Source organism: Pseudoalteromonas umbrosa, from assembly GCF_030125375.1.
GTDB classification, from domain to species: Bacteria; Pseudomonadota; Gammaproteobacteria; order Enterobacterales; family Alteromonadaceae; genus Pseudoalteromonas; species Pseudoalteromonas umbrosa.
Map to the genome: position 1 here is coordinate 57,183 of NZ_JASJUU010000005.1, position 57,671 is coordinate 114,853.

Genomic DNA, 57,671 nt, shown 5'->3' on the forward strand with positions numbered 1-57,671 from the left:
AAAAAACAAGAAATAAAATGGGAAAAAAAATTAACATTAAGCACATGCACTTACGAATAAAAAAATAGAAAAAGAAACAAAACAAATTTCAAAATTGAAAACACAATCAACATGTAAAAACAGAAGCATTAGAAACCAAAAACACTTTACGCTTAATAGAAATAACCAAAGAAGAGCTCAACTTCAAAAAAACATTCATTAAATAGCAAAAAGACAAAACATAAAAATTAAGAGCAGGATTTAATTAAGGGGAATTTATAAAAAAGATAATAACGACATTTAAGATTATACAGCAATAGAAGTAAAAATATTACAGCCCAGAGAGTACCGAGCTATAAAAGATATAACCAGTGAGCAAACAAGTTGCTCACTAATAATTTTTTAATAAAGTGAAGTATCTGTAATATTACATGCCATACTTAGCTCTGGTGCTGTGTGACATAGAGCCATTTCACAAATAGTAGGCTGCGTTGGCTCATAACTACCACCACCAAGGCGACTGCTACCGCCAGCTATATGAGGGGTCATACCTTTACCAATTGAGTTATGGTTTTTAGTTAACGACTTAAGCTTTGTTGCTTTTATTTTAATATTAATTGTTTATTCCTATTTTTTATAATACCCAATTTAAAAGCCCCCATTTAAAAATCCACAATCAAATAGGCCTTATAATAAAAAATCTTTAACAATAATAAATTAGACAAAAAACCATTTAAAAAACAATGCATTTCTTCTAACCATTTTCTGATTGAAATACAGCTAAAAGGTGTGTCGCAATCAATTTCATGGTCTGCTCGTCTTCTTCGTGGCCAGTTGTTACTATCATTAAATCTAATTCATCTATCAAAACAATATATTGCCCTCCACCACCCTGTGCAGAGCGAGTCAGATAGCGCTTATCACCGATCTGCATTTCGGCTTGCCACCAGTAATAGCCATAACTTGGCATCTTCACTTTATCTCCTGTAAAGAAGATGTCGCTTCCATTAAGTGTCACTATTTTGTTGGTTGCTTTAGCCAAATACTTTTTGGGGATCAATTGCTCCCCCTGCCACTGTCCGCCAGACTTAACTAACAAACCTAGCTTAACCATATCCCTCGATGTTAACGCTGAGCCATATGCCCCAATAGGCAGACCGCCAACCTCGTCTCGCCATTGATAATTAAAAACCCCTAATTTATTAAACAGCTCCTGTTCGATAAATGCTTTTGCGCCACTGGGCACCAGCTTATTGAGCACAAGCATTACAAACGCAGGATCTTCGCTTTGGTAATTAAAATTTTGCTTTGAGGGTTCAATTGGTAATGAAGATGACAACAGTGCTTGCAACTGAGCTTGAGTGCTTTTTTGCCCCAACTTTGTGCGTAACGCCGCATATAATTCGTGTTTAATGCGTAACCCTGATTGCATTGTTAAAGCTTGATGCAAGGTAATGCTCTGAGCACCTGGAGAAAACGCCTCAGAATTCAAGTCATTGAAAAACGATACAATGGGCTTATCCAAGTCCGCCATTGTTAAATGACCAAGAGCAATAGCGCGGCCCAGAGCTAAACTCAGTATAGCTTTAGTAACAGAGGCTTGAGGATGGGGGTTATCAATTCGCCCACGTAAATAATACGACTCAAAAATAAGTGTATCTCCTTTTACGAGCAGCAAACTATCATACTTTCCGAGCTTTTGAGTGCTCACCTCCATGGCCAATTTATTCAGCATGGCCTTATCCGCTTTTACATGATCAAAATTGCCAACTCGAATGCCATCGCTTAACGTTTCTGGCGTAAAATCGATATAAGGTACTTCGAGATTAGCTAGCTCCGAATGCGCTAACTTACTCTCTGCGGCTGTCACCTTTGGCGCTACGGGTATGCTCGCAATTGCCGACACACTTACGACGCTCAGAACAGATATATAAATCAATAGGATCTGCTTTTTTTTAATCCATTTAATGCAAAATAATGCCATGTTTTTCCCCATATACTTCAGTGCTCTCTATCCAAAAACAGTTATTTATAGATTCGACAACCATGACACGCCACGCGCAACCGTCATGGGTACCGCTTGTGAGTGGTCCCCCTCCATGACTTCATGGGTTAAAAACAACTTGCTCTGCGAGTGGGTATTTAATTTAGCAAGCAATCGATCAACATGTATTTGTAGGCTTGCTTCTTGGTCGCCATAAGAGATAAACACATTGGCGTTAAGTTGTTTCTGCTTACTCAATAATTCACTTAAATACTCCACGCTGCCACCTAAAGCAGGACTACCTAAGATGTAGTGATTAAATGTATCTGGCTGTGTGACCAAAGCATACAGTCCAAATTGCCCACCTAATGAATAGCCAAAATAAGCACGTTGATCTGGTTTGGTTCTATACAGCGAATCAACCCGCTTGATGACGTCCTCGCGAATGAAAGCTAAATGTTTTTCCGCTTGACCAAAGTGATACTTGGCTTGACGAGCCTTATCCGTTGATGGAGTCACTGTATAGTCTCGAAACCGGCTGGCATAAGGGGCTGTAGTCTGACCGTCAACCTTAGGCATGTCTTTTTGCCAAGAAATCCCCACTAAGATCACATCATCCATTAAAAATGTCGTTGCTGCAGACAACAAATCGAGTTGCCATACTGCATCAGTGAAATACACCACAGGGTAACGATGTTTTGAGTCTTTGCCATAGTCCTCAGGCAACTTGACCAATAGTTCATATTGTCCACCATTCACTGAATTGGTGATTGGTACCACTTGCGTTCTTGGCATGGCATACGCCTCAAACTCCATTGCTTGCAAACTCCACAACGGCAGCATCATACATATCAATGTCTGTACAAATTTTTTCATCATTCTTCCTCGTTATTTAGATGCGACAAACTAGGCTAAACAACTAATTTATTGCTTACTCGCCTACATGTTATTGGTTGACTAGGAAAACAGGTTAGCGCATTCAGAATGAGGGGCTTGATGTTTTGCTGACGTCACATTGACTTTGCAATGAAAAATAAAATAGCAAATAATTCAGGTGGTTATAATTTGATATTTCGCAATCTAATACGTATGTTAACCTTATTTTATACGTACTAAAATAATCACACTCACTGCCAACGAACAGTAGGAAGGGCTATGCAACAACAGTATTGGGTAGGCGACTTTTATATAGATGTATCCAGAAATCAGATCACCTATCAACAACACACCCAAACACTTGCTCCTAAAGCACTTGCTGTGCTGAGCGTCTTAGCCCAGTACCAAGGCAAAGTATTGAGTCAAGACAAGCTTCTTGATGCTGTGTGGCAAGATGTTATCGTCTCACCAAATACACTACAGCGTAGCATCGCACAGCTCAGAAAGGCATTTGGTGATGACGGCAAAGAACAAGTGTTCATCAAAACCCACGCTAAGCAAGGATACAGCTTAGAGGTCAAGGTCAGATGGGATGATAAGAGCACTGCGGTAACTGAGAGTACACTACCTTCGCACAGCCACGAGCAAACAATAGCCTCTGAATTGCCCGTAACGCCCACTAAAAAGAAACGCCCCTTTAGGCCTACAGTTTCATTCACAATATTAGGTGGCATAATCGCGTTTGGTGCAATGACACTGCTAAACCAACCAAAACCCGACACGTTTCATGTTGAAAAGCTCACCGCGCTCACCGCAACCGATAATAGAGAAAACGCTGGGATCTATTCGCCCGATGGTGACTATGTGGTGTTCCATCGTTATGAAGACCGCTTATGTATCAACAATCTATGGGCTAAACACACACAAACTCAAGCTGAATTTCAGCTAACACAACAGCTCAAGTCAAACGGTACACATACCTTCTCTGAAGATGGCAACACCCTATACTTTGTACAAGAGCAAGATTGTCGGCAGCCCATAACACAAAAACGATGTTACCAGCTAATGAGCTTAGACTTTGCCAAATCCCTGATATCCCCCCAACAACCCACAACCCTCATGGAGTGTAAAAACTCTCGGCTGCGTGCACCTAACTGGCTGACCAATGGCGCTCTAGCGTTATTACAACAGCACAATACAAGATGGGAATTGATCCGTTACTCAATCGATAGCAAAGAAAGTCAAATAATATACGGCTCAGAGGAAGATAACGTCATCTCATATGCTTATTCTAGAGCTGAAAACCTTATCGCTTTGACAACGTTAAATACTAATAACGAGTACCACCTAGTACTTGTTTCCCCTGAAGGAGAGCTACGTTCAAAAATTGCCATTCAGTACCCAAAAGAAATCGCACAGTACCGATTTATTTACCCTAGTTTCTCACCACTTGATGAAAAATTAGTATTCAGTACGGGACGGCAGCTATTCACACTCTCCTATGATGGGCAGATTGAAAACGTCAGCTTGCCTTTAGACGAACCAATGGGGTCGCCAAGTTTTCACCCTAACGGCGACCGCATATTAGTGATTAAAGGCTTTTATGATCGAGATATCGCCTCGTTTTCATTCACTCAGTCTGATACTTTCACTGAACAGCCAGACAAAACTATCCATCAGGCAAAATTAGATATTATCGAGCGCTCAATTTCATCAGAAGGCAGTGCGGTGTTCCAGCCAAATGGGAGTAAATTAGCTTTTCGTTCACAGCGCTCTGGCATAGATCAGGTTTGGATAAGTGATGGACAAAGCAGCCAACAGCTATCGAATTTTGCTATGGACAGCTATATTGAGGGGTTAATTTGGGCTAAAGATGGCAAAAGTATTATGGCCAATTCAGCGAAAGAGCTATACCAACTGTCTTTAGATGACAGCAGTCAGCATTTTTCCTTTCCAGTGCCAATTGAACAGCTTTTTGCTTGGGATAGTGAACAACAAACAGCACTGGCCAATATCCGTGTGGCAGGACTAATTAAATTTGCAGAGCTTAATTTACAAGAGTTAACCTTTATTACACTCCAAGAAACCCCGGTCAATTGGGCACAATACGCTAACACAAGACAGATTATTTATACCGATCAGCTCGACAGGTTTTGGCACACCGGCGGTATCGAAGACACTTTAATCGATGCGCTTATCACTCAAGGCAGTGATAAGCGCTTTGTATTTAAAAATAACACCTTATATGGGATCAATGAGCAATTTCAGTTTTGGCGTTATAACCTTGCTAACGAGCAATTTGAAGAACTTACCCAGCTGCCAAAGACCCTCGATTACCTTACCGATGTTCGCGGTGATGCGGCGTTAATATCAATGCGTATAAATGCTAAAAAAGAGCTCGCAGAATTGACACTTTCTCAATAGTTTAGTCGCTTTTCGAAAACAAAAAACCCAAGCAATTGCTTGGGTTTTTCGTATTAGCTTATGAGCTTGGGGCTGATCACATCATGCCGCCCATGCCGCCTCCCCCCTAAAAACCGTACTTGCGAATTTCCCCGCATACGGCTCAAGCCTTTAAAAGTCAGTACCTGAGTACAGACCTGCTAACCTAACTGAATAAACTGACCAACATTTCCCATTTTGTCTTTTCAACAACAAAGAGTAGGATTGAAGATCCTCCGATACTGAGCCAAATTTTCTTCAACGAAAAGATAATCGCCTGAATAGAGAGCAACGACAGCTTTACCCCGAATCGGTTTCCTCATTACAGTGCTCCCCTGAAGTAATCTCGGGACCCCAACATAACGATACAACCTTACCTCTACTGAAAAGCCATTATAATTCAATGTCCGTAATACAATTACCTATGACAATTGGGATGCAACAGCACTAAGTCACTTAGCTCATCGAACCGCCTTTTACCCTTTTCACAATATGATGGATATTCCACCCTGTTTCTTTGGTAATCGTCTATCAAAACCATCGATTGTTATACCAAAAAATGTCCAATTGCGTTTACTACCAATGTGGAGTACTCATCTCAGATAAATTAAATAAAGTGATTTACCCAAGATTTTGATAATTTGAGAAGATATAGATTAATAGTATCTACACCTATATGAACCTAGCAATTATAAATTGCAATAAATTTACAAAAACAATACAGTAATACAACAATGAAAATTAGGTGCACTCTAACTTAAAACAGGAATAAGGAATCGTGACTGTGAGGGACAGGCCACATATGATAACTGGAGACGATTTAAAAAATATGCGTCTTCTTGCAGGTAAAACACAAAAACAAATGGCCGATTTAGTTGGTATTTCTAGAGACACTTACCTCAACTACGAAAAAGAAGTCAGTAAAATACCTTTGGAATACTTTGTCGTCTGGAGTAAGGTATGTAAAATTGATTTTACGTCTATTTTTAAACAACTAACAGATTGTAAATTCAGCGTACAATCAAAGGGTATTTTAATCGCGAAGAGACGTATAAAGGGAACTGAAAATGAATAATAAGCCAACTCTTAAAAAACGCAACCTAAAGAAGTTAACTCAGAAGCAGTCAATGTTTATTTCAGGTGGCACTGGAACAGCTAAGCCTACAAAACCACAAATTGCTAGAATCCCTCTTTCTCACTCGATAACCACTGATTGAGGGTGATGAAATGAACGCGTTTAACTTATTAGTTATTACCGTTGCTGCGATCGCATTCACCGCTATACAATATGCCGATGCAGACGCTTATGTACTATCAATACTCAGCTTAACAGCTGTTGTTATGCTTATCAAAAGAAACAACATCAATGTGGTTCATATTTGTAGCATAGTGCTTATAACAGCATTGCTGGAATACTGCATTATATTACTCACCTCTCATCAAAAAGACATTCCCACTATATATTGGGGCTCTTTTATATTTGGTATACAAATATTAATTTGCTATGTAGCAATAAAAATTTTAATTCTAAGAACATATTTATCAAGGAAGTTATTAACATTCACTAATAGTGAAAAGTTTAATGAAGTCCACATGACTCATGCAGAAGGTATTCTAGCTGGATTATATCGCATTATTACATTAGTACTTTGGCTCGCGCTCATAGAGAATTTACTACGGCACTTAGAACAGCTTGGTATTAGTAAAAATATTACAAATATTTTTCAAGACTTGACCCTGGTTTATGATAACTATGAAATTTTTATATACCCGTTAAGAGCTATAATTTGTGGGGTTGTTTTATCATTGCTTGTCGTATCTAAAATTGACACTGAACGGCTCGAAAGGCAACAAGCTGTTTAATAAAATTTTCAGACCTTAAAAACTTAGGCTGTAGCATCTTCATAGAGGACAGCCTAAGATTGTTAGATAAACACCTTCCAACAAACCCAAGCAACTTTGTCTCATTATGTAAAAAATCAAAAACTAGAATGACACCATATTTACTGCAAACCAGTGCCCCACCTTTCTAATTCAGCCTGCATAACCGAATAATGCTCCAATTGACAGGCATCTCGAATAACTTACCAATGCTTGAAAATCACACATATTGATATTCAAAGCGTATTTGTGGTCAAAAAAACCCAAGCAATTGCTTGGGTTTTTCGTATTAGCTTATGAGCTTGGGGCTGATTACATCATGCCGCCCATGCCGCCCATACCGCCCATGCCGCCCATATCTGGTGCAGCAGCTGCTTCATCCTTTGGAATTTCAGCAACCATAGCTTCAGTTGTGATCATCAGACCCGCTACTGACGCTGCGAACTGTAGTGCAGAACGCGTTACTTTAGTTGGGTCAAGGATACCCATTTCGATCATGTCGTCGTACTGACCGTTTGCCGCGTTGTAACCGTAGTTACCTTCGCCAGCTTTTACAGCGTTAACAACAACTGACGCTTCGTCACCTGCGTTTGAAACGATTTGACGAAGTGGCGCTTCCATCGCACGTAGTGCAACGTTAACACCGTGGTTCTGATCTTCGTTGTCGCCTTCAAGGCCAGCGATCTTGCTAGCAACGCGAACTAGTGCAACACCACCACCTGGTACCACACCTTCTTCAACCGCTGCACGAGTTGCGTGTAGTGCATCTTCAACGCGGTCTTTCTTCTCTTTCATTTCAACTTCAGTTGCTGCGCCAACTTTGATTACTGCAACACCGCCAGCTAGTTTAGCCATGCGCTCTTGTAGTTTTTCTTTGTCGTAGTCAGACGTTGCTTCTTCGATTTGTGCTTTGATTTGTGAAACGCGGCCGTCGATAGCAGCTTGCTCACCAACACCATCGATGATAGTTGTGTCGTCTTTCGTGATAACAACGCGCTTAGCTGTACCTAAATCTTCTAGTGTTGCTTTTTCAAGCTCTAGACCGATTTCTTCAGAAATTACAGTACCACCCGTTAGGATAGCGATGTCTTGTAGCATTGCCTTACGACGGTCACCGAAACCAGGTGCCTTAACCGCAGCTACTTTTACGATGCCACGCATGTTGTTCACAACTAGCGTTGCCAGTGCTTCACCTTCAAGGTCTTCAGCAATAATAAGTAGTGGCTTGCTTGTCTTTGCAACACCTTCTAGTGTAGGAAGTAGTTCACGGATGTTAGATACTTTTTTGTCTACAAGTAGAATGTGCGGGTTGTCTAGCTCAACTTGGCCTTTTTCAGCATTGTTGATGAAGTATGGAGATAGGTAACCGCGGTCAAACTGCATACCTTCTACAACGTCTAGTTCATTCTCTAAAGACTGACCTTCTTCAACCGTGATAACACCAGATTCACGACCTACTTTTTCCATTGCTTCAGCAATGATGTCACCAATTTCTTTGTCAGAGTTTGCAGAGATAGTACCTACCTGTGCAATTGCTTTTGTATCAGCACACGGTGCAGAAAGTGCTTTAAGCTCTTCAACTGCTGCTGCAACTGCTTTGTCGATACCGCGCTTAAGGTCCATTGGGTTCATGCCCGCTGCAACAGACTTAAGGCCTTCGTTTACGATTGCTTGCGCAAGAACCGTTGCAGTAGTTGTACCGTCACCAGCTGCATCATTCGCTTTTGACGCAACTTCTTTAACCATCTGTGCGCCCATGTTCTCAAACTTGTCTTCAAGTTCAATTTCTTTCGCTACAGATACACCATCTTTAGTGATAGTTGGTGCGCCGAATGACTTATCAAGTACTACGTTACGACCTTTAGGACCCAGTGTTACCTTTACTGCGTCAGCTAATACGTTAACGCCCTGAAGCATTTTAGTGCGAGCGTCACCTGCAAAACGAACTTCTTTTGCTGCCATGTTTTTATTCCTCTAAATTCTTTTCGTTAAAAGCTACTTTGTTTTTCTTACAAGCTAGTGCTTAGCCAACAATACCTAGGATATTGTCTTCACGCATGATCAGGTACTCTTGACCTTCGATCTTTTCAGTCTTTTCAACATATGAGCCGAAAAGTACTGTGTCACCTGCTTTAACTTCTAGTGCTCTTACTTCACCACTGTCCAAAACGCGGCCATTACCTACAGCAACAACTTCACCGCGAGTTGATTTTTCAGCTGCTGAGCCAGTCAATACGATACCGCCAGCAGATTTAGTTTCTTCTTCTAGACGCTTAACAATAACGCGATCATGTAAAGGACGAATGTTCATTGATTTAGTTCTCCTAACTTTTCTGAACAAGGGCAGAATAAACTGTTTACTCAGAGTGAGTCGCGGCCCAACTAACGGCGCTAACGCGACTCTCTGGATTAATTTGTAACTTGCAATTCTAGATGGGGGTGGATATTTAAAACCCAAGAGAAAAAACTAAAAAATTTTAATCTTTTCTCTGATATTCACCTTCAATGGTGGTAGACGACTGTGATTCTGACTTTGGCGCTTTGCGCTCAAACGGGTCAAACTTCTGCTCTTCGAAAGGAGACTGTGCATTTTGATGCGCTTGAGACTGGCCAAAATCTTGCCCAAACATACTGCTCTGCGCAGAGCTTTGCATTTTCACACTGGCTTGTTCAATCAGTGTTTTAGCTATTTTTTCGCGAATAACTGGGGTTAATAGCATAAAACCTATGGCATCTGTCATAATCCCCGGCGTCATCAAAAACACACCCGCGATGATCACACATAGGCCTGTAAATAGATCTTGCCCAGGTAACTTACCCGACGCCATTTGTTGTTGCACGTTAGAATACGCACCCAGTCCCTGCTGCTTAACCAATTTTGCACCTAAAATTGCTGTGGCAATCACTAACGCGATAGTAGCAAATCCACCAATCACATCACTGACTTGAATAAGCAACGCAATTTCAACAATAGGCACGACAATAAATAACAAAAAAAGAACTTTAAACATAGATTCTCCAAATAAACTGAAATAGATGTATGGCTTGTCAGGTCTAATTTCAAGCTTACAGTCAGCATCTAATTGCACTCTGATACTTACTGCCAGAGTCGGTTTGGTATCAAAACTGTTCGTTAGAACAAAACCGAGTTTGAAAGTTCAGAGTATATAAATGCAACTCAACGAGCACACCTTGGGATCCGAGTTGTCATTCGTTACTATAAGGGCACCACTAACTTAGTCGGCAAAAACACGATGAGTACCCCGTATAGAATGGTCATGACGACTTGTGATAGTCAAGACAATGCCCGCCACATTGCGGCGCATTTAGTTTTAAATAAATTAGCCGCTTGTGTGAACATCTTGCCCAAAATAGAGTCAATCTACGTGTGGCAGGGAAAAGTCACCCAAGATGAAGAAGTTAAACTACTAGTCAAAACAACATCCGCACTGGTTAGTAACGTCATTGATGCGATCCAAGCTGAGCACAGCTACGACGTGCCTGAAGTACAAGTGATTGAAATCACTGATGGCTCGCAGCAATATTTTAACTGGATGGAAGAGGTACTAAATTAATGCGACTGACGACGCTCCTATTTTCTTTTATAACGCTGCTATTTATAGGCAGCTTTCAAGCTGTGGCCAATAATTCGGTCTTAGACAGCTTATTAGAACCAAAACAGCAAACATTTTTACCCGTTGATCAAGCCTTTGAGTTTGATTTTGACCAGCAAGGTTCTGTGTTATTCACTGGCTGGGATATTGCCCCAGGCTACTATATCTACAAACATAAGCTGGAGTTTGTTGCCAAGGGCGCTGACATCAAAGTACCTGAACTAAGCACAGGTAAAATGATTGAAGATGAGTTTTTTGGCCGCACCGAAGTATACTTTGACGAACTTTCCGTGGTCTCGAAGCTGAGCAACATTGGCCAAGATGCAGTAGTTAAAATTCGCTATCAAGGCTGCGCAGAAGCTGGACTGTGCTACCCACCAGAGATCATTGAGATCCCACTCACAGCACTGGCTGGTGCAACAAATACAGTTACCAAGCAAGCTGAAAGTGACGCTAACTCGCAACAAACAGCGACTAAACCGGCACCAAAAACAATTAACAGTAATGATGACGGTGAGCTGTCTTTTAGTGATAAATTGGCGCAGCAAAGCTTTGTTACCAATTTAGGTGCATTTTTCTTAGTCGGTGTTTTATTGGCATTCACGCCTTGTGTATTCCCAATGTTCCCGATCCTATCTAGCCTCATTGCTGGTCAGCAGAACCTGTCTACCAAAAAAGCATTTTCACTGTCATTTGTGTATGTGCAAGGCATGGCGGTCACGTATGCAGCTTTGGGTCTCGTTGTGGCTTATTTTGGCGGTCATGTCCAAGGCTATATTCAACACCCTGCTGTACTGATTAGCTTCAGTATTTTGTTTGTCATTTTAGCCTTTGCCATGTTTGGTTGGTTTGAGCTAAAACTGCCAAGCGGCATGATGAGCAAATTAACAGAGATCAGTAACCAGCAAAAAGGCGGCAATTATACCGGCGTCTTTATGATGGGTGTATTATCGGGCTTGATTGCCAGCCCATGCACCACAGCGCCGCTGTCTGCTGCACTATTATATGTTGCGCAAAGTGGTGACTACCTTGTTGGCGGCTTGACTTTATATGCGCTGAGCTTAGGTATGGGCCTACCACTACTATTATTGGGCACCTCAGGCGGCAAGTTGCTCCCCAAAGCAGGCGGCTGGATGGAGCAGGTGAAAACGCTGTTCGGTTTCTTAATGTTGTTTGTGCCACTGATTTTACTCGAACGCATCTTAGACTTTGACATTATTGTGATGCTGGCTTCAGTACTAGCCATTGCCACAGCGCTATATCTACATTATTGGCAAAGTGCGCAATCACAAGGCAAAGGCAAAACCTTCTTATGGGCGCTGTCGATGACCTTATTTGTTAGTGCCTTCTTTATGGCAAAATCTGTGCTTTTCCCAGCACCTCAACCACAGGTTAGTGTTGCTGCCGGTGTGATGGAGGAGAAAAAATTCCGTCTGATCGAAGGACTGGAGGGACTGCACAGCGAGGTCGCCAAAGCCAATCAACAAGGCAAGATTGCCGTAGTCGACTTATACGCTGATTGGTGTGTGGCCTGTAAAGAGTTTGAGAAGTACACCTTCCCAGAGGCGCAAGTGCAGGCTGAGTTCCAACACTTTGAGTTATTAAAGCTCGACTTAACTGAAAGTAATGACACCACCTTTGAGATCATGGAGTTCTTCACCGTATTCGGCTTACCAAGCATGCTGTTCTTCGACGAACAAGGAAATGAAATCCCCGAACTGCGCGTAACTGGCTTTATGAATGCAGAAGACTTTGCAGATCACCTACGTAAAGTACGTAATTACCAGTAAATCCCCTCCTCTTCCAACAGCCTATTTAAGCAACAGACTTAAATAGGCTGTGCTTTATCTCTGATTAGACCAGTATTTTGCTGCTATTTACCTCGAACACTCTATAATAGTTCACGAACGTGAGAAATATTTGCTATTTATCGCGCAAGCGCTTAAGTTAGACACAGCAAGAGACAAAAAGTCTCGTTATTTCCCATTTAAAGGAATTTCACGCATTATGTCAGCAAATTTTAAGGTTTTAGTACTTAATGGTCCAAATTTGAACATGTTGGGCCGTCGCGAGCCAGATAAATATGGCACACAGACCTTAGCTGAGATAATGCAGTCACTGACAAAGTGCGCAGAACAACACAATGTGGTGCTGACTCATTTTCAGAGCAACAGTGAAGCAGAGCTTATCAATACCATCCATGACCATTACGACAAAGTGGATTGTATTATTATCAACCCAGCGGCTTTCACACACACCAGTATCGCCATGCGCGATGCGTTGCTCAGTATCAGCGTCCCATTTTATGAAGTGCATATTTCAAATGTGCACGCACGTGAGCCGTTTCGACATACCTCCTACTTCTCGGATGTAGCGAAAGGCGTCATATGTGGATTAGGTGCAATTGGCTATCAAGCTGCATTAATGGCAGCAATTGACCAGTTGCGCAAACAAGATAACTCAAATTAACTAACAGGCGGGCCAAGTTATGGATATTCGCAAGATTAAAAAACTAATCGAACTAGTAGAAGAATCAGGTATTGCAGAGCTAGAGATCACCGAAGGTGAAGAATCAGTACGTATTAACCGTCACAGCAGTGCACCGGTTATGGCTCAGCCTCAGCAATTCGCAGTTCCTGCTCCTGCAGCGGCACCAGTTGCAGCACCTGCGGCGGCGCCAGCAGCTGATGCACCAGCGGAAGCAGCTACACCTGCGGGTCACCAAGTTAAGTCTCCAATGGTTGGTACTTTCTACTCTGCGTCTTCTCCAACAGCTGCGGCATACGTTGAAGTCGGCACAAAAGTAAACGTTGGCGACACGCTTTGCATCGTTGAAGCGATGAAGATGATGAACCAGATCGAATCTGACAAGGCAGGTACTGTTAAAGCTATCCTAGTTGAAAACGGCGAGCCAGTAGAATTTGATCAGCCACTATTCATCATCGAATAATTCCCAAGAAGGCAAACACTATGTTAGATAAAGTAGTCATTGCAAACCGAGGTGAAATTGCACTTCGCGTATTGCGTGCCTGCAAGGAGCTTGGGATTAAAACGGTTGCAGTACACTCAACTGCCGACCGTGACCTTAAACACGTTCTACTTGCAGACGAAACAATTTGTATCGGTAAACCAGCTGCGTCTGAGAGTTACCTTGATATTCCTCGCATTATCGCTGCGGCAGAAGTAACAGACGCTGTTGCTATCCACCCAGGATACGGTTTCTTATCAGAAAATGCTGACTTTGCTGACCAAGTTGAGCAAAGTGGCTTTATCTTTATCGGTCCAAAGGGCGACACAATTCGTCTAATGGGTGATAAAGTTTCTGCAATCGAAGCAATGCGTAAAGCTGGCGTACCGTGTGTACCTGGTTCTGACGGCCCACTAACAGAAGACAACGAGCGCAACGTGCAAATCGCCAAGCGCATCGGTTACCCTGTTATCATCAAAGCTGCAGGCGGCGGCGGTGGTCGTGGTATGCGTGTTGTGCGCTCAGAAGAAGAGTTACTAGACTCAATCGCACTGACGCAAACTGAAGCACAACAGTTCTTCGGTAACGGCATGGTTTACATGGAAAAATTCCTAGAAAACCCTCGTCACATCGAAGTACAGGTACTTGCTGACGGTCAAGGCAATGCAATTCACTTAGGCGAGCGTGACTGTTCAATGCAGCGTCGTCACCAAAAAGTAGTTGAAGAAGCGCCAGCACCAGGTATCACAGCAGAAATGCGTAAGTTCATCGGTGACCGTTGTACACGTGCGTGTATCGAAATCGGTTATCGCGGTGCAGGTACATTCGAATTCCTATACGAGAATGGCGAATTCTACTTCATCGAAATGAATACACGTATTCAGGTAGAGCACCCAGTAACTGAAATGGTTACAGGCGTTGACCTAATCAAAGAGCAGCTAAAAATTGCTGCCGGTCAGCCTCTATCAATCACACAAGATGACGTTGTGATCAAAGGCCACGCTATCGAGTGTCGTATTAACGCTGAAGACCCAGAGTCGTTCATTCCGTCTCCAGGTAAAATCACGCGTTTCCACCCTGCAGGTGGTCTAGGTATTCGTTGGGACAGCCACATTTACGCTGACTACACAGTACCGCCGCACTACGACTCAATGATCGGTAAATTAATCACTTATGGTGAAAACCGTGACGTTGCAATCGCCCGTGCTCGCAATGCATTAAACGAACTTGTGATTGACGGTATCAAAACAAATACTCCGTTACACAAGAAGATCTTAGCAGACGAAAACTTCCAAAATGGTGGTACAAACATCCACTATCTAGAGAAAAAACTCGGTCTGTAATAGATGTTTTCGTAAAAAAGCCGGTTTACACCGGCTTTTTTGTTTTTCAACCCAGCACTTTTTTGCTTTTTTATTAATCAATTGAACAAGATAAGTTATATTTTTCCACTTTAGCTAGTGACAAGCGGCGCAAAACTTCATATACTGCCAGCGCTTCAAAAGATTGTTTTCACACAGTCGCTGAAAATGGCCCTATAGCTCAGTTGGTTAGAGCACCCGACTCATAATCGGTAGGTCCCTGGTTCGAGTCCAGGTGGGGCCACCATTTTCTTAGTAATCCCTTATTACTTTAACTTTCTATTTTCCTTATCAAATTTATGACTTAACGATTTTAAATCGACCTAAGCCTATTTCCACGCCACCTTATCCAAATTAATCTTTGCCTTCTAATTTAGGATCTTTAACTTTGTCGGCACCTGATCCGCCTTGTATTTTGCGTGCCGCTTCTTGGCCAATAACGCAATTGTTTTTAGGACCACCGCCTTTGCTAACGCCAAAGCCTGCAACGACGTATTCCAGTACTAATTTTGGTAGAGTTTTCATAATGATCCTTTTAAATATTTAAACGAAATTACTTTTTAATCTATCAGGAGTGAATTACAAAAGAAAACAATAAGACTAACAACACTTGTACCAATCAAACAAAAAAACGCCCCTGTTTTACCAGAGGCGCTTTAGTCTCTACTTTAAATATTCCATGGGTTCGCCGGTTTGCAGCGATCTATCTGTTAGGGTTTTATCGGGTTGGCGAAGATCCGGTTTTAACTTGTGGCCATACTTATCGACGCTATTTAAATAGTCGTCTTTATCGCGTATTTCTCCTGAGGCCTCCAACTCTGCTTTTAGCTCATCAGGCTTGTGGGTTTCTTTAAAGCTGCTGTTTTGCGGCGTCAGACTACTCTCTGTATTTAATATCAACGGTAGGCCATCTTTGCCACTGCCAATCACCACCACTTTGGCATTGTTCGATTTTGCCAGCTCGATGGTGGCTTCAATACCGCGCCATTTTAAATAAGCCTCCGAAATACCGTCGCTGACCATTTCTTGGAAAAGGGCAATACCTTTGGCTTCCTCCTCTTTACGCAGCGCTTCTTTTTTCGCGACTTCAACACGCATTTTGTACTCTTCCAAAATATAGTTTTGATTCACTTTTGAAATGATCGCACTGTGTACTTTATCAGGTAAATCAACACGCTTGATCAGCACATCATCCAAGTTCACTAAGTGGTGGCCCGCCATTTTTTGCGCTTCTTGGCGTAACATCGACTTTTCTTTTAGCTCCAGCTCATTGAGCACTTGTCCAAGCAGCTCTTCTTGCACTTCTTTGCGCTGATTGCCGTACACCTGCTCAGCATCATATTGCGACACAATCATGCGCACCCCAGAGCTCACCTCTGGGAGAATGATTTCATCGACATAATCTGGCCCAACTAACTTGTGCAAATAGGGAATAAAGTCCACTTCAGGGCGATAACGTACCGTGATATCTAGGGTGATCCGCAAGCCCTCGTTGGTGATGGCATACACATTGGTATGTGCAGTTTGGTAGCGGCTAGAATAAATAGTAAGCGTATCCCATGGAAACACCAATACTGTCCCTTCATGTAGTGGCGCATCCAAATAGGTACCGCCACCAAAGCGCTTCCAAAGTACCCCAACTTCACCCGAATCAACCTTGATAAAAATCACTGGAATAAGCGCTATCACCAAAAAGATCGCAATCAATAAGGTTAACCCTGCGCGAAAGCGCCAAGATAAAATGCGTCGTCTCAATTTAGGTTGATAACGCTTGAGCAAGCGCATCAAAATATTCGATATTATTATCGCCAAGATGGCACTAATAATAATCGTCAGAGTTATATCAGAAGGGAGAATGATGTTCATGATGTTACTCCTTTACCCTCAACTTCATGGTGTTCCATTAACTGTCCTTCGACCATTTTTAAGTGCACATCGGCCAAATGGAAATACGCATCATCATGGGTGATGGCAATGACGGTGTTACCGCGAGCTTTAAGTTTTGGCAGCACCTGCTCATAAAACTTACGCCTAAAAATAGGGTCCTGATCCGCCGCCCACTCATCAAAGATATAAATGGGTCGGTTTTCTAAAATAGTGCTCAAAAGCGCCAATCGCTTGCGCTGACCTGAGGATAGGTCAATGCTGCTGAACTCCCCATCCACTACTTTGACCTTGGTGTTCATCTCTAAAAACGCCAACCAATCATCGATTTCTTCTTGGCTGGTATGGTGAATGCCATAAAGCTGCTTGAATAAATGAAAGTCTGCGAACACCGCTGTAAATAAGCTGCGATAGGCTTCTTTGAGGTTATCTGTAATCGGTTGACCATCTACTAATATTTGCCCGCCTTGTAGTTCATACAACCCGGTTAACATACGGATAAATGTGGTTTTACCGCTGCCATTACCACCGGTAATAAAGGTGACCTGCCCGCGCTTCAAACTTAAATCCACGGGGCCAACAAAAAACGGCCTATCACCACCTTTTTGGCCATGCTGGTAATAGGCCCCTTCCAGTTTCAACTCATCAAAATTATGTACATAGGAAAAGTGCTCTGTATCTAAGTTTGAATTATCCACTTTTGCACGTTTGAGATCTTCTTCCAAAGTCAGTACGTTTTGCGCCGCTTCCGTTGCGGTGGTGTAAATTGGGATCCCACCAACAATGCTGGTAATGGGGCCAATTAAAAACAGTGACGCCGTAGTGACTTTAATCACCACATCCGTGTATACATGAGACAGGCTCGGCACGATAAACACCATCGCCCCCGTGGCGGCAAAAAAGGTGATTTGCGAGAACACAAAATCAGTGGCGAATAAGGTTTGTGTGGTGGTTTTAGCTTTTTTAGCCCGTGCTGAGTCCATAACAAATTCATGTTCCAAGTCATCGGCTCGCGGCACGCTCAGCTTCACTTCCTTAAAACCATCCAACAAGTCAGATAAGCGTTGGATCAACTTGTTTTCGCTCTCAAATGACAGCTGCATATTGCGTTGAATTTCATTGGCGCGTAGCCGGTGAATGCTGGCACCCATTAAAATTAAAATGGTGATAACCAAAAATGCCACAAACGAGTGCCACGCAATATATAAAGAGGTAAAAAACACAAGGCTGATCGACTGACCAATAATCACAAACAGCTGTGCCGACTGTGAAATGGTTTGCAGCTCTTTACTAAGCGTATTAAAAATGCGCTCTTTACCTATGGTTTCAAGTGTAGATAACTCGGTATGACGCACACATTCAAATAACTCGACACGCAGCCTATCAATGGCTTTTTCCACCATTTTTGCGGCTTTGGTCATCAGCCTTTGCTGCGTCAAGCCATAAATTGAAATGGTCAGAATAAACAACACCAAATAATAGAGAATGTGATTCTCTTTATGGATATCTGAAATGTTTTCCGACACGTTATTTATCAAGGCAAGGACTAACGCATTTGCAAGGCCAGAGATACAGCCTAACATCACGAAAGTCCTTTTCTTTATTTTTATATTCCGACTGATTAAATCGTATAATACCATTTTGATTTTCTTATCATTTTTGTTATCGGCTAAATAGCCTTACAGCGATAATTATCGCCAAGCGCACTTAATATAAATTAAAGCTAGTCTTCCTCACTTTCTTGCTGTGGGTTACGATCTTGGGTGAGCAGCAACATCAGCAAGCTCACTATCGGCGTCAAAAATAATGAAATCAGAAAAAAGCCCACCGGCCCTGCAAACGTATTGCGTCCCCAATAGCCGGATAAAATACATAACACCAAATACAATGCCACTATCATAATGACCTCCTCAAAAGCCCAATGCTGCGAAATAAACCAACAGTTAGCCTGTTGGTTTATCAAGGTTCAGCCACTGTGATTACACAGTGGCATCGCTCGGTTGTGTGCTGGCATTACCTTTATTTTTACGATATTTCGCTGCAATATCAGCAATATCGCCCTTAATGCTAGAAAGATTAAGGTCAATCAAAGTGCCACCATTTTCAAAATGACGAATAAACGTGCTGCCTACTGCATGCGTCGATGCGGCAGACACTACAGGCATAAATGCGATTGCACTCAATGTTCCAATTACCGGCACTGCTTTTAAGAAGCTGCTTAAACCAGCCCCCCCAAGCGTTTGCGGAAATGAACCACCGATCACAGCACTGACCGTGCCACGCAGTTTATTGTCGCTGTATGATTGGCCATACACGTTGGCAATTTCACCAATCATCTTCATTTGGATACCCGTCAAAGCCACTAAATCAACCGCTGGAATTGGGATTAACCCAGAACCAAACGACCATTTAGAGTACTTATCGACAATGATCTGCGCCACGGCTGCTCGGTCTTCTGCCTGAACTACAGTGCTTTGCGGCTCCGTAGCAGAAGCCTTCGCTTCATTTGCCTTGTCGTCCTTTGCTGTTTTTGTCGCTGTCATAATTCATCCTCTATGATGTAGATTTAAACAGTTGTGAACCCACCAAGTTCATGCGAAGTGTTTAAACATCATTAAACTTTGCATTTACTTGCCCTTATCACTGCAATTCCATACGAAATTGCAGAAATTCCTTGTTAAGGCCGACAAAAGTACAGAGACACACTTCACCCAACACTCTAATGCAGGCAGCCTTTTAATCAGTTTATTACTGGTACTAATTCACCGTGCCATCGAGCACGCCTTGGCACTGCTCAGTACGGTGCCTATCGTTATAGAAAATAATGTTACGCAACTCTTCTGCGATACAATCAGACTCATAACCGGTTTTGTGGTAGTTACTAAACGCCATCACGGTTTGATCACGCTCTAACAGCCTTGAAAAACTCGTTACCCATGAATAAGGATAGCTGCCTGAGTACTGCAAGAACTTTTCGTATTTGTTCAAATTGGTGCTGTTAGGATCATCTGGACAATCGGCGACTTTGCCATACTGATTTGGATCGATATAGGTTACAAACCAGCCGTAGCCAAAGTACTCACACTCATCATCACTTTGGGTATTTTGATACGGTGCAAACGCCATTTCTTTTTGCTCGGCATTTAAGATTAAGTCACCATATAAGCCCTGATCCCACTTATGCATATCTTTCACTGTTGAATACATGTCGCCAGCGGAATACAGCACTAACGGGTTACTGTACGGATTTTTGAAGATGTTTTCATAAGGCGCTGGACCTCCCGTTTCAGGTGGGCGACCCGTTGTGAGTGGCAAATATTGGTTTTCGTCAAAGACATAACCTGTGGTCATATTTTCATAAATACCAATGGCGTTAAACGCACCGCTGTCTTGCATATTGAGCGGGTCTAATATTTGCTCTTTAACGATGTTTCTGAAATAGAAGCTTGGGTCTATTTGACCTTGCTTACCTGCGGCTAACTGCTCAATGATGTTACCAATGAGGTAGTAATTACAATTGCTGTAGGTAAACTTGGAACCCGGCTCGAAGCTTGGTTTGTTATCTTGCTCTGTGCAAGTACAAAAGCGATTGCCAAAGCCTTCTGGGCCATTTAAATCTAACGTGTCATCGTATAAATATGGTCGCCAGCCCCAATCAAGATATACGTCTGGATTATCACTGTAGTTATCTATGCCTGAGGACATGCTCAACAGGTTATGCAATGAGACATCCGCGCATTGATTTTTCGGATACCAAGGCAGGTAATCACCTACGGTTTTGGTTTTTAAATCCTCACCAGCCAACATACGTAATAAAATTGTCGCGGCAAATTCTTTGGTATTCGATCCAATGCGATATTTTGAATCTGATGTATTAGCAACATCATATTGAATGTTTTGTGGGCCACAATTGGCCTTGTACACCACATCCTCACCGGAAGTAACGTAAATACTGCCAAAAAATACCATCTTATCGCAGTAGTCTTTGACAGTGACTTCGAACATTTCTATCTGTTCGGCAGTAATGGTGTGATCTTTTGCCACTCCATTTTTAAAACAAGAGGTCAGAAGTAAACTCATACAGCATAGGCTTAAAACCCTGAGTTGTTGCTGATAAAGCCCGTTCATTGTGTGTTTCCCTAGCGTTGCTCAGTTACTTTGCTAACTTCTTTACTACTAACAAAACTCATATTTAGCACGACAATTGCGTCCATATTAATAAGCCGCTTTTGCCATACCCACCAGCACCTTTCTGGTGCCCGTATACGCTTCTCGACCATGGGTGTATAACATGTTGTCGAGCAGCATAATGTCATTGCGCTGCCACTGATAAGCAAAGGTCAGCGAGCGATATACCTCATTGATGATGGCAATATCACTGGCTGCTATTTCGCTGCCATCTCCGTAGTAGGCATTACGTGGTAAATTCTCTAACCCAATACTCTCTCGCATTGACTCAGGTAGCTGATTGTCGATGCTTGAGCAATGAAATAAATGCGCCTGATTAAACCAAACCTTTTCACCTGTTTGTGGGTGGGTCGCAACCGCAGGACGAATTTGTTTGGTCTGCAAGTGTTTATCAGACTTCCACTCAAAAATAATGTCGTTTTTCCAGCAGTACGCTTCGACTTCCTGTTTATTTTGAGTCTGAAATACTTCCTGCCATGGCAAATCAATATCGCCATAGTTGCGTACATACATCACACCCAGCTTTTCAAATTTTTCACGAAGCGCCACAGGTAATTGCTGGTACACTAAGCGACTGTCAGCAAGCGGCGTATTACCACCTGTTTTTGCCGGGACCACACAGAAAAACCCCATCCGCATTGGCCAACAATTAGAGTATGCATTTTCGTTGTGCTGCAAAATAACCTGATCAGCGTGATACTCCGTGGTCGTGTAAATGTTGTTTCTCAGTGCTGTACGTGGTGAGGAGCGATAAATATATTGACTGAGTTGCTCGCCAAAAATCGCTTCCAAAATCGTGCTGAATTGATTCGTGCTCACAATATTCAAGCCGCGCAGCAAGGCCACACCATCTCTATCTACCCACTCATTAATTTCTTTAATATGGCTTTTCACCCAAGCCAAACCACTTTGCTTTTGCGCTGACAGGTCATGCACAAAACTATCCAGCTCGGTCCTCGTGTCCTCTTTGTCGAGCGCTAGTAACTGATCCATTCTATTCCCATCCTTAACTAGGTAAGATAAAATTACAACATAATATTTACATTTAACTGTGCAGTATGTAGCGTTTTTCTATCTGCGTAACAAGCGCTTGCATGTCCGCCTTGTTTTGTAAAATTGATAGATGGTCTCCTGCCACTTCCAGTGCAGTAAGGTTCTCCACCACACGCTGCCAGCCCATGTCTAATTTCACTGCTCGCCCCTCAAACTCTTTGGTGTCTGCAGCTTTGATGACTTTGACTTTCACATCCAACAACGGCGTATCAATCACCACATTCGACAGCAACTGGGCTTTATATACTTGATAAAATGTTGCTAATTGCTGTGCTGACATATGCACGTCAACGTGTGAGAGCCAATCTGACAAAAGCGCAAACTTTGCCATTCCAGCCATTTGACTATAGTGCTCAATTTCATTTTGTCGCGGCGAAAGACTGAAAAATTCACATAAGTCATGTAACACAAACTTGTCAATTTGTCGTTCATCAACAGATGCGTTGGGCTGACTGGGCAACGGGGTATCTAAAATGGTCAACGAGGTACACGTCAATTCACTGTGCTGCGAAAGAAGGCACAGCTCATAGCCAATGAATGCACCAAATGAATGTGTCACGACATGGACTTGCTCAAAATCGCGCTCCAGCACTTGCAGATAATGTTTCGCTGTCTGATGAATATCGCCTATCACATCAGGTTTGTCGGCGATTAAATCTGGCTGCAAGCCATAAACAGGGATACGTGCGTCAAGTTTATCCACCAACTGCACAAATGAAATGAGCAAACCGCCTGCGCCCGCTATCAGCACCACAGGCGTAAAGCCCACTTCCCCTTGCTGCAAACACATCACGCTAGTCGGTGCATTTTCCTGCTGATACTCCGTAGCACACTGGGTATCTATAAAATTAGCCAGCGACCGCACTGTACTATGTTGCATCACGGCAGCTAAAGGCACTGTGATTGCTAATTGAGATTGGATCTCAGCCACCAACTGCATGACCAACAATGAATGACCACCGAGCACAAAAAAGTCATCATCTAGCCCGACAAGATCAACTTTAAGCAGCTGAGCAAATCGCGCTGCAATGCCAACCTCAAGGCGACTTTGCGGTTTTGCCTTAGCGTGAGTTTGCAAACTCAACCCTTTTGCATGAGCAACCAACGCTTTGCGATCTAGCTTACCGCTACTAGTATGCGGCAATGCATCGATTGAGGTGATAAGCTGCGGGACCATATAACTTGGTAGCTTAGCACTGAGTATCTCGTGCAGCTCTGATGCATCCCCCTGCAAACTTGCTGACTCGATAAACGCAACCAATTGTTCATTGCCACTACTATCTTGGCGCACCACGACAGCGCAGTTACCAATGCCTGCAATGGCCATCAACTGACTTTCAATATCCGCAAGCTCAATGCGATAGCCCCGGACCTTCACTTGACCATCTCGGCGACCTAAAAAGATAACTTCGTTGCGCGCATTCAGCTTCACCAAGTCACCGCTTTTATACAGTCTCAACCCGGTATGAGAGTCAGTGATGAATGCCTCAGCGGTTTTTTTAGTATCTCCTAAATAGCCTCTTGCAAGGCCGACACCACTAATGTACAGCTCACCAGCAACATACTGGGGCAATGGCCTGAGCTGTGCATCTAACACATGTAATTGCAATCCGTTTACAGGGCGGCCTATGGCAATGTCTTCATCTTGCCAATCCGTTACTTCTTGCAAGGTAGCTGAAATGGTAGTCTCAGTTGGCCCATAAGCATTGACCAAACGTATCTGAGTACCTTGATTTTTTTGCCATGATTTGAGTGCCGCAAGCTGCATTTGCTCACCCCCAATGGTGATCAATCGCAAAGACGAACTAAATTCCTGAGGCACTGCACACAGCTGGTGCCAATATGCTGTGGGCAAACTCATTAAGCTAATATCCGCATCATGCGTTAACTCACTGAGCCTTGCAGTATCAAGCAGCTGGGACGGCTCAGCCATCACTAAAGTCGCGCCTCTAAGCAAGGCGCAAAAAACCTCTTCGGCAAATACATCAAAGCTAAAGCTGGCAAATTGCAGGTAGTTATCTGCGCTATTTATCTCATATTGCGCGGACAAGCTGCGTACATAATTAAGGATACTGCGCTGCTCTACCATCACCCCTTTTGGCACGCCAGTGGTGCCTGAGGTATAAATCACGTAGCCCAGATCCGATCCTAGGCTTGTTGATTTTAAAGCATCACCTGAATAGCAATCTAATTGCGCATTAACGTCATCAACTTGATAAGTGCGGCATGGTGCATCTTGGTCTTGCCAAATCGCGCTATCCGTTAATACTAATGCGGCTTGGCACGATGCCACTATCAGCTGTTTTCTTTGCAGCGGCAGTGCCGATGTCAATGGCACATACGCTGCGCCCGCTTTTAATACCGCCAAAACGGCAATGATAAGATCAGCTCTAGGCTCAATGGCAATTCCGACAATCGGCTGCGAGTCACGGTGCCCTATCTGCTCCACCAGCCAGTGGGCGAGTCGATTACTCTGCGCATCCAGCTCTGCATAGCTCAAGCACGCGCTGGGGCTGATATCCCCGTTATCAAAATAGACCAAAGCTGTTTCACAGCTGTGTTCAGCCGCTGTTTGCATAAACGCATCTGCAAGTGTTTCAGCCCGTGGCGTGTACTCGTCAACCGTATGTGCCTTATCGGCCAATTCAAAGCGGGTAAATTCGCTCTCAACTTGCCCATGTAAGGTATTTGACAGTTCGCACAGCTTTTGTGTCGGTTGCTCACATACTTGTTTGAGCAACTGGGCCAACATTGCGACAAAGTGCTGGCTCTGTGCTTCGTTTAATACACAGGTTTGATAACACAGAGTCAAAGACAACTGCTTATCTCCCCCTACGACGAGGGAGAGCGGATAGTGGGTCTGATCTTGATAGTCACTGCTGATGATTTCAAACGGCAGGCTCGGCCCTTGAGACAAAGGATCGGTCGGATAGTTCTCAAACACATACAGCACATCAAACAAATCCTGCTGATTGTCTATCTGGCTCCACGTTTGCACATCACTTAAGCTGCTATGGGGATATTGACTCAGTGCAGTCACATTGGCTTTAAATCCCTGCAAATAGTCAGCGACACACATCTGCATATCAATCTGGGTATACACAGCTTGAGTGTTAATGTAAGGACCAACACGGCTGGCCATATTGCTAAGTGCAGTCGGACGCCCCGCAACCGTTTGACCAAACATTACCTCACTGCGACCCAAACAAACACTCAACCAATAAGCGAAGACAGCTTGGATAAGTTGATTGGCAGTTAACCCCAGTTCTGAGGCAGTTTGAGCCATCCCTTGGCACTGTGCTTCGCTCAGTACCTGATGACACTCCTGATATTGCACTGGCTCATTTATAGTGGTTTTGAGACAGTCACTGATCAAAGTCGGTGAGTCGATATCGCTAAGATATACTTGCCAAAACGCAGCTTCTTCAGCACGGTCCCGCTGTTGTGTATAAGCAATATACTCTGCAAAGTTATCTGAACGTATCGCCGCGGTTTGGCCGTCGATGCGCGCATTATAAAAGCGCAGCAGCTCACTAAATAAAACAGGTAATGACCAGCCATCCATGATCATATGATGATAAGTCCAAATAAAGCCAACACGCTGCTCGGACATTAACACCAATTGCAATCGCATACAGGGCGCTTGGTTCAGCACTATACCTTGCTGATACGCCTGCTGGGCTAACTGATCAAAATAGACCCCTTGCTCCTCCTGCCCTTGAATATTGATCAATTCAACCGGGGTTTCGGCCTGCTCTAACACCACCTGCACAGGCTGGCCATCAAGCGATGTAAATGCGCTGCGCAAAATGCTGTGCTGCTTGATGACTTGCTGCCATGCATAGATAAACGCCTCACAGTCAAAGTTGCCAGCAAACATAAAGCAACACTGCTCAAGGTAAGGGCGCGCTGATTGACTTTTTGCATCTGCTAACTGAGTTTGAAACCACATCCCTTGCTGCAATGGACTGAGCGGGTAAATGTCTGCGACAGCCTGCTCAGGGGATTGGGCGATTAGCTGAGCGAGTCCTCGATTAGAACAGGTGGGAAGTAAATGAAAATCACTTTGCGTGTAATGACGCCTTGTTTGCTGTGAGCAGTGGGTAAGTACTTCATCTATCGCACTTTGTAATTGAGCGACAAACGCCTCAGCTGTGGCCTGAGAGATCTGCATTGCATCAAAGTCACAGTGCATACACAAACACTCAGCTTGAATCGAAGAAGTAAGCTGCATAGCGTAAAAACAATGATTGTCTGGTGCTATCAAGTCCCCACAAGACTCATTCACATCACTTAGTGGACCCGCACTGTGGATCACGCTATCAAGTTGACCAAGGTAATTAAAAAACACCAATTTGCTGGTGTCTATCGCCAATGCTTCTCTCACCTTTGCATCTGAATGCAAGTAACGCAACGTACCGTAATCACTGGCTTTGTCTTGCACGGCAGCCAATGCTTCTTTAGCCGCGCAGATCATGTCTCCCATCGTCGTAGCATTTACAAAGAGATGCAGTGGATACATGGCGGTCATCCACCCCACAGTGTCACTGCTATCTATCTGGCCCTGCAGTGCTCCTCGACCATGCCCTTCCATCATCAATACATGGGATTGCGCATCAGTTAACTTAAATAATGTCAGATGTACTGCAGCCAATAGTAAGGTTTGAATTTGCGTGCCATAAGCCTTATTGGCAACTGTCAGTAAGGCTTGCGTCTGCGATGTAGTGAGTTTTAATTGCAGACTGTGAACTGTCACCTGAGCGGCTGTTTGTTCATGCATGTCAAAATATGTTTGCTTACTGGCGGCTTGCACTACTGGCAACCAATCATCCACCTTGGCATGATGTTGTGCATGATCTCGCAGCGCCTGCGACACTTGTTGAATACTGACTTTAGGCGGTATTAAAGATATCGCGTCATCTGTAACACTCATTTGCAGGGCATGAAATAAGCCCTCCAAAACAAGACGCCAAGATACGCCATCAATGATCAGGTGATGGGCAATGATACACACGCGGTTTTTAACGTCTTTCTGACCCGTATCTGCCATGATAAAGCGCACTAAAGGCGAGCCATTAAATTTCAAGCTCCGCTGCCATTGCTGACAGGTATTTTGCCACGCATCCTGCCAGTCACCCTTACAGCTCAGGTCGCAAGTATGGACAATGGCAGATGCACAAAGCCCATCAACAAAATGCAGTGTGTTGTTTGCCGCTACCGTCAACCTTAAACTATCATGACGTGCGATAAGTGCTGTAACGGCTGCTTCCAATTGCAAAGCGGAGACACTCTTATCTAGCCCCAACATCACCGCTTGGTTCCAGTGCGTAGGTAATGCAAATTGCTGCTCAAAAAACCAGTACTGTGTGGGTAATAGACTGGCTTTTCCACGACTTGGCACATAAGTCACTTGATTGCTTGGCGTGCTGTCTATGCAAAGAGCAGCCTGCGCGAAATGTGTACTTAACTGCGCGACGCTTGAATAAGTCAACACATCAGAGACGGCTAAATCAAAGCCCAATGCCCGCGCCCGAGTAGCAATTTGAATGCTTAAAATCGAATCCCCACCCATGGCAAAAAAGTCATCAGCAGGCTGTAAATCAGGCCGTTTCAATAACGTGCGATAAACCTGTAATAACGCACGACTCGACTCTGGCAGCCCTTCTTCGGTATCTGTAGAACTGACCGTCGGTACGCTAACCTTGTGCTTTACTTGCATGCGCAGCGATGGCTTATCCACCTTGCCATGGGGCGTCAGCGGCATCTCAGCCAACAATACATACTCACTGGGCAGCATATGCGCTGGCAGAGCATCACAAAGTTGTGCTTCTAACTGCTTAGAAAGTGTTTGCTCATCCAAAGCAGCAGTTTGGCAAATAAAGGCCACTAAACAGGCGCCCGCATCACCTGAATCACACAGCAATACAATCGCTTGCTCTACTTCTGGTAAGACACTCAGTTGGCTCTCAATTTCATCCAGCTCAATGCGATAGCCACGCAGCTTGATTTGGTCATCATTACGACCAATGTAAGCTAAACGCCCATTTGCAATCTGCCTGACCAAATCCCCTGTGCGATATACTCGCATTGACTCACCAGTGGGCGCACGCCAGTTAATAAAGCGCTCAGTGGTAAGCGCGGTGCGCCCCAAGTAGCCACTTGCCAAACTGTCGCCTGCAATGCAAAGCTCGCCGATAGCGCCACTAGGTTGCAATTGTTGCTGGGCGTTTAAAATGAGCAACTGGGTATTATCAATGGGCAGGCCAATATCCGGCGTTGTTGCGCCCAAGTCAACGAGACCAGAAGTGGCAACCACGGCGCTTTCCGTCGGCCCATAATTATTAATGAGGGCAAATGGATGCCCCGAGGTATCCACTGGCGCTAATTTATCACCACCGACCATCAAGTAACGCAATGACAGCGGATTAAACTCGCTGTCAGCTAAAACCGCCTGCGCAACGGGTGTCGCTAAAAAACTATGGGTGACTTGGTGAATTTGCATTGCTTGCGTCAAACGCCGTGCATCACTAAAAGTCGCCTTTGGTAAAAATACCAATTGCGCACCCGCCACCAAATAAGGCCACACTTCCCATGCCGCGGCATCAAATGCGACGCTGGCAGTCTGTGTCGCTACAGAGTGGCTATCTACAGCAAAGGCGCGCTGGTGCCACTGGCACAAGTTCATTAATCCTTGATGGGTATTCATCACCCCTTTTGGTTGACCTGTGGTGCCGGAGGTGTAAATCACATAAGCGAGCTGCGCGGAATTTGCAGGGAGCGACGGCAACATCGCCCCTTGAATAGACGTTAAATCGAGGGCGTCTACATCAATCAGTTGAGCCGAGCTAACATCTCTATGATTTAACAAATCGAAGCCTGAAGAGTTTGTTAGTACAAACTTACAATCACTATCTTTGGCAATAAATTGGATCCGAGACTGAGGGTAACTCGGGTCAACTGGCACATAACATGCGCCTGCTCGCATCACCGCAAGCAGCGCGGTGATCCATCGACTCCCAGCAGATAGGCAGATCATCACCCGGTCGTCATTTTGTAGCCCTTGCTCAGTTAAATACATGGCAAGCTGTTCGGCAGCTGACAGCAGCTCGCCATAATTCATGCATGTGCCATCTCTGTCGACAAGTGCAGTTTGGTTGGCACACTCGGTATTCTGATGAGCCCAAATAGGCTGAAGTACGCTCGGCGAACACAGCGCGTATTGCTCACCACATAACATCCGTTTTTGCCATGTTTCAGTTTTTACTAATGGCAGTTCAGTTACCCGCTGATCTAGGTTTGTCACCGCCGCTGTCACCATGGCCTCAAACGCGTCAGCCAATCCCGCGATTGAATGATGGGAAAATAGGGTTTTATCATAAACCCAATTGAGCCGTATGCCATCAGACTGCTCACTACAAGTTAAGTCGAGCTCAAACTTTGCCTGACTATTGGGCTCATCCAATGCAGTGACTTGTATATCGCCTAATGTCAACTCAGTGTGATCTTTGGGGTCAAACGCAAAGCTGATTTGAAATAAGCTGTGATGGCTCAGGTCTGTGTGCGGTTCACAGAGCGCTGATATTTGCTCAAAAGGCACCGCTTGATGCTCATGTACAGCTAAGATCTGCGCTTTTTGCGCAGCCAATAACGATTCGAGCGTCATCTCTGGTGTAAACTGCACGCGAATGGGGAGTACATTAACAAAAAAGCCAACAATGTCTTTGAGCTGAGCATGGTGACGCCCAGAAAATGGTGAACCTACCACCACATCAGATACTTGACTGCAACGGGCAATACACACAGAAAATAACGTGTGTAGCCACATAAAATGGCTCATCCCTAAACGCTGACATTGCAAAGTAATGTGTTCAGACAAAGCGCTGTCAAAGTTGCTAATGTGTGTTGCACCGAGTTGCTGAGACTGATTGCTACGCACCCCATCCAAAGCCAGCTCATGCACCTGAGGCGCCCCTGCCAAATAGTTTTGCCAAAACGCCTGATGTGCCGCGCCTTGCAACTGTGATTGCTGCCATATTGCGTAATCAAGATAGGTAATTTTTTCAGTAACCTCACAGCCCACATCAGCTTTAGTGCCATCGCACGCATGCTGATATTCCACAGCGAGGTCATCAACGATAAGTCGTAAAGCGTGCGCATCACAGGCAATATGATGCACATTGATGCGTAACTTAAACTCTCTTTGCGATAACTTCAGTAAGTGCACTCTGATCATCAAGTCTCGCTCAAGGTCGAATGCCTGCTGGTCATCATCGCGCTGTAGTTTACGCCAAGTAAGGTTACTCTGCTGAGCAGACTTATCAGAGACATCCACCACCTGCAAAGGCACAGAAAAATCGGGAAGAACGCGCTGTTTCGGTGCACCAGATTGATCTGTATATATCACTGTTCTTAAAATAGCGTGGCGCTCAATTACCTGCTGCCAAGCGGCTTCAAAAGCACTTAAATTCAATTCCCCTTTAAGTAAAAATGACATGGGAACGTGATAAACAGCGACAGCTTGCTCAGCGCCCTGAATGCTATCTAACGCCCACAACCGCTGCTGAGCAAACGAAACAGGGCCCTGTGTTTGCTGTGTACACTGTAATGCTGGAACTACTGATGCCTCACTTACAGAGGCTTTATCAGCCAGCCGCTGTGCCAGCGCTTTAACACTGGAATATTGGAACAACTCAGAAAGCACAGCATCTAAGCCAAAGCGTGCTTTTAAGTAATAACACAGCTCTACTGCAAGCAATGAATGCCCGCCCAGAGTAAAAAAGTCATCCTGCAAGCCAACGTCATGGGGGCATTGCAATACAGACTTGAACGCATCCGCGACTTGTATTTCAACAGGTGTGGCGGGCGCTTCAAAAGGTGCTTTATCGTTATCTATTTCAATTAAAGATAACAACGCTTTTTTATCTACCTTGCCATTCACTGTCAGTGGCATCTTAGACACAGAGCTTGCAAAGCTCGGCAGCATAAAATCAGGTAGAGTGGCTTTTAAAAAGGTGTTTAGCTGGGCACTTAAATCAGTAAAAGCCGCATCATCACCTTCGGTAATAAATGCTGCAACGTAAGCGCCTTTAACTGGATGCTGGTTGAGTATCACTACCGCTTCATCAACCCAAGGGTGCATCCTGAGCTGATTTTCTATTTCACCCAACTCAATACGGTATCCACGCACTTTAACTTGGTCGTCAATACGACCGATGTACGTCATTTCTCCATCCGGCAGCAGTCGCACTAAATCTCCTGAACGATACAGCCTTTCGCTATGTCCCTTTGCTAAACTCAGTTCAACAAATCGTTGCTGGTTTAGCTCAGGGCGTTGCCAATAGCCCCGTGCGACACCTTCACCGCCAACATATAACTCGCCAATGGCACCTTGCGGCAGCAGGCGCTGTTGGTTGTCTAACACATAACTAGATGTCGTTTGGATGGGTTTACCTATGTTACTTTGGCCAACGGCAAGATCCTCATCACTGAGGCGCTTAAAAGTGACATGCACCGTGGTTTCTGTGATCCCATACATATTGATCAACTGACATGCCGGTACCAGCTTGCGCCATGGTTTGATTTTGCTCGGTTGCAGCGCTTCGCCACCAAAAATAACATATCGAATGGTTGGCTGCTGATGGGTTTCTTCCACCAGCCGCTGCATACAACTTTGCAGCACATAAAACGCACTGGGCGTTTGGTTTAATACTGTCACGCCTTCGCGAAGTAGTAGCTTAGCAAACGACTCGGTATCTTTTGCCGTATCACTATCAACCACCACGAGCTTGCCGCCAAACAAGAGCGCGCCGTACATTTCCCAGACCGAAAAATCAAAGCAAAACGAGTGAAATAGACTCCACACATCTTGTTCATTAAAATCAAATAAGCTCGGCTCAGTAAACAGCAAACGTACGACATGGCGATGCTCTATTTGCACCCCTTTGGGCTTGCCTGTGGTACCTGAGGTATAGATCACATAGGCAAGGTGATCCGGCTGTATCTTTGGCGCAACAAATTGACGGCCACTGTGCGCGTCAATCGCTCTATCTGCGACAATGCACCGCACTGTAAGCTGAGAAAACAAGGCTGCACTTTGCTCATCACACACCAACAAATCACTGTTGATATCCGATAGGATGTATTCAATTCGCTCTTGTGGGTAACTTGGGTCTATAGGGACATAAGCACCGCCCGCTTTTAGAATCGCCAGCAATGCAGCCACCATGTCGGTGCTGCGCGTCATGCTCACAGGTACCAACTGCTGAGGTTTTACGCCTTCAGCAATTAACGCGCAAGCAAGGGCATCAATGCGCACTCCAAGCTCGGTGTACGTAAGCGAAGATGTGCCATCGGTCACCGCAGTACGCGAGTCAACATTGATGACCTGCTGTTCTAATAACGAAACGATGCTGTGTTGCTCTGGCCAACTCGCTTGGCACTGCGGCTGAGAGAGCAGTTGATTGGCATGTGACTCATCCAATAAGGGCACATCCCCCACTGCCATAGTCGGGTGATTGACTATGCCTTCGAGCATCACGGCAAAGCTGCTTGCCCAATTTTGAATCGTTTCCCTGTGGTAAAGATCACTGTCATACTTCCAGTGAACCACCAAAGCCTCACCATCAAACTGGGCATGTAATTCGAGGTCACACTTAACCGCAACGCTCTGATTATCTAATGCTTTACACTCTTCCACCTCAAGCCCATTTAACGTCAGAGTTTGCTCATCCGGTTGGGTTAAGGAAAATAAGATTTGTACTACAGGATGATGGCTTAAATCTCGCGTTTGGCCTAAGTGTTCAACCAATTTATCAAAAGGCAATGCTCGATATTCCAGCGCTGCTAAATTACGCGCTTTTTGCTCTGCAAACCATTGCTCACAAGAAAGCTGCTCATCGACTTCTGCATGCATCACTAAAGTGTTCACGAACAAACCAATCAAGTGTTCCAGCTGCGGGTTATCACGCCCAAGTACTGGTGTGCCAACTACCGCCCGAGATTGCTGGTTCAATCGTGCAATAAACAGCATGACACCGCTACTTAGCCACATAAAAAGTGAACTCTGCTGCGCAGAAGATAAAGAAACTATACGCTTCGTGAGATCAAGAGAGAGGGATTGCACATAGCGCGCACCCTGCTCTGTTTGCACGGCCATTCTCGGCTTATCACTTGGCAATGATTGCAGCGGATCCAAGCCTGCTAATTGCGATTTAAAATATGCCAGATGGGCAGAAAAACTCTCATCACACAGCTGTGCTCGCTGCCACGCCGCATAGTCAACGTACTGTAGCGCCAAAGTAGGTAATTGTAACTGTGACTTGCTCAGAGCGGCGTTGTAAATGGTCGCTACTTCGTCCACTAAATTCGCCATAGATGCACCATCTGAGACGATATGGTGCATATTAAAAAATAACCGGTGCTGATGCGTATCAGACAGCACTAAAACACGGATTAAACAGCCGCTTTCAAGGTTAAATTCTTGTGTGCAAAAATGCTTAATATGGCTGTCGATTTGCTCGGCTTTTTCATCATTTGATAACTGGCTGACATCAAGCCACTCAAACGGTGTTTCAAAGTCTCGCATGATGCGTGCATAGGGCTTACCATTTGACTCATCCCCAGCAAGAAACTGGCAGCGCAAACTTTCATGACGCTCAATCACTTGCCCAATGGCGTATTTCAAAGCATCAACATCAAGCTCTCCAGTTAAGCGAAAAGAGGCTGGCATGTAATACTGCTGGCCACCATGCAGCTGCTCAATAAACCATAAACTCTCTTGTGCAAAACTCAGCGGGAGCTGTTCGGTACGCGCTATTGGAGGAATAATCCCATCGTGCGCTGCCACTGTGTGGGTTCGCTGTTGTTGAAAATAGCTTACTAAGTCTGCTTTATTGGCGATGACCTTGCTTTTAAGTGCTTCAGGAAAAGTATCTTTTTGACGAAATGCCAAGCGGCCATCTTTTTCGTATAACGTGACCCCTGCATCTAGCGCCTCAGCGATCAGCGATTCAAGTTCTAGTGTCTGACTCGTTATCACAGGAACATCTCCTCTGATGAATCACTATCACTAAGCTGCGCTTGTTCATAAGTAGTGTGGATCCGGATCCACTTCACCAATGCGGTTATAGTGGGTCGCTCAAACAATACCCGCATCGGCACAGCTATACTCAACTGCTCTTGGATTAATCCAGCACATTGAATTGCCAGTAAAGAGTGCCCGCCCAGAGTAAAGAAATTATCTGTGATCCCAAACTCATCTACTGCCAGCACAGTAGCAAAAATTTGATGCAGCGCTTTTTCGAGCTCAGAGCTTGGCACAACCACCTCAGTCTTGCTTTGACACTGCTGTGCCCAACTTCTCAAGGAATGAGTATCTAGCTTGCCATTATTAGTCAAAGGCAAATGCGTCACTTGAATAAAGCGATGTGGCAACATATAAGTTGGTAACTGTAATGCAAGCTGCTCACAATATTGGATGCCACGTATCTCATCGACTAACTGGGGCAATGACACTGTTTGGCCGTCATTTTCGAGCACAACAAATGCCTCGATATTGTCACCCTTATCGTTCAACAACACCTGAGCTTCTTTAATCTCTGCTTGCTGCACTAAATAGTGTGCAATTTCGTCCAATTCGATACGATACCCGCGCAATTTCACTTGTTGGTCAATGCGCCCAGCAAACCTTAATTGCATGGCATTTGACGCTTCATCGAATTGCCACTTTGCTTTATCACCGGTGCGATAAAAACGTACCGCTTGCGCTGTTGACTGTAATGACAGGGTGATAAATTTCTCATCGGTCAGTTTCGACTTGCCTAAATAGCCAGCACTGATGGCGTCGCCAGACACATACAGCTCCCCCAATACGCCATTTGGCACAAATTGCTGTAGCTCATCTAGTACCACACAATGACTGTATGGCATCGCTTGGCCAATTGGCACATCATTCTGACCGCTTGCAATAAGCTGCTCAATCGTTTGACTGTCACAGCGGTAAATACTGGTGCCGACTGTCGCCTCAGTTGGTCCATATTCATTGACCCACTGAGTATTCGGTAAAAACACATCCAGCGCTTTTAGCAACTGGCATGACAACGCTTCTCCGCCGATAACCACACAATGCCGCCCGCTAAATTGGCGGGTCAAAGACAACTGGTTAGCCACTTCCAATGCGCCTTTAAGGTGTGCCGGGGTTACTTTTAACAAGTAGGATTCATGGCTAAACAGGCGCTTAGCTAGTTCAGCTAACAAGGTGTCATTGTCATCGATGAGTTCGATACCTAACCCTGCCAGCAAGCCGCCCCATAAGGTGGTGACTGTGGCATCGAACGCAACGGGTGTGCTTACTATCGCGCGTGAAAGAGTGCTGTTGGTATACTCTCTAATGGCAAATGACACATAATGGTGTAAGTTCTGGTGGCTGATTTGCACGCCCTTGGGTTGCCCCGTCGTCCCCGAGGTGTAGATAACATAAGCCAACGCATCAACATGTGGCTTAGGCAGTACACCTTGATCACAAGATGCTGGCCAATTGGCTGAGTCGTTGATTGAAAACAAAGTCAGCGGCGACTGCGCAATCGAGTCTGATAAATTTGCCAGTCCACGTATCAAATCATCACTACTTATAACACCCGCAGCCCCACTGTCTTGTAAAATGTACTGAATGCGTGCTGCAGGGAGTTTTGGATCTATTGGCACATAGGCACACCCAGCACGTAATACGGCAAGCAATGCAACCACCATATCCGCGCTTGGTGATAAGCACACCGCCAACTTATCATCAGCATTTACGCCATTTGCCAATAAGTGACTTGCCAGAGATCCCGCTCGTTGCCACAGCGCTTCATAACTCAACGAGCTCCCCTCAGCATCTGTGACAGCCACTTTCTCCTTGTGCATATACACAACGTTTTCAAAACGCTCATGTAAACACACAGGCGTATCGTGCTCACAGATATGGCCTGCAGCTTTAGCAAGTGCACGTTGCTGCTCAGAGGATAGAATTGCCAAGCGACTAATCGGCCAATCAGGACCGTTTAAAGCGGCATCAATCAAAACATTGAACGCTTCTGCCATGGCCGCTATGGTGCTTTGCTTAAACAACGCGCAGCTAAAGCGCCACTCTAATTCAATTTCCGCCCCCTGCTCTATGGCATTGACCTCTAAATCAAACTTGAGGTTAAGTGACTCTAAAGGCGTCTCTTCAATGTGCAGATCAGGTAAAGCGATATCGACAACTTCGTTATTTTGGAGCGCAAATAAAACCTGAAATAATGGCTGGTGGCTTAAGCTGCGTTCAGGATTCAAGGCTTCAACCACTTGCTCAAATGGCAGCGATTGGTGTTTAAACGCATCTACAATCACTGCTTTTTGCTGAGCAAGATACTGATTAAACGTGAGGTGCTTCTCAGCCTGAGCTCGGATCACCACCGTATTTACAAAAAAGCCAATTAACTCATTAAGCTGCTTTTGAGTTCGCCCCGCAACTGGCGAGCCAATCGCGATATCATCTACACCACTCATGCGCATCATTAACAGCGAAAACGCACTGTGTAACCACATAAATAAGGTCACAGACTCAGTCTGACACTGGTTTTTGATGGCAGCGGTGGTCGCCTCATTGAGTTTCACTTTGAATTGCTTCGCTGCCAACGCTTGCACTTTAGGCCGTGCAAAATCCAGTGGTAATTGATGAATTGGCGGGCTGCCAGCAAGTTGCTGGCGCCAGTAATCAATTGCGACTTGCTGCTTGTCTGGTGTGAAATGTGCCCTTTGCCAATGCGCAAAGTCCGCATATTGCACCGCCAATGGCTGACTCAGCGCATCAGGGAGTTGGTAATCTACTTCACCTTTATGATGGCGATAAAATGCGATAATTTCTTTGACTAAAATGGCCATTGACCAGCCATCACTGGCAATGTGATGCATATTGAAATGCACCCAATAGCACTGCGGTTCACGTTTTATCACAGTAACGCGCAGCATCACATCTTGACTCAAGTCGAAGGCTTTTTGACAAAACTGCGCCTTAAGCTGATCTTCTCTATGGCACTTGTCGCTTTCATCTAACATCGAGATGTCTTCATAGATCAGCGGCACTTCTACCTGATCTTTGATAAGCTGTTCAGGTGACTCATTACTTGCCCCAGGCAATATGATGCTTCGCAACACTTCGTGTCGTGCAATAATGCTCTCGAGTGCTGCATTAAATGCAAAAAGGTCAAGCTCTCCCTTAAAGACAAAACTGGCAGGCATATGATATTGGCTGCTGCCATTTTGTAACTGGTCTATGAGCCACAAACGCTGCTGGGAGAACGACAGCGGTAACGAGTGAGTGCGCGCAACCACTGGGATTTCATCGCCTGTCGCTAACCGCTCAAAGCTCGGTAGTGCATCAGCCAAGGCCTGCACACTCGGGGTTCTAAATAATTGTGGTAGAGTAATATCAACTTGCATTTGTTGACGAATTTGGCTGATAAGCTTGATCGCCAATAAAGAGTGGCCACCTAGCTCGAAAAAGCTGTCTTCTAGACCAATACTCGCTGTTGGCAATATCGCTTGATACAACGCCATCAGCGTTTTTTGTTGCGCTGTTAACTCTGCATACTGAGCGACCACATTGCTTTGCGCTGTATCTTCTTTTGTCGCTTCATAGCTTGCGATTAGGGCCGCTTTATCCACTTTGCCGTTGGCAGTTAAAGGCATTACAGCCACAGTATGAAACGCCGCAGGGATCATATAGCTTGGCAACACCTCAGTGAGTTGCTGGCGCAATTGACGTGCAGACAATTTAGTTTCAGTTTGCCATAGCACATGTGCTATCAGAGTTTGTGCATTGTCATCTATCGTCAGCGCGCAATCAACAATGCCCTCTATCGCCAAAATAAATTGCGATACCGCGTCTAAATCAATACGGTAACCGCGCAGTTTGACTTGCTCATCTGTGCGCCCCAAGTAACGAAGGTATTTAGGTGCACCGTGCGCGTCTAGTTGCCATTTCACCACATCACCGGAACGATAAACAGACTGCATATGGTTTGCTGTAATGGCCCGCAGTGTGAATTTTTTCGCGGTTAACTCTGCTTGATTAACATACCCTTGACTCACCATACTTCCCGCTATCAAGAGTTCACCGGCCATATTACGTGCTACCGGTTGGTCAAATTCATCGACAACGAGTAAAGTGACCCCCTCAATCGCAGAGCCAATGGGTACATCTGGCGCACTTGCTAGCTCCGCCTGCGACATAGTTGTCGGAATATCAAACACACTGACACCCACTGTACTTTCAGTCGGGCCATATTCATTCACGATATGACAATTAGGCAGCTTCTCTCTAAATTTAATCACCAGATCAGACTGAAGCGCTTCTCCACCAACAATTAATCGGTGCAGGGTTTCACAAATGGGTTTGTCGTCCGTCAGAGATAAAACCGCACGTAAATGGGCGGGGGTTAATTTAAATAACGAGGCTTGTTTTGCCCACAGCTTATCAATTAATTCAGGGATGAGCGACACACCCTGCGGCAAAATAGTCAGTGAGCCCCCGCTCATTAATGTCGGCACAATCGCCGTTACTGTAGCATCAAATGCCGCAGGCGTGCTCATAACACTGTGCTGCGGCTCTGGCATCATATAACTGCTCATGGCATGGTGAAGATAGCCTTGCAAATTACTGTGATTAATGGGCACCCCTTTAGGTTGCCCCGTTGAACCTGAGGTATAAATGATATAGCAATCTCTTGCGGACAGCGGTATCTCACAAGCAGGCAAGTCATTGATGTCTGGTGCTGTATCTGGATATGAAGACAGTATTGAGTCTTCGCTAAGCGCATCATCGAGCAGCAAAAAGTCACTGCCTGCTTTTATCAGTTTGTCCGCGCTCTCACTGAATGCCAGTGTCAACATCACGTCCGCATCCACGATGACATGCTCGAGTGTTTTTACTGGTGTGTCATGGTGCAAAGGCACATAAACATGCTCTGCTTTTAGCACCCCTAACATGGCAATCACGGTCAGCGGCCCTTCTGGCAACAATAGCGCAATGCGCGTTTGTGGTTCGAAAGCCATCTCCAACAAGCAATGCGCCAGCTGATTCGTAATGCGGTCAACCTCTTCGTAACACCAGCTTTGCGCTGCAAAACTCAACGCCGTTCGCTGGGGGGACTTGTGTGCAACTTGGCTAAATTGCGTCGCCCATGAAGTCACCTCCGAATTAACCACTTCGATTGACTGACTTGCACGAATAAAAGCCTGCGAAACAGCAGGACGCCACAGGGTTAACTGCGACAAAGCAATATCTGGGTTATCAAGGCATTGCTCCAATACCCACAGATATTGCGCATGAAAGTCTGCCATACTCTGCAGATCCCAAAGTGCAGTATCAAAGAGCCATTCAACGCAACATGTCTGGGCATCATCGATGACACATACTTCCAGATCAAGCTTGGCACTGCGTGCAGTTTGCGGTATCAGTTGTACCTCTAAATCTTGAAGCTGAAGGGTTTCGTTGACTTCGGTATTCACTCTAAATACGACCTGTGCCAACGGGTGTATCGCCAAGTTCCGTGGCACTTCAAGTGCTTCAACCAGCACATCAAATGGCACTACTTGGTGAGCTTGTGCTGCCAAAAACTGCGCCTGACTGCCCTGTAGGGCCTCGTTAAACTGTGTACCTGTGGTAAATTTATCTCTCAAGACCAAGGTATTAATAAAGTTGCCGATTACGGGCTCAAAAGCCTGCATTTCGCGCCCTGATACCGGCGTGGCAATCACGATATCTCGTTGCTGCTGTGCGCGACTCATCCACATACTAAACGCCGTTTTTAGAACTTGAAAGCGCGTGCATCCATGGTGCTGGCAAAATGCATGCATCGCACCTTTAAGCGAGTTAGGCAACTCAAAGCAAGCAAGCTCCCCGCCTTGAACCGCTTCATTGGATCTAGCTCTGTCTGTAGGCAACGCATGCACTTGTGGTATCTCTGCCAGCGCTTCACGCCAGTAGTCTAGGCTTGCTTGCCACTTTTCAGTGTCAGATACTCTACGCTGCCAATCGATGAAGTCTAAATAGGTAAACTGCGGCGCTTCGATGGCATAATTTTGCTGCTCACTAGCTTGATACGCACGACTTAATGCATCGGCTAAGACTGCAATTGACCACCCATCTGAAATAATGTGATGCATAGTGATAAGCAGCATATGACTGGTTTGAGTGCATTTTACAAGTGTGGCTCTGAGCATCAGGTCTACACTTAAGTCAAAACCACGTTTGGTATCCGCCGTCACAATATCGTCAATAAGACGCTGTTGATGACTGCCCTCATACGCTGATAAATCATCGTAATTCAGTGCAAAAACCTTGTCCGCATTGTCTTTTTGATAAGCCGTGCCCTGCGTATCTTGATGGAAGGTAAAACGCAGCATGGGGTGAGCTTGGACCACAGAGCAAAATGCTCGCTTTAATTGCTCGCAATTCAACTCGCCCGTTATGTGATACGCACCTTGCAAATGATATTGCTCACTGTGCCCTTGCATCTGGTCTATAAACCAAATTCGCTGCTGAGCAAAAGACAGCGAGTAGCTATCCTGTTTTGCAATTGACCTCACTGGAAGCTGTTCAACCTGCGCATCCTGAGACTCCATACACAATGCCAATTCCGCTATGCTGGGGTTCGCAAAAATATGCTTTAAACTCAGTGATACGCCACACTGCGCCTTAACCTCATTGAGCAGACGCATGGCCAATAATGAGTGTCCACCTATAGCAAAAAAGCTGTGATCAATGCCAATGCCCGAACAGCCTGTTAAAGTCGAAAATATATCCAAGAGCTGATGATGAAGTGCCGTTTGCGGTGCACGCGTTGCATCTGATATTTCTATGCTCAGCGATTCAAGGGCCCTGCGGTCTATTTTTCCATTATTCAGCTTGGGCAGTGAAGCTTGCTGGATCAAATATGCGGGGATCATGTGCGCAGGTAATTGCTGCTTTAACTGCTGTCGAATTGCAGATTCACACTGCGTCAGTTCAGTGCGTTTTCCATCTGGCACAAAGTAGCCCACCAGCATGTTTTGCTGTGCAACTTGGCGGCAGATCACCGCGACTTCTTGCACTTGCTCCAGCGTTTGTAGCTTGCATTCGACTTCAGCAATATCAACTCTAAAGCCATTGATTTTAAGTTGCTTATCCAGCCTACCTAAAAACTCGACTTGGCCGTCAAAATTACATTTAACTTGGTCGCCAGTACGATAATAACGGGCTGAATCGCCATCACCAACTTTAAGTGATACAAAGGCGTCTTCAGTCACTTTTGCAGCATTAATATAGCCATTTGCAAGACTCTCACCGCCGATGTAAAGCTCTCCGGGTACACCCGCACACACGGGTTGTTGCTGCGCATCTAATATCGCGAATCTAATATGATTAAATGGCGCACCGATGGGGATGGACTCCAAATCATGCTCAGTTGGGATCTCAAAGGTACACACTCCGATACACGCCTCAGTTGGCCCATAGTGATTAAACAATCGTGCATCAGGGGTTAAGTTTCGAAGCTGCTGCACTAAGGTCAAACTAAGCGCCTCACCACCGAGTATCCACTGCTCGACATGTAAAGTGGATTGCTGCAACCAAGGCAATAACGCTTGTGCAAAAGAAGGGGTGAGCTTTATCAGGTTTACGTCGTGCTGATGACATGCTTTCACCAGTAATTCAGGTTCCGTGCTATCGCATAGCAGTACAGAGCCTGCACCAATTAGCACTGGAAATATCCCTGTAAGCCCTAAATCAGTCGCAAGCCCTGTGACGACCGCCGAACGTGTCTCTTGAGTGAATCTCACACGCTCAGATACGCCCGCGACATACCTTGCCAGCGCATGGTGTGATATCACCGCACCTTTTGGTTTACCTGTACTGCCAGAGGTAAACATCACATAAGCAATGTCTTCACCTAATGGCATATTGGGCAAGCTTTGCTGTGCACTTTGCGCATATAGACGACTTATATCGAGCACATCTATACCATCCTCTTGCAGCTTTTCTATCTGTGCCAAGTGCTCACTCGCACATAACACACGCTGACTGCCTGCTTGTGACATGATTTCCGAGATACGCTCTGCTGGCGTCGCTGCATCGATAGGCAAATACGCGATGCCCGCGCGCATCGCGCCAAGCATCCAAATTAAGCTTTTAATATCACGCTGAACTAATAACGTGATCGGTGATGATGCAGGCTGATGCAGTGCATATAGGCGCAGAGCCACGCCTTCTAATTGCGTGATTAAGGCATCATAGCTCATCACCGAAGGAGCTTGCCCACTCTCTGCGTTTTCTTGGATCAACGCTGTGCGCTCTGGATGGCGCTGAGCGCTGTGATAAAGTCCTTCAATGACACTCACTGGTGCATCATTCAGCTGTGCAGCTCCCAATATCGGTAGCGACGAAGGCAGTGAAATTTGACCGATAACTTGCTCTGTAGAGCGACAGGCCATATCAATCAAGGCAGTATAATCATCTGTAAATTGCTGCACAAATCGGGCATCAAACAGCTGCTTTGCATAATCTAGGCTCAGCTGTATGCCATCATGATCGTCTGTGATACTCAAGGTCAGATCGTACTTGGCAGTGTGATTATCCAAATCAAAAAGCTCAGCACTGAGCTCATCGTTACGCACCACTCTTTGTGCAATGCCATTGTAGTTAAACAATATTTGGAACAGCGCCGAATGCGCGGTGGATTTGGCCAAATCCAATGCATCTATGATCTCTTCCACCGCAACACTTTGGTGATCAAGACCGGCTTTTACTAATTGGTGAGTGTGGGTCAAAATTTGTGCTAACGACTGCTGACCATGCAATCGTGCTCGCATCGGCAGCGTATTAATAAAGCAGCCGACTACCTGTTCAAATTCAGCTTGAGTGCGATTTAAAACCGGCACACCTAGGGTAATATCTTCAGCTTGCCCATAGCGATGTAAAAGGGCATAAAATACCCCTAAATAGCCTGCAAATGGGGTAACACCTAACTGTTGGCACAATGTAGAAAAGCGCTGCGCCAGAGGCTGTGAAATAGACGCCTCGAGTTTGGCACCTTGATATTGCTTGTGTGCTTCACGTGGCACACTGGTCGGCAACTCAAAAACTGATAGGTCTGCCAGTTGTTGCTGCCAGTAACTCAACTGCTGTTGATACGCACTACTTTGCTGGTATTTGTTTTCCCAGTGCACAAAGTCCAAATATTGAAGCGTTTTTTGCGCTTCAGCTTGTCCAGCTAATTCATCAATCAGTGACTGCGTAAACAATCGAACTGACCAGCCGTCGGCGACAATATGGTGCATACACACATATAGCCATTGACCTTGGTCCTGCGCCACTAACAAGCGCGCTCTTACTAATAGCTCTGACTCTAAATCAAATTGATAAGATAACTCATCCTGTACCTTCTTCGCGGCGGCTTCACAGTCAATATCGCCTGCCAAAGATTGCACTTGTAAAGTCAGTTTTGCATCACGATTAACGCTCTGGACAACCTCACCATCTTGCTGCATGAATTGACTGCGCAGTACATCATAACGCTGTAACACGACATTTAATGCGCTTTCTATTTGTGCCGCGCTATATGCCTTCGATAGGCGTAACAATCCCGCCATGTTGTAAGCATTGAGCTGTGTTTCGTATTGCTCGATAAACCAAATACGCTGCTGCGCGCGCGACAGCTTACCCACCTTTTGATGATGTCGCTGCATATATGCAATAAGTGCTTGCTTATGCTCCCTTATCAGCGCTAACTTTTGCGGCGGTATCTCGCTTTGCCGACTTCTGAGCTTTAAACGCCCATCTTGAACATAGATATAGATCCCTTGGCCATCTAACTCGGCCAATAAAGTTTCAATCGCTGAATTTTCCATTCTTACAAGTCCATCTCTGTCATGGATTTATCATCAAAAGCTGCGCTGATATCGCGCCCGCTAACTATGTCACTGATAACTTCTACTTGGGTCGCGCCGTGCATTGCCTGATCAGGATCTGCCTTCAGCACACCAATACGCTGAGCAAGTAAAACGACACTGCTAAAATCAAACACGTCAGCCACGGTGCAACGCACTGCAAAATGTCGGTTAATCCGAGATATCAACTGCATTGCCATTACCGAATTACCACCACAGTCAAAAAAGCTACTGTCTGTGCTCATCTGTTCTATGGGTAATAAATCGATAAAATATCCAAGTAAAGTCTGCTCTATCTGGTTATCTGGAGCGCGATGGCGCGCTACATGGCCAGTTTCAAGCACTGGCAATGCAAGCGACTTGGTATCAATTTTGCCATTCGGTGTTCGAGGCCATTGTTCAAGCCAACTGACAAATTCTGGTACCATATAGCTGGGTAACTTCATCATTAAATGCTGACGAATGGCACTGTACTCCCACTGCACACCTTGCTGTGGACAAGAAAGGCAAAACGCGCATAGATGGGCTGTGCCTGACTGGGCTGTTTTGACTAAGACACGCACATCATCATGACCGAGTAACTTGCGCAATTGATACTCAACTTCAGCCAATTCAATGCGATGCCCATGCAACTTCACTTGGTTGTCTAAGCGCCCTTGCAACTCAAATCGGCCATCGGGTAAACACCTTGCTTTATCACCTGTTTTGTATAGTCGTAAAGGCTGATGATTAACGGTGTGCGTTACGAAACACTGAGCAGTCAACTCTGCACGATTCAGATAGCCGTTTGCCAAGCCCGCACCACTTATCCAAAGCTCCCCCCAAACACCGATGGGCAACGGCCCGCTTTGCTCGTTGGCCTGCTCAGACATGACAAACAATCCCGTATTCGCAATGCCATGACCTATGGTAATGTCATGTGCATCGGTAATGTGCGCAACGCTTGACCAAATGGTGGTTTCTGTGGGCCCATACATATTCCAAAGCTGGACATTATGGTTCAACAGCTTTTCTGCCAGACTTGCAGACAATGGCTCACCGCCACACAATACTTTTAATCCTGAAATACAATTGGGAGCAGCCTGAATAATAAGTTGCCAAAGCGTCGGAGTTGCTTGCATAAAGGAGATCTGCTGTCGCTCAATCAATTCTGAAATCGCCAGTGGATCGCTACACGCGGCTTCACTGGCAATCACTAAGGTCGCCCCAGTAATAATGGGTAAGAATAACTCCAATGCCGCAATATCAAATGCCATCGTTGTAATGGCTAACACATGGTCTTGCTGCGAAATACCGGGCTTATCTTGCATGGAAAGTAAAAAGTTGGCCAAAGCACCATGGTTAATTTCAACCCCTTTAGGGCGACCACTTGAGCCGGAGGTATAAATCACATAAGCGCGCTGCTCACTGACAACTGCGCTTTTTGGTAATGTACTTTGGTACGCTGTAACTTCACTGGCTTCGAGATCAATATCGACACACACCATGCCCGTATCAACCATGGTTTTAATTTCCGCGCATGGCGTATCGCACAGCAGCAAATCAGCTTGCGCATCTGACAGCACTTCCCGTATTCGCGCTTGCGGGTAAGTAACATCAATGGGCAAATAAGCCGCTCCCGCTTTTAACACGGCGAGCAAAGCGACCAACAGTTTACTGGTGCGTGATAAAGCAACCGCCACTAAACTACCCGCCCCTACACCTTGCGCTGTAAGGTGGTGTGCTAATTGATTCGATTGCGCTTCCAATTCTTGGTAACTGAGCTCAGTAATATCATCTTTCACCGCTATTTTTTGCGGTGTGTTGAGTGCCTGTTGTGACACCATGTCAATCAATGAATCACACTCAACCCCCAGAGAAGAATTGGCCAGTTGTGCTGATAACATCTGGTTATAGCCATCATCTTTTTGCAACTCAAACAAGTCGCTGTGCATCGCCTGATCAGCACAGATGTTAGCCGCCATGACTAGCCAAGACTGCGCAAAACGCGCGAACATGTCATCATCATATCTATCACGTTGATAATCGAGTTCAAACCACCACTGCTCACCAATATTCAAGATATTGCAAGACACTTCAAACTGACCAAAACAGTTGTTATTTGCGATCGAGGTCGATTGCAAACCACAGAATTCTGGTAACCTTTGTACACGGTCAAAATTAAATACCGTACTTGGCATGATCCAATCTTGCTCACACAAGTGAGCATAGGGCAGATGCTGATGTTCAAACCCAGTGAGCAATCTGTCTTGCACCTGTGCGACCAATTCACCAAACGTCATCGTCGCAGAGACATCCAGTTGCAACGGTAACATATTGGTGCAATAGCCAAGTAAATGCGCGTCTAATACATCGGCGTCTACATCAGGGGAGAGCAGTTGGCGATCTGAGACTGGTACATTGACAGCAATGCGCGTTTGCTCAGACAATTTATGTAACCAAGCTACATAACAGGCCAATAGTGTTGCAAACAATCCGCAACCTTGCGCTTTTGCAACAGATTGTAGGTTTTGCACAGCTTGAGTGCTCACTGGATACCTCAGTTGTTGCACTTGATAGTTAGGCTGAGCTTTCGCATCTCGCTTTAGTGGCAAAGCTAACTGCTCACCATCGGCTAGCTGAGCTTGCCAATATTGCGTATCTTCTTGGTAAATATTTGTCCGGATGTAATTTGACAACGCTTGAGCATATTCACCAAAGCTTGGCGCACTTGGGCAGACAGCTTGCTCATCTGAACTGTAGTTTTGAGCTATTTTTGCCAATACCAATTGTAAAGAAATACCATCACATACAATATGATGGGCTACCACACTCAAGTAATGGTTATGCATATTGTCACTCAGTAAATACAAGCGGCACAGACCCGCTTGCTCAAAATCAAATGACTGATAACGCAGCTCAGACAAACACTGCTCAACTTCACAAAGGGACTCCTCAGGCGCAATAGAGAGACACGTGAGTTCGGGGGCTGCACGAGTGATATGTTTAAGTTCAGCCACATCGACGCCACAACTTAGTAAAGGAAAGCTGCTCACCACATGCGCTACAGCGCGCTTGAGCCTAACCACATCCAGTGCACCAACCAAGCCAATACTGGCCTGTAAATGATATGCAAGTGCCCCATTTGAACTGCGCAGCGCCAGTGCCAGTAATTGACTTTGTCCTTGGGTAAGCTGACCCACACTACTGTCGGTGTGTACAGAATGAACTTGCTTTGCAACATCACCAAAATAACCAGCTTGCTGCAACGTAAGTGCACTGTCTTTGACAGCGCGAATGACAAACTCAATATCCTCATCACTGTGTGCGGCACTGATAAAGCAATTGCGCCCTTCCCAAATGAATACCCCGCGATTCAATAACTCATAAAAGAACACGTCTAGATTCTGGCTAAATTGAAAGCGAAACAGTGATGAGAATGCATTGATAGCAATCGGAATAGCATGCGCTTGAAAAAATGCATTCAGCTGCTCTTTTAAGTAGGTGGTTTTGCGCGCAAGTTCAATTTGTAATTCAGGGCCTTGGCGTTTGATCTCCTTGAGTACCGCAACCGCACTTGCCATGCTCAAAGGGTGCTTACAAAAGGTGCCTGCAAAAAAGGTGGTATCAGCTTGCGGAAACGACTGATCACCGTATTGCCACACACCGCCATCAATGCCATCAAGATATTCTTTACTACCTGCAACCACACCAATGGGCAAGCCACCACCGACAATTTTCCCGTAAGTGGCCATATCGGCTTGAATGTCGAGTAATCCTTGTACGCCACCTGGGTGAGCACGAAACCCTGTGATCATTTCATCAAAAATTAAAGCGATGCCCAAGCTCTTCGTTAACGCTCTAAGCTGCTTTAAAAACTCGAATGGTTGAAGCTCAGGGTGGCGACTTTGCACAGGTTCAACTAACACGGCTGCTATCTCATGGCCATGTTGCTTTATCTGTTCAAGGGCAGCAAAATCACCGTATTTAAGCACTAAGTTATCAGCAACGGTTTCGTGGCGTACCCCCGAACACATTGGCTCTACACGTTCACCATCCGGCGCGACAGCCGCCAATGTGCCATCAAAATGGCCATGATAAGCGCCTTCAAATTGAACAATACGCGGTCGTTTAGTTTTATTTCTGGCAAGCCTCAGTGCCGTCATCACCGCTTCAGTGCCCGAGTTGCAAAATGAGACTCGCGCTAACCCTGTCAATTCACTGATAAGAGAAGCAGCCTCACAGGCCTGCGGGCTTGCAAGTCCGAGCTGAATACCACATTCTAATTGCTGGGCAATCGCCGCGTTAATAAATGAGGGCTTATGACCAAACAAATTCACCCCAAAGTCCATGGTAATATCGATGTATTCATTGTCATCAATATCCCAAATTCGTGCCCCCTCGCAGCGCTTGGCAAAAATGGGATAAAGCATTTCTTTGCTCGATAACCTAAACCCAGCTGATGCGCGGCAATCAGCAAGATGCGACCGGTGCTGAGAAACCAGATGCTTAGAAGCTGCCGTCTTTTGGCAGTACTGCGTGCTGAGCGCCTCACTGTGTTGACGCATTTCCTCAGTACCTGCTTGCCTCTGCAGCTGCTTAGCTTGAAAACCCGGCAGTACAGATGCCATCGATTGATGAGTCGACTCACTTAATGAAGGTGTGACCTTTGAGTCTGAAAAACGTGTTTGAGCGGCCGTTGAAAGCGTTGATTTTTCTCCAACTTCTCCCCTTGGTTGCTGGCCAAGCCAAGCCAACTGCTGTGCGGTGACATCCGATACACTGAGCTGTGCAGCTTCACTGTTGACGCTGGCGGCAGCTTGCAGCTGTGCGGTACAAATGCGCTCAATCAAGTGGTTATTATCAGGTGCATTAATAGGTAAGCTTTCTAATCGTGGATTTGCTACCTGTGGCGGCGTATTTTCCTCAACAGCATCTATTTCTGGCGTCAAATAATCGCTATGTTGCGCTACATAGGCGACTAAGTTGGCTACTGTGCTCAATTCTTCATAAAACTGCCGCACACTGAACTCTAAGTCGAACTGTTTTTCAAAAATACGCACAGCCCGCATTATCATCAAAGAATCCACGCCCATTTCTAGTAGCGCTAAGTGCGGATCGATTTGCACAGCATCCATCCCCAGCTCTTTTGCCAAAGTAGATAAAATAAATTCTTCAATGGCCTGTGCCCTGTGAAGCTCATCTGTCACAGGTTGAGGCTGTATGGTGCTAGAGACCGTTTTTGAGGATGGCTCTATTGCACTCATCCAGTGCGTATGCTTATCAAATGGATACTGAGGTAACGACAAGCGCTGGGAATTAGTGCCAGATAAAGATGTGTAAAAATCCTGCCATTTGATGTCAAAACCGAGCTCATATAGGTTGGCAATACACTCTCCTAAGCGCTCGCGATCATCACCCTTATCACGCAACACGGATAGATAAGTCGCCTCGATACGTGGCAAATTCTCTTGGATCAAGCCACTTAAAACTGGTTTGGGGCCAAGCTCAATAAAACACATCGATGTCAGCTCATGCAACGACTGCAAGCTGGCATCAAATCGCACTGGTTGCGTAATTTGCTCACACCAATAATTGGCGTCAGTGATTCTGTCTTGCTCGACTTTACCTGTCACCGAAGAAACAAACTCCAGTGTCGGCTTATGCAAAGTGACCGAGCCGACCACCTTGGCAAATGCCTCTAACATGGGCGCCATAAGTGGCGAGTGGAATGCTGTCCCCGTATTCAGGGCTTTGTAGCGGACTTCCATAGTCGTTAACTGTTGACTAATGTGTGTGATCGCATCCATGCTGCCAGAAAATACCACGCCCGCTTCCCCATGATAGGCAGAAATAGCTGCTGTATGTGTATACTCAGTAATAACGGACTGCGCTTGCTCGAAGGTGCATCTAGCAGCAATCATTTGGCCACCGGCGTCTAATTCATGCATTAATGTCGCCCGCGCGCTCACCAACTTAAGTGCATCAGCTAAAGACATCACACCGGCAATGCAGGCTGCGGCATATTCACCGACACTGTGGCTGATCAATAAATCAGGGAAAATACCTAATGAATTAAGCCGTTTTGCCATCGCATATTCAACAGCAAAAATGGCGACTTGGGTCCAGCGAATGTGATTTAATTTTTCATGATGTGCCTCTGCATAGAGCACGTCAGTTAAACGCTCATCATAATGCGCAAGCAACAGGGACTCACATTCATCTATTGCCGCTTTAAACACTGCATCAGATTGATACAGTGCTTTACCCATATCAGGGTATTGCGCGCCCTGCCCGGTGAATAAAAACACCACTTTTGGTGGGCTGACGCTTTGATTCGCTGGCATCATAGACATATCAGCATCATTCAACTGCTGCACGAGCGCTTGCTTGTCTATGCCATAAAACGCTTTTTTAACCCCTTTTAAGGCAGGTGAAACCGATACTTGCGCAATCAAATCAGCACTTGCTTTATCACCAAGGTTTTCCAACTGGCATGCAAACTGTTTTGCCCAACTTGATAGTGCCTGTGACGATTTTGCAGCAAGCGGCAACACATAGCTGCTAGGTTGTTTCACTGCTTGATTCTGCGCTATTTTTTCCTTTGGAGGCGGCGCCATAATGACATGCGCATTGGTCCCACCAAAACCAAATGAGCTCACCGCAGCTAAGCCCTGTGCGCCCTCATTGCTTGGCCAAGGCGTATCTCCGGTTGGGATCGCTATGGCATATTTTTCCCACGGGATATGGCTATTAAGCGTCTCACTATAGCGCTGTGCAGGGATCTGCTGATGCTTAAAACACAGCAAAGTTTTGATAAGCCCTGCCAAACCTGCTGCCGACTCTAAATGACCAATATTCGCCTTGATTGACCCCACCAACAATGCGTTGCTGCGCTGCTGACCGTATACCTGTTGCAGAGCTGACACCTCAATAGGGTCGCCTAATTTTGTCCCAGTGCCATGTGCTTCCACATAATCAATATCTTGTGCAGTAACACCAGCATGCTCAAGCGCAGATTGGATCACTTGCTGCTGTGCCCGGCCATTGGGCGCAGTGATCCCATTACTGCGCCCATCTTGATTGACTGCACTCCCTTTGATCACGCCATAAATCGGGTCATTATCTTCGATGGCTTGCGATAAAGGTTTTAGTAAAACCGAGCCAACGCCTTCGCTGCGCACATAGCCATTGGCACTGTCAGAAAACGTTTTACATCGCCCATCGGCTGCCAGCATCTGCGCGTTATCACATGCTTGTGACACATCATCACTCAAAATCAGGTTAACGCCTGCCACCAATGCCTGAGGTATATCGCCGCTTCTTATTGCCTGTACAGCATGATGCAGTGCCACCAGCGACGAGGAACATGCCGTATCAATCGCAAGGCTAGGGCCGGTAAAGTTGTAAAAATACGATAGTCGATTTGCTGCGATACTCAGCGCATTCCCCGTACCAAGATAGGCTGTACTTTTTTGCACCTGCTGTGACAGGGAAAAGTAGTCACTTTGTGAAATACCAACATACACACCAACTTTTAAGCCAGCCAATTGCGCTGGCATATACCCTGCGGATTGAATTGCATGAAAAGTATTTTCCAACAGCAGGCGCTGCTGAGGGTCAATGTGTTTTGCTTCACTTGGGGAAATACCAAAAATCGTGTGGTCAAACTCAGCAATGTTATCTAGATACCCGCCTAAACGCTGTGCATTCACCCCAGTACACAATTGTTGGCGATGCTCACTTGGGGTGCTAATGGCATCCTGTTCAGTGCTTAATAACTGCCATAGTTCATCTAGATCATTAGCACCTGGGTATCGGCAGGCCATGCCAATGACAGCAATATCTGTATCTTGATTCTCAGCACTGGAGACAGCTTTATTTTGTGACTCGTCACGCGATTGCTCTTGCTTACTTATTGATTCTATATTTGGATTTTCTTTACTAGATTGAGTCAGCGCGGCTTTCACTTCGTCAAATTGACAAAGATATTGAGCAAGCTCACTGATGCTTGGGTACTCATACAAAATGGTCGACTCAAGCTCGATGCCATGCAGTTCAATCAACTCCCCAGAAATGCGCACAGCCTTCATTGAGTCCACCCCCAAGGATAAAAAGGAGGCATCCACATCTAACTCTGTATGCTCAACACCGACTTCTATGGCGATGATAGTTTGTAGCAGCTGACATGCACTGCGATATAAGGCTTGCTCTGCTTTAGGCTGTATATTTTTAGCAGCTAAAAAAGCAGCTTGCTTGTCTGGTTGTCCTGATTTATATGTAGCCAAAACCTCAAAGCGCCCCTGTTCATAATGCGCTTTATTTTCTTGGCGCTGCACCTTGCCGCTGGATGTTTTGCACAAACGGCCCGGCTTAATCAAAACCACATCATATGGCGCTATGCCATGCTGCTCGACAATGGCACTGATTATTTTGTCTATCACTTGCTTGTGATCTAACTTGCGAATAGCGGTGCGTTTTACTTGCTGCACGACAACCAATTTGTCTTCATTATCTGCATGAACATAAAAAGCTGCGCCGCCATTGCTCTCAAGTGCACTATCACTTTCACTGACCGTGAGCTCAATATCTTGCGGATAATAATTTTTGCCACGGAAAATCAATACATCTTTAGAACGCCCAGTAACAAAGAGTTCATCCTGCTGTAAAAAGCCCAAATCACCCGTACGTAAGTAAGGCCCGCTTTCTTCACCTGCAATAGCCGCTTGGAAAATGGCTTTTGTTTGCTCAGGCTTATTCCAGTAACCTTTAGCGACACTCGCCCCTTTCACCCAGATCTCGCCAACTTCCCCTTCTTTGCAGCGCTGCAGCGTGCTTGGCGACACAATAGCAACTTCATGCTCACACCATGTATGTCCACTGGACACAGCTTGATAAACCGACGACTCAGCGTTGTTCCTATTTTCGATGATGTGTTCCTGTATTTTAGCCACACCATCTAGCATTTTGTCATTATCGAGAGTCAAAATTATCGGCTCGCTAAATAAGGAGCCACCCGTTGCAAAAAGCGTTGTTTCAGCCATACCGTAGCATGGAGACAAACTCTCTTTACGTAATCCACACTGTTTAAATTTTTCATAAAAACGCTTGAGAGTACTAGCGCGAACGGGCTCTGCACCATTTAGAGCTGATTGCCAATGGGATAAATCAAGCTCTGCCAGCTCTTCTTCTTTGATGGTATCAACACACAAGTCGTAGGCAAAATTAGGCGCACTGGATGTCACCCCTTTAAACTCACTCAGTAATTTGAGCCAACGTATTGGTTTTTGCAAAAAGTAGGTGGGATTCATTAAGCACGCTGGCGCACCAATATAAATTGGCTGCAATATGCCAAAAATTAACCCCATATCATGAAAATGAGGCAACCAGCTAACGATTGGCGTTTGGCTACTGTGACCAAAGGCCACCTTCATCATTTCTTCGTTATCGATAATATTATCGTGGGTGACCATAACCCCCTTTGGCGCACCAGTAGAGCCAGATGTATATTGTAAAAATGCTAAATCTTGGCCCTTTACTGAAATAGCTTGCCAATCACGCTTAACGTCACACGTTATGGTGTCCGTTGTAAACAATGCCAAGTCATTGAGACTGGCTTCTGACTCAAACAATGGGCGTGCGATTTCATTCACTTTCTCAGAGGTCAACACACCTTTTGCACCAGCATCCTCAATAATGCTTCGTAACCGAGTAATATTTTGATTCTTTTTTGGCGGATACACAGGGACAGCGATGATCCCAGCATACAGGCACGCAAAAAACGCTTCGATAAACGCAAAGCCTGAGTTATATAGCAAAAGCGCGCGATCACCTTGTTCAAAGTGCTCACTTAAGTGCTGTGCTATTTGTCTAGCCCGTTGATCTAGCTGCTGATAAGTCAATGATTGACTGGGAAGGTCGTCGGAGAAAAAGTATTGATACGCGGTGTCACCACCACGAGTATTCGCTAATGTAACTAACGCAGTCACTAAGTCTGTTTTCATGCCATGCCCACAAAAAGAGTGATTAAATGATCTCTATGCTTGGATCGGGCCGCTCGACAGGCTTTGTTTTCTATGCAATGAAGGCTGTTACCGCAATCCTAGCTCTAACCACAAAATTGAAAAAAATTAATCAATTTAAAATTTACAACGAACTAACAACCGCGTGACATATAGCTTATCACTGCTATGCATACGCTTGTAGACGCGCAAAAAAAGAAGGTTAATTAACTTCTAAACACTGCAACTTAAGTTAATAGACTGCACCTTTTACCACTACCTAAAAACCAATAAAATATTGATTTAAAAGAACTATAAATAAAAGAAAATGCTATTCATGCAGGCAAGACAACTAGACAACAATACTCATTACCTAAAAATCAGAATATTCTTTATTAATTCATTACTGCCATTAAGATGCTATCACACAAAATGAAAAAATAAATCAAAATTACCAAAAATTAACAAATGGATAGGGTATAACCTTTGGTAAAGTTTAAACTTTGTGGAGCAGCACAGCCCAAGTTAGTACTTTTTGCATGTTGTTCCAGACTTTATTTGTAAACATATTACTTTATGCCAAACAGCTGTCATTTTTAGTTTCAAATCTCATCAGTGATTAGCCTAGCAATGCTACATGAAAGCTATTTGACATGGAGAGACACATCACAAAAATTCATCTTAGAAATGAACAGATACCAGCGCTGTCAAATATTTAAACCCAAATCAGCCATTGCTATCTGTTTAATTAAACTATACTGAAGCTAGGATAGCCGCAGTCTGAAAGAGTAACAGTTAATGTAACAGTGAGCTCTTTAATGGCCCTAACAGAATGCAACCCATCGTCATTAACGGATTAAACAATGTATAGCGACGTTTTTGCTGCCGAGATAGGCAAACGGCAGTAAAGGAATGAAAATGGATAAAGTATATTCAATCAACCTCAAGGTTTGGTTAACGCTCCTTTCCACGCTCTCAGCAGCTATATTTGCATTGGTGCTTATCATTTTTAGTTTTGGCGTTAAAAAAGACTTTATCGTTGAGCAGACAATCTCAACTGCTGCGCAACTTTCCATGAATATGGTGTCAGCCGTGCAAGAAGGTAGCCCAGATACTATTCGCGCAAAAATAAGCGACCCTACTTTTATCACCCCAGCGCCTGTTACGCTGGTGACAGATAAAGCGCTTAATATTTTGTATAGCTCAGAGAAAAAACATGTGGGTTTAAACGCTCAGACTTTATTTCCGCTTATCGACAGGGTGAAAGTCGCTCAAGAAAACACACCGCAGTCATATCATTTTGATGAAGACACCAACATTTTAGCGACCTCGCAAATAGTCTCTCTCACGAACACGGAAAATCATGATGCCAATTCATCTTTATTAATCTACAGCCAATATGATCTCTCAGATACGTTTGCACAGCTATTACAACACTATAATCATAATGCTTGGTTTATCGTTTTAGCGATTATTTTTGTCTCATTATTAGCGTTACTGGTGACCTATTGCTTTATTCACCGTCCTATTTCAGCTTTAGTAAAATACAGTAATCAACTGGGAGACTTTAAATTTATCCGAGAGCATAGTATTGAAGGACAAGGAGAGCTAAAGCTATTGGCAAACAATATTGCGCGCGCTTCATATGCACTGGAACTCGGTTTTAAACAGCAAAAATACGCAGAGCAAACAGCCATAGAGCAGCACAGTATGCTAGAAGGCATTTTTTCTGCACTGCCGGATATCTTTTTTATCATTGATAAACACGGCAAAATTTTGGAATGCCATTACAGTAATAGTGACAACCTACCCATGCCCGAAGTGCAATTTGTCGGTCAAAAGCTGGTAGATATACTCCCTTCGCATGCGGCCAAACACTTTATCAAAGCCATCTCAACCATTGAACAAAGCGGTCAGCTAACGCAAATAGATTACAAGCTAGAGAGCACAAAAAACAGTAAACATTTTGAAGCGCGCTTAAATGCGATCCCCAATTCACATAAATTAGTTATTGCTGTCAGAGATATCACCGATCAGAAGCGCCAAGAAGAGGTCATTCTCAAACATGCTTTTTACGATACACTCACCAACCTACCCAATCGCTTTTTAGCACTCGACCGCCTTCAGCAAATGATCCACGAAGCTAAGCGTAATAACCAACTCATAGCAGTCGGATTTATTGATTTGGATGACTTTAAAAAAGTAAACGACTCGATGGGTCATGAGGTGGGAGATAAGGTACTTATCCATTCGGCGAGCGTGTTAAAAAGCGCGTTGCGAAAGCATGATACCGTTGCACGCCTTGGCGGCGACGAATTTATATTATTGCTTGGGGATATTCACACTCACCATGATATCACCGCAATCGCAACTAAGCTGGTACAACTATTTCGTTCCCCTTTCGAAATAGATGAGCGTGCATTCACTATCTCTTTAAGTCTTGGCATTGCAGTATTTCCTGACGATGCAGATTCTCCGAATGAGCTATTAAGAAAAGCAGATTCAGCAATGTATAGTGCAAAACAAATGGGCAGAAATACCTTTTCATTTTTCACAGAGAGCATGAGCCAAGATCTCAATCGTCGATTAAAATTGGAAGATAAAATGCGCGGCGCATTAGAAAAGGGGGAGTTTTCAGTTTATTTTCAACCGCAATATGATTTATCTAGTGGCTTTGTTGTTGGTGCAGAAGCGTTATTACGTTGGCATAATGAGGAGCTGGGTTGGATCTCACCCGCTGAGTTTATTCCGCTCGCAGAGCAAACTGGGTACATCATCGAACTTGGCGAATTTGTACTTGAAAAAGCAATTCTGCAAATTGTGCATTTACAAACGGTATACCCTCATCCATATCGTATTGCCGTCAATTTATCTCCACGACAATTCAAAGACCCTAACCTAGTCAATACCATTAGTACCCTGATCCATCAGCACCAAATTGACACTCAGTATCTTGAATTAGAGATCACTGAAGGCGTTTTACTTACCGGAGATGCGCTGGTTAAAGACGCATTGTTTGAATTTCACCAACTGGGTGTCATTGTCTCAATGGATGACTTTGGTACAGGATACTCGTCTTTGAACTATTTGCGTTTATATCCATTTGACGTGGTAAAAATAGACCAAAGCTTTATCTTTGACATGCACACGAGCATGCAGGTGGAGCAACTCGTTAAGACCATCATCACCATGGCCCATAATTTAGGTATAAAAGTAATCGCCGAAGGCATAGAAACCCAGCTACAATTAGATACTTTAGCCGCACTTGGTTGTGACCTAGGCCAAGGCTACTTTTTAGGTAAACCCATGTCAAAAATTGATTTTGAAGCGTGGTTAGCGCAATATGCACAACAACCTTTGAATATTGAGAATAAATCCTTGTCGATACAAGACTATTAAATTGAATATGTTAGTATTGAGAAGTAGTGTAAGGATTTAGAATATGAATATAGAACTACTCGTTACAAAAGCTAAACATGTCTGCGATAATCGCGGAGCCCGCTTCACACCTATCAG

26 protein-coding genes and 1 tRNA gene (1 of these 27 only partly in view) are annotated in these 57,671 nt (G+C 44.9%); 11 read left to right on the forward strand and 16 right to left on the reverse strand.

The window, feature by feature from the left end; genetic code table 11:
- Positions 1-381: 381 nt before the first annotated feature.
- From QNM16_RS17460 to QNM16_RS17470, 3 genes are all read right to left on the reverse strand, one after another.
- On the reverse strand, positions 382-528 hold the full coding sequence (locus QNM16_RS17460; RefSeq protein WP_284021690.1) for a hypothetical protein: 147 nt from the start codon (positions 526-528) through the stop codon (positions 382-384).
- A gap of 205 nt (positions 529-733) precedes the next feature.
- On the reverse strand, positions 734-1,963 hold the full coding sequence (locus QNM16_RS17465) for a serine hydrolase domain-containing protein (RefSeq protein ID WP_284021691.1): 1,230 nt from the start codon (positions 1,961-1,963) through the stop codon (positions 734-736).
- A 45-nt stretch (positions 1,964-2,008) separates the two neighbouring features.
- Positions 2,009-2,842 (reverse strand): alpha/beta hydrolase, encoded by an 834-nt coding sequence (locus QNM16_RS17470; protein ID WP_284021692.1) that lies wholly within the window; start codon positions 2,840-2,842, stop codon positions 2,009-2,011.
- Between the two features lie 276 nt (positions 2,843-3,118).
- Between QNM16_RS17470 and QNM16_RS17475 the strand changes: the two genes are divergently transcribed.
- The 3 genes from QNM16_RS17475 (at position 3,119) to QNM16_RS17485 (ending at position 7,144) form a co-directional block, all read left to right on the forward strand.
- A complete protein-coding gene (locus tag QNM16_RS17475) occupies positions 3,119-5,263 on the forward strand; it encodes a winged helix-turn-helix domain-containing protein (RefSeq protein ID WP_284021693.1) in 2,145 nt (714 codons plus the stop codon).
- 820 nt (positions 5,264-6,083) lie between these two features.
- Positions 6,084-6,356, forward strand: coding sequence for a helix-turn-helix domain-containing protein (locus tag QNM16_RS17480; RefSeq protein WP_211036686.1), 273 nt, complete (start codon positions 6,084-6,086; stop codon positions 6,354-6,356).
- Positions 6,357-6,508: 152 nt separating this feature from the next.
- Complete coding sequence (locus tag QNM16_RS17485) at positions 6,509-7,144, forward strand: hypothetical protein (protein WP_211036687.1); 636 nt, start codon at positions 6,509-6,511, stop codon at positions 7,142-7,144.
- Positions 7,145-7,474: 330 nt separating this feature from the next.
- On the opposite strand, the gene groL is transcribed toward QNM16_RS17485, so the two are convergent.
- The 3 genes from groL to QNM16_RS17500 form a co-directional block, all read right to left on the reverse strand.
- Positions 7,475-9,124 (reverse strand): chaperonin GroEL, encoded by a 1,650-nt coding sequence (gene groL / locus QNM16_RS17490; RefSeq protein WP_063366411.1) that lies wholly within the window; start codon positions 9,122-9,124, stop codon positions 7,475-7,477.
- A gap of 61 nt (positions 9,125-9,185) precedes the next feature.
- Positions 9,186-9,473: a co-chaperone GroES gene (locus tag QNM16_RS17495; RefSeq protein ID WP_023400700.1), complete on the reverse strand. Its 288-nt coding sequence runs from the start codon at positions 9,471-9,473 to the stop codon at positions 9,186-9,188.
- A 166-nt stretch (positions 9,474-9,639) separates the two neighbouring features.
- A complete protein-coding gene (locus QNM16_RS17500; protein WP_284021694.1) occupies positions 9,640-10,173 on the reverse strand; it encodes an FxsA family protein in 534 nt (177 codons plus the stop codon).
- Positions 10,174-10,416: 243 nt separating this feature from the next.
- Between QNM16_RS17500 and cutA the strand changes: the two genes are divergently transcribed.
- The 6 genes from cutA to QNM16_RS17530 all read left to right on the forward strand — a co-directional run bounded on the left by cutA (position 10,417) and on the right by QNM16_RS17530 (position 15,352).
- Complete coding sequence (cutA, locus tag QNM16_RS17505; RefSeq protein WP_063361264.1) at positions 10,417-10,737, forward strand: divalent-cation tolerance protein CutA; 321 nt, start codon at positions 10,417-10,419, stop codon at positions 10,735-10,737.
- Entirely contained in the window at positions 10,737-12,566 is a 1,830-nt protein-coding gene (locus tag QNM16_RS17510; RefSeq protein WP_284021695.1) for a protein-disulfide reductase DsbD, read from the forward strand. Before cutA ends, QNM16_RS17510 begins: the two co-directional genes overlap by 1 nt.
- 217 nt (positions 12,567-12,783) lie before the next feature.
- Entirely contained in the window at positions 12,784-13,245 is a 462-nt protein-coding gene (aroQ, locus tag QNM16_RS17515; RefSeq protein ID WP_284021696.1) for a type II 3-dehydroquinate dehydratase, read from the forward strand.
- A 19-nt stretch (positions 13,246-13,264) separates the two neighbouring features.
- A complete protein-coding gene (gene accB, locus QNM16_RS17520) occupies positions 13,265-13,726 on the forward strand; it encodes an acetyl-CoA carboxylase biotin carboxyl carrier protein (RefSeq protein ID WP_023400705.1) in 462 nt (153 codons plus the stop codon).
- 20 nt (positions 13,727-13,746) lie between these two features.
- Positions 13,747-15,087 (forward strand): acetyl-CoA carboxylase biotin carboxylase subunit, encoded by a 1,341-nt coding sequence (gene accC / locus QNM16_RS17525; RefSeq protein ID WP_063361268.1) that lies wholly within the window; start codon positions 13,747-13,749, stop codon positions 15,085-15,087.
- 188 nt (positions 15,088-15,275) lie between these two features.
- Positions 15,276-15,352, forward strand: a tRNA-Ile gene (locus QNM16_RS17530).
- 107 nt (positions 15,353-15,459) lie between these two features.
- Here QNM16_RS17530 and QNM16_RS17535 read toward each other — a convergent pair.
- From QNM16_RS17535 to QNM16_RS17580, 10 genes are all read right to left on the reverse strand, one after another.
- On the reverse strand, positions 15,460-15,630 hold the full coding sequence (locus tag QNM16_RS17535) for a hypothetical protein (RefSeq protein ID WP_284021697.1): 171 nt from the start codon (positions 15,628-15,630) through the stop codon (positions 15,460-15,462).
- Positions 15,631-15,768: 138 nt separating this feature from the next.
- Complete coding sequence (locus tag QNM16_RS17540) at positions 15,769-16,971, reverse strand: prohibitin family protein (protein ID WP_284021698.1); 1,203 nt, start codon at positions 16,969-16,971, stop codon at positions 15,769-15,771.
- Positions 16,968-18,572 carry a cyclic peptide export ABC transporter gene (locus tag QNM16_RS17545; protein ID WP_284021699.1) on the reverse strand — a complete coding sequence of 535 codons (1,605 nt, stop codon included), beginning with the start codon at positions 18,570-18,572 and terminating at the stop codon, positions 16,968-16,970. The genes QNM16_RS17540 and QNM16_RS17545 overlap by 4 nt, the downstream gene beginning before the upstream one ends.
- Positions 18,573-18,712: 140 nt before the next feature.
- Positions 18,713-18,889, reverse strand: coding sequence for a hypothetical protein (locus QNM16_RS17550; protein ID WP_284021700.1), 177 nt, complete (start codon positions 18,887-18,889; stop codon positions 18,713-18,715).
- A 79-nt stretch (positions 18,890-18,968) separates the two neighbouring features.
- A complete protein-coding gene (locus QNM16_RS17555) occupies positions 18,969-19,532 on the reverse strand; it encodes a YcjF family protein (RefSeq protein ID WP_063361289.1) in 564 nt (187 codons plus the stop codon).
- 214 nt (positions 19,533-19,746) lie between these two features.
- Positions 19,747-21,069, reverse strand: a complete 1,323-nt coding sequence (locus QNM16_RS17560) for a serine hydrolase domain-containing protein (protein WP_284021701.1) — start codon at positions 21,067-21,069, stop codon at positions 19,747-19,749.
- Between the two features lie 135 nt (positions 21,070-21,204).
- Positions 21,205-22,170, reverse strand: coding sequence for a TauD/TfdA family dioxygenase (locus QNM16_RS17565; RefSeq protein ID WP_284021702.1), 966 nt, complete (start codon positions 22,168-22,170; stop codon positions 21,205-21,207).
- Positions 22,171-22,222: 52 nt separating this feature from the next.
- Positions 22,223-34,267 carry a non-ribosomal peptide synthetase gene (locus QNM16_RS17570; RefSeq protein WP_284021703.1) on the reverse strand — a complete coding sequence of 4,015 codons (12,045 nt, stop codon included), beginning with the start codon at positions 34,265-34,267 and terminating at the stop codon, positions 22,223-22,225.
- Positions 34,264-44,136: a non-ribosomal peptide synthetase gene (locus QNM16_RS17575; protein WP_284021704.1), complete on the reverse strand. Its 9,873-nt coding sequence runs from the start codon at positions 44,134-44,136 to the stop codon at positions 34,264-34,266. The genes QNM16_RS17570 and QNM16_RS17575 overlap by 4 nt, the downstream gene beginning before the upstream one ends.
- Positions 44,137-44,138: 2 nt before the next feature.
- Entirely contained in the window at positions 44,139-54,158 is a 10,020-nt protein-coding gene (locus QNM16_RS17580; protein ID WP_284021705.1) for a non-ribosomal peptide synthetase/type I polyketide synthase, read from the reverse strand.
- Between the two features lie 915 nt (positions 54,159-55,073).
- Between QNM16_RS17580 and QNM16_RS17585 the strand changes: the two genes are divergently transcribed.
- Complete coding sequence (locus tag QNM16_RS17585) at positions 55,074-57,554, forward strand: EAL domain-containing protein (protein WP_284021706.1); 2,481 nt, start codon at positions 55,074-55,076, stop codon at positions 57,552-57,554.
- Positions 57,555-57,597: 43 nt separating this feature from the next.
- Positions 57,598-57,671, forward strand: partial view of a zinc uptake transcriptional repressor Zur gene (zur, locus tag QNM16_RS17590; RefSeq protein WP_284021707.1) — the start only. It continues 361 nt past the right edge of the window; only the first 74 of its 435 coding nucleotides appear in the window; it begins with the start codon at positions 57,598-57,600; its stop codon lies off the right edge, out of view.

Coding starts and splice junctions, on each gene's coding strand:
- QNM16_RS17460 (WP_284021690.1), bottom strand. CDS start 528: ATGACCCCTCATATAGCTGGCGGTAGCAGTCGCCTTGGTGGTGGTAGT.
- QNM16_RS17465 (WP_284021691.1), bottom strand. CDS start 1,963: ATGGCATTATTTTGCATTAAATGGATTAAAAAAAAGCAGATCCTATTG.
- QNM16_RS17470 (WP_284021692.1), bottom strand. CDS start 2,842: ATGATGAAAAAATTTGTACAGACATTGATATGTATGATGCTGCCGTTG.
- QNM16_RS17475 (WP_284021693.1), top strand. CDS start 3,119: ATGCAACAACAGTATTGGGTAGGCGACTTTTATATAGATGTATCCAGA.
- QNM16_RS17480 (WP_211036686.1), top strand. CDS start 6,084: ATGATAACTGGAGACGATTTAAAAAATATGCGTCTTCTTGCAGGTAAA.
- QNM16_RS17485 (WP_211036687.1), top strand. CDS start 6,509: ATGAACGCGTTTAACTTATTAGTTATTACCGTTGCTGCGATCGCATTC.
- groL (WP_063366411.1), bottom strand. CDS start 9,124: ATGGCAGCAAAAGAAGTTCGTTTTGCAGGTGACGCTCGCACTAAAATG.
- QNM16_RS17495 (WP_023400700.1), bottom strand. CDS start 9,473: ATGAACATTCGTCCTTTACATGATCGCGTTATTGTTAAGCGTCTAGAA.
- QNM16_RS17500 (WP_284021694.1), bottom strand. CDS start 10,173: ATGTTTAAAGTTCTTTTTTTGTTATTTATTGTCGTGCCTATTGTTGAA.
- cutA (WP_063361264.1), top strand. CDS start 10,417: ATGAGTACCCCGTATAGAATGGTCATGACGACTTGTGATAGTCAAGAC.
- QNM16_RS17510 (WP_284021695.1), top strand. CDS start 10,737: ATGCGACTGACGACGCTCCTATTTTCTTTTATAACGCTGCTATTTATA.
- aroQ (WP_284021696.1), top strand. CDS start 12,784: ATGTCAGCAAATTTTAAGGTTTTAGTACTTAATGGTCCAAATTTGAAC.
- accB (WP_023400705.1), top strand. CDS start 13,265: ATGGATATTCGCAAGATTAAAAAACTAATCGAACTAGTAGAAGAATCA.
- accC (WP_063361268.1), top strand. CDS start 13,747: ATGTTAGATAAAGTAGTCATTGCAAACCGAGGTGAAATTGCACTTCGC.
- QNM16_RS17535 (WP_284021697.1), bottom strand. CDS start 15,630: ATGAAAACTCTACCAAAATTAGTACTGGAATACGTCGTTGCAGGCTTT.
- QNM16_RS17540 (WP_284021698.1), bottom strand. CDS start 16,971: ATGAACATCATTCTCCCTTCTGATATAACTCTGACGATTATTATTAGT.
- QNM16_RS17545 (WP_284021699.1), bottom strand. CDS start 18,572: ATGTTAGGCTGTATCTCTGGCCTTGCAAATGCGTTAGTCCTTGCCTTG.
- QNM16_RS17550 (WP_284021700.1), bottom strand. CDS start 18,889: ATGATAGTGGCATTGTATTTGGTGTTATGTATTTTATCCGGCTATTGG.
- QNM16_RS17555 (WP_063361289.1), bottom strand. CDS start 19,532: ATGACAGCGACAAAAACAGCAAAGGACGACAAGGCAAATGAAGCGAAG.
- QNM16_RS17560 (WP_284021701.1), bottom strand. CDS start 21,069: ATGAGTTTACTTCTGACCTCTTGTTTTAAAAATGGAGTGGCAAAAGAT.
- QNM16_RS17565 (WP_284021702.1), bottom strand. CDS start 22,170: ATGGATCAGTTACTAGCGCTCGACAAAGAGGACACGAGGACCGAGCTG.
- QNM16_RS17575 (WP_284021704.1), bottom strand. CDS start 44,136: ATGGAAAATTCAGCGATTGAAACTTTATTGGCCGAGTTAGATGGCCAA.
- QNM16_RS17580 (WP_284021705.1), bottom strand. CDS start 54,158: ATGAAAACAGACTTAGTGACTGCGTTAGTTACATTAGCGAATACTCGT.
- QNM16_RS17585 (WP_284021706.1), top strand. CDS start 55,074: ATGGATAAAGTATATTCAATCAACCTCAAGGTTTGGTTAACGCTCCTT.